At 71.1% G+C, this 54,965-nt stretch carries 53 protein-coding genes and 1 other RNA gene (2 of these 54 cut by a window edge); 27 read left to right on the plus strand and 27 right to left on the minus strand.

Annotated features, from left to right (window positions below):
• Both ACFZ8E_RS08620 and ACFZ8E_RS08625 read left to right on the plus strand, forming a co-directional pair.
• Positions 1 to 427, plus strand: partial view of a DUF1972 domain-containing protein gene (locus ACFZ8E_RS08620; protein WP_405042601.1) — the end only. It extends 797 nt beyond the left edge of the window; only the last 427 of its 1,224 coding nucleotides appear in the window; its start codon lies off the left edge, out of view; it ends in the stop codon at positions 425 to 427.
• Positions 428 to 429: 2 nt separating this feature from the next.
• Positions 430 to 1,683, plus strand: coding sequence for a glycoside hydrolase family 5 protein (locus tag ACFZ8E_RS08625; RefSeq protein WP_405042602.1), 1,254 nt, complete (start codon positions 430 to 432; stop codon positions 1,681 to 1,683).
• On the opposite strand, the gene ACFZ8E_RS08630 is transcribed toward ACFZ8E_RS08625, so the two are convergent.
• Positions 1,637 to 2,971 (minus strand): VpsF family polysaccharide biosynthesis protein, encoded by a 1,335-nt coding sequence (locus ACFZ8E_RS08630; RefSeq protein WP_405042603.1) that lies wholly within the window; start codon positions 2,969 to 2,971, stop codon positions 1,637 to 1,639. The genes ACFZ8E_RS08625 and ACFZ8E_RS08630 overlap by 47 nt on opposite strands.
• 10 nt (positions 2,972 to 2,981) lie before the next feature.
• Complete coding sequence (locus ACFZ8E_RS08635; RefSeq protein WP_243936316.1) at positions 2,982 to 5,084, minus strand: exopolysaccharide transport family protein; 2,103 nt, start codon at positions 5,082 to 5,084, stop codon at positions 2,982 to 2,984.
• Between the two features lie 353 nt (positions 5,085 to 5,437).
• Here ACFZ8E_RS08635 and ACFZ8E_RS08640 point away from each other — a divergent pair, with 353 nt between their 5' ends.
• The 6 genes from ACFZ8E_RS08640 to ACFZ8E_RS08665 all read left to right on the plus strand — a co-directional run bounded on the left by ACFZ8E_RS08640 (position 5,438) and on the right by ACFZ8E_RS08665 (position 10,721).
• The gene (locus ACFZ8E_RS08640) at positions 5,438 to 6,913 is read left to right on the plus strand and encodes a formyl transferase (protein ID WP_313899076.1); all 1,476 of its coding nucleotides are present in this window, start codon (positions 5,438 to 5,440) and stop codon (positions 6,911 to 6,913) included.
• Positions 6,914 to 6,976: 63 nt separating this feature from the next.
• Positions 6,977 to 7,133: non-coding RNA, 6S RNA (gene ssrS / locus ACFZ8E_RS08645), on the plus strand.
• Positions 7,123 to 7,710, plus strand: a complete 588-nt coding sequence (locus ACFZ8E_RS08650) for a 5-formyltetrahydrofolate cyclo-ligase (RefSeq protein WP_147727810.1) — start codon at positions 7,123 to 7,125, stop codon at positions 7,708 to 7,710. Before ssrS ends, ACFZ8E_RS08650 begins: the two co-directional genes overlap by 11 nt.
• A gap of 2 nt (positions 7,711 to 7,712) precedes the next feature.
• Positions 7,713 to 8,531, plus strand: coding sequence for a TIGR00282 family metallophosphoesterase (locus ACFZ8E_RS08655; protein WP_147727811.1), 819 nt, complete (start codon positions 7,713 to 7,715; stop codon positions 8,529 to 8,531).
• Between the two features lie 268 nt (positions 8,532 to 8,799).
• Positions 8,800 to 9,708: a MotA/TolQ/ExbB proton channel family protein gene (locus tag ACFZ8E_RS08660; protein WP_243946301.1), complete on the plus strand. Its 909-nt coding sequence runs from the start codon at positions 8,800 to 8,802 to the stop codon at positions 9,706 to 9,708.
• The gene (locus ACFZ8E_RS08665) at positions 9,708 to 10,721 is read left to right on the plus strand and encodes a peptidoglycan -binding protein (protein ID WP_147729081.1); all 1,014 of its coding nucleotides are present in this window, start codon (positions 9,708 to 9,710) and stop codon (positions 10,719 to 10,721) included. Before ACFZ8E_RS08660 ends, ACFZ8E_RS08665 begins: the two co-directional genes overlap by 1 nt.
• A gap of 107 nt (positions 10,722 to 10,828) precedes the next feature.
• Here ACFZ8E_RS08665 and ACFZ8E_RS08670 read toward each other — a convergent pair whose 3' ends face one another.
• Positions 10,829 to 11,854 (minus strand): D-cysteine desulfhydrase family protein, encoded by a 1,026-nt coding sequence (locus ACFZ8E_RS08670; protein ID WP_147858161.1) that lies wholly within the window; start codon positions 11,852 to 11,854, stop codon positions 10,829 to 10,831.
• Between the two features lie 65 nt (positions 11,855 to 11,919).
• Complete coding sequence (locus tag ACFZ8E_RS08675; RefSeq protein ID WP_405042604.1) at positions 11,920 to 13,764, minus strand: ABC transporter transmembrane domain-containing protein; 1,845 nt, start codon at positions 13,762 to 13,764, stop codon at positions 11,920 to 11,922.
• Positions 13,765 to 14,025: 261 nt separating this feature from the next.
• Between ACFZ8E_RS08675 and rpmE the strand changes: the two genes are divergently transcribed.
• On the plus strand, positions 14,026 to 14,277 hold the full coding sequence (rpmE, locus tag ACFZ8E_RS08680) for a 50S ribosomal protein L31 (RefSeq protein WP_147728574.1): 252 nt from the start codon (positions 14,026 to 14,028) through the stop codon (positions 14,275 to 14,277).
• 96 nt (positions 14,278 to 14,373) lie between these two features.
• Here the strand turns inward: rpmE and ACFZ8E_RS08685 are convergent, their stop codons facing one another.
• The 4 genes from ACFZ8E_RS08685 to ACFZ8E_RS08700 form a co-directional block, all read right to left on the minus strand.
• Complete coding sequence (locus ACFZ8E_RS08685) at positions 14,374 to 14,904, minus strand: DUF1465 family protein (RefSeq protein WP_147728573.1); 531 nt, start codon at positions 14,902 to 14,904, stop codon at positions 14,374 to 14,376.
• A 271-nt stretch (positions 14,905 to 15,175) separates the two neighbouring features.
• On the minus strand, positions 15,176 to 17,278 hold the full coding sequence (locus ACFZ8E_RS08690) for a TonB-dependent receptor (RefSeq protein WP_243946232.1): 2,103 nt from the start codon (positions 17,276 to 17,278) through the stop codon (positions 15,176 to 15,178).
• Between the two features lie 118 nt (positions 17,279 to 17,396).
• Entirely contained in the window at positions 17,397 to 18,365 is a 969-nt protein-coding gene (locus ACFZ8E_RS08695) for a DUF1775 domain-containing protein (RefSeq protein ID WP_147858158.1), read from the minus strand.
• 43 nt (positions 18,366 to 18,408) lie between these two features.
• Entirely contained in the window at positions 18,409 to 18,777 is a 369-nt protein-coding gene (locus tag ACFZ8E_RS08700; RefSeq protein ID WP_147858157.1) for a hypothetical protein, read from the minus strand.
• A 232-nt stretch (positions 18,778 to 19,009) separates the two neighbouring features.
• Between ACFZ8E_RS08700 and ACFZ8E_RS08705 the strand changes: the two genes are divergently transcribed.
• The 3 genes from ACFZ8E_RS08705 to ACFZ8E_RS08715 all read left to right on the plus strand — a co-directional run bounded on the left by ACFZ8E_RS08705 (position 19,010) and on the right by ACFZ8E_RS08715 (position 21,858).
• Positions 19,010 to 20,317, plus strand: a complete 1,308-nt coding sequence (locus ACFZ8E_RS08705; RefSeq protein WP_147729137.1) for a murein L,D-transpeptidase — start codon at positions 19,010 to 19,012, stop codon at positions 20,315 to 20,317.
• A 234-nt stretch (positions 20,318 to 20,551) separates the two neighbouring features.
• Positions 20,552 to 20,773 carry a hypothetical protein gene (locus tag ACFZ8E_RS08710; RefSeq protein WP_147729136.1) on the plus strand — a complete coding sequence of 74 codons (222 nt, stop codon included), beginning with the start codon at positions 20,552 to 20,554 and terminating at the stop codon, positions 20,771 to 20,773.
• 128 nt (positions 20,774 to 20,901) lie between these two features.
• Positions 20,902 to 21,858 (plus strand): DMT family transporter, encoded by a 957-nt coding sequence (locus ACFZ8E_RS08715; RefSeq protein ID WP_405044350.1) that lies wholly within the window; start codon positions 20,902 to 20,904, stop codon positions 21,856 to 21,858.
• 32 nt (positions 21,859 to 21,890) lie between these two features.
• On the opposite strand, the gene ACFZ8E_RS08720 is transcribed toward ACFZ8E_RS08715, so the two are convergent.
• On the minus strand, positions 21,891 to 22,163 hold the full coding sequence (locus ACFZ8E_RS08720) for a hypothetical protein (RefSeq protein ID WP_147841094.1): 273 nt from the start codon (positions 22,161 to 22,163) through the stop codon (positions 21,891 to 21,893).
• A 186-nt stretch (positions 22,164 to 22,349) separates the two neighbouring features.
• The gene (locus tag ACFZ8E_RS08725) at positions 22,350 to 22,622 is read right to left on the minus strand and encodes a hypothetical protein (RefSeq protein ID WP_147728178.1); all 273 of its coding nucleotides are present in this window, start codon (positions 22,620 to 22,622) and stop codon (positions 22,350 to 22,352) included.
• A 399-nt stretch (positions 22,623 to 23,021) separates the two neighbouring features.
• Between ACFZ8E_RS08725 and ileS the strand changes: the two genes are divergently transcribed.
• The 7 genes from ileS (at position 23,022) to ACFZ8E_RS08760 (ending at position 32,437) form a co-directional block, all read left to right on the plus strand.
• Complete coding sequence (gene ileS / locus ACFZ8E_RS08730; protein WP_147728179.1) at positions 23,022 to 25,997, plus strand: isoleucine--tRNA ligase; 2,976 nt, start codon at positions 23,022 to 23,024, stop codon at positions 25,995 to 25,997.
• A 223-nt stretch (positions 25,998 to 26,220) separates the two neighbouring features.
• Positions 26,221 to 26,721 (plus strand): signal peptidase II, encoded by a 501-nt coding sequence (gene lspA, locus ACFZ8E_RS08735; protein ID WP_147728180.1) that lies wholly within the window; start codon positions 26,221 to 26,223, stop codon positions 26,719 to 26,721.
• A gap of 158 nt (positions 26,722 to 26,879) precedes the next feature.
• On the plus strand, positions 26,880 to 27,551 hold the full coding sequence (locus ACFZ8E_RS08740) for a hypothetical protein (protein ID WP_313899077.1): 672 nt from the start codon (positions 26,880 to 26,882) through the stop codon (positions 27,549 to 27,551).
• A 178-nt stretch (positions 27,552 to 27,729) separates the two neighbouring features.
• Positions 27,730 to 29,130, plus strand: coding sequence for a pitrilysin family protein (locus tag ACFZ8E_RS08745; RefSeq protein ID WP_147841090.1), 1,401 nt, complete (start codon positions 27,730 to 27,732; stop codon positions 29,128 to 29,130).
• A gap of 60 nt (positions 29,131 to 29,190) precedes the next feature.
• Entirely contained in the window at positions 29,191 to 30,489 is a 1,299-nt protein-coding gene (locus ACFZ8E_RS08750; RefSeq protein ID WP_147726274.1) for a pitrilysin family protein, read from the plus strand.
• A 104-nt stretch (positions 30,490 to 30,593) separates the two neighbouring features.
• On the plus strand, positions 30,594 to 31,526 hold the full coding sequence (locus ACFZ8E_RS08755; protein WP_147726279.1) for a ring-cleaving dioxygenase: 933 nt from the start codon (positions 30,594 to 30,596) through the stop codon (positions 31,524 to 31,526).
• A gap of 137 nt (positions 31,527 to 31,663) precedes the next feature.
• Entirely contained in the window at positions 31,664 to 32,437 is a 774-nt protein-coding gene (locus ACFZ8E_RS08760; protein ID WP_147726273.1) for a ferredoxin--NADP reductase, read from the plus strand.
• 201 nt (positions 32,438 to 32,638) lie between these two features.
• On the opposite strand, the gene ACFZ8E_RS08765 is transcribed toward ACFZ8E_RS08760, so the two are convergent.
• Both ACFZ8E_RS08765 and zapE read right to left on the minus strand, forming a co-directional pair.
• Positions 32,639 to 35,575 (minus strand): response regulator, encoded by a 2,937-nt coding sequence (locus ACFZ8E_RS08765; protein ID WP_246686349.1) that lies wholly within the window; start codon positions 35,573 to 35,575, stop codon positions 32,639 to 32,641.
• A gap of 189 nt (positions 35,576 to 35,764) precedes the next feature.
• Positions 35,765 to 36,994, minus strand: coding sequence for a cell division protein ZapE (gene zapE / locus ACFZ8E_RS08770; RefSeq protein WP_147726272.1), 1,230 nt, complete (start codon positions 36,992 to 36,994; stop codon positions 35,765 to 35,767).
• A gap of 286 nt (positions 36,995 to 37,280) precedes the next feature.
• Between zapE and ACFZ8E_RS08775 the strand changes: the two genes are divergently transcribed.
• Positions 37,281 to 37,871 (plus strand): GNAT family N-acetyltransferase, encoded by a 591-nt coding sequence (locus ACFZ8E_RS08775; protein ID WP_147726271.1) that lies wholly within the window; start codon positions 37,281 to 37,283, stop codon positions 37,869 to 37,871.
• A gap of 18 nt (positions 37,872 to 37,889) precedes the next feature.
• Here the strand turns inward: ACFZ8E_RS08775 and ACFZ8E_RS08780 are convergent, their stop codons facing one another.
• Both ACFZ8E_RS08780 and ACFZ8E_RS08785 read right to left on the minus strand, forming a co-directional pair.
• Positions 37,890 to 38,621, minus strand: coding sequence for a ComF family protein (locus tag ACFZ8E_RS08780; protein ID WP_147726277.1), 732 nt, complete (start codon positions 38,619 to 38,621; stop codon positions 37,890 to 37,892).
• A 111-nt stretch (positions 38,622 to 38,732) separates the two neighbouring features.
• Positions 38,733 to 38,957, minus strand: a complete 225-nt coding sequence (locus ACFZ8E_RS08785; RefSeq protein WP_147726270.1) for a hypothetical protein — start codon at positions 38,955 to 38,957, stop codon at positions 38,733 to 38,735.
• A gap of 166 nt (positions 38,958 to 39,123) precedes the next feature.
• Between ACFZ8E_RS08785 and ACFZ8E_RS08790 the strand changes: the two genes are divergently transcribed.
• Together ACFZ8E_RS08790 and ACFZ8E_RS08795 are read left to right on the plus strand one after the other, a co-directional pair.
• Positions 39,124 to 40,023, plus strand: a complete 900-nt coding sequence (locus ACFZ8E_RS08790; protein ID WP_147726269.1) for a methyltransferase domain-containing protein — start codon at positions 39,124 to 39,126, stop codon at positions 40,021 to 40,023.
• Complete coding sequence (locus ACFZ8E_RS08795) at positions 40,020 to 40,379, plus strand: DUF427 domain-containing protein (RefSeq protein WP_405042605.1); 360 nt, start codon at positions 40,020 to 40,022, stop codon at positions 40,377 to 40,379. Before ACFZ8E_RS08790 ends, ACFZ8E_RS08795 begins: the two co-directional genes overlap by 4 nt.
• 7 nt (positions 40,380 to 40,386) lie before the next feature.
• On the opposite strand, the gene ACFZ8E_RS08800 is transcribed toward ACFZ8E_RS08795, so the two are convergent.
• The 3 genes from ACFZ8E_RS08800 to ACFZ8E_RS08810 all read right to left on the minus strand — a co-directional run bounded on the left by ACFZ8E_RS08800 (position 40,387) and on the right by ACFZ8E_RS08810 (position 42,491).
• Positions 40,387 to 41,922, minus strand: coding sequence for a DUF6880 family protein (locus tag ACFZ8E_RS08800; RefSeq protein ID WP_405042606.1), 1,536 nt, complete (start codon positions 41,920 to 41,922; stop codon positions 40,387 to 40,389).
• A 24-nt stretch (positions 41,923 to 41,946) separates the two neighbouring features.
• Positions 41,947 to 42,186 carry a DUF2188 domain-containing protein gene (locus tag ACFZ8E_RS08805; protein WP_147726267.1) on the minus strand — a complete coding sequence of 80 codons (240 nt, stop codon included), beginning with the start codon at positions 42,184 to 42,186 and terminating at the stop codon, positions 41,947 to 41,949.
• Between the two features lie 77 nt (positions 42,187 to 42,263).
• Entirely contained in the window at positions 42,264 to 42,491 is a 228-nt protein-coding gene (locus tag ACFZ8E_RS08810) for a hypothetical protein (RefSeq protein ID WP_147726266.1), read from the minus strand.
• Between the two features lie 68 nt (positions 42,492 to 42,559).
• Here ACFZ8E_RS08810 and ACFZ8E_RS08815 point away from each other — a divergent pair, with 68 nt between their 5' ends.
• Positions 42,560 to 42,808: a hypothetical protein gene (locus tag ACFZ8E_RS08815; protein ID WP_147858153.1), complete on the plus strand. Its 249-nt coding sequence runs from the start codon at positions 42,560 to 42,562 to the stop codon at positions 42,806 to 42,808.
• A 96-nt stretch (positions 42,809 to 42,904) separates the two neighbouring features.
• Here the strand turns inward: ACFZ8E_RS08815 and fabI are convergent, their stop codons facing one another.
• From fabI to fabA, 3 genes are all read right to left on the minus strand, one after another.
• Positions 42,905 to 43,735, minus strand: a complete 831-nt coding sequence (fabI, locus tag ACFZ8E_RS08820; protein WP_405042607.1) for an enoyl-ACP reductase FabI — start codon at positions 43,733 to 43,735, stop codon at positions 42,905 to 42,907.
• 420 nt (positions 43,736 to 44,155) lie between these two features.
• Positions 44,156 to 45,382: a beta-ketoacyl-ACP synthase I gene (fabB, locus tag ACFZ8E_RS08825; RefSeq protein WP_147727715.1), complete on the minus strand. Its 1,227-nt coding sequence runs from the start codon at positions 45,380 to 45,382 to the stop codon at positions 44,156 to 44,158.
• A gap of 140 nt (positions 45,383 to 45,522) precedes the next feature.
• Complete coding sequence (fabA, locus tag ACFZ8E_RS08830; protein ID WP_147727714.1) at positions 45,523 to 46,050, minus strand: 3-hydroxyacyl-[acyl-carrier-protein] dehydratase FabA; 528 nt, start codon at positions 46,048 to 46,050, stop codon at positions 45,523 to 45,525.
• Between the two features lie 264 nt (positions 46,051 to 46,314).
• On the opposite strand from fabA, the gene irr reads away from it, so the two are divergent.
• A complete protein-coding gene (irr, locus tag ACFZ8E_RS08835) occupies positions 46,315 to 46,827 on the plus strand; it encodes a Fur family transcriptional regulator Irr (protein ID WP_147727713.1) in 513 nt (170 codons plus the stop codon).
• Between the two features lie 59 nt (positions 46,828 to 46,886).
• On the opposite strand, the gene ACFZ8E_RS08840 is transcribed toward irr, so the two are convergent.
• Positions 46,887 to 47,462, minus strand: a complete 576-nt coding sequence (locus ACFZ8E_RS08840) for an SH3 domain-containing protein (RefSeq protein ID WP_405042608.1) — start codon at positions 47,460 to 47,462, stop codon at positions 46,887 to 46,889.
• A gap of 240 nt (positions 47,463 to 47,702) precedes the next feature.
• Here ACFZ8E_RS08840 and ACFZ8E_RS08845 point away from each other — a divergent pair, with 240 nt between their 5' ends.
• The gene (locus tag ACFZ8E_RS08845) at positions 47,703 to 48,704 is read left to right on the plus strand and encodes a 2-hydroxyacid dehydrogenase (protein WP_405042609.1); all 1,002 of its coding nucleotides are present in this window, start codon (positions 47,703 to 47,705) and stop codon (positions 48,702 to 48,704) included.
• Between the two features lie 102 nt (positions 48,705 to 48,806).
• Positions 48,807 to 49,067, plus strand: coding sequence for a hypothetical protein (locus ACFZ8E_RS08850; protein ID WP_405042610.1), 261 nt, complete (start codon positions 48,807 to 48,809; stop codon positions 49,065 to 49,067).
• A 46-nt stretch (positions 49,068 to 49,113) separates the two neighbouring features.
• Here ACFZ8E_RS08850 and ACFZ8E_RS08855 read toward each other — a convergent pair whose 3' ends face one another.
• Complete coding sequence (locus ACFZ8E_RS08855; RefSeq protein ID WP_147727710.1) at positions 49,114 to 49,731, minus strand: Crp/Fnr family transcriptional regulator; 618 nt, start codon at positions 49,729 to 49,731, stop codon at positions 49,114 to 49,116.
• Between the two features lie 95 nt (positions 49,732 to 49,826).
• Positions 49,827 to 51,155, minus strand: coding sequence for an NAD(P)/FAD-dependent oxidoreductase (locus tag ACFZ8E_RS08860; protein ID WP_243946249.1), 1,329 nt, complete (start codon positions 51,153 to 51,155; stop codon positions 49,827 to 49,829).
• Positions 51,156 to 51,321: 166 nt separating this feature from the next.
• Here ACFZ8E_RS08860 and ACFZ8E_RS08865 point away from each other — a divergent pair, with 166 nt between their 5' ends.
• Positions 51,322 to 52,032 (plus strand): sulfate transporter family protein, encoded by a 711-nt coding sequence (locus ACFZ8E_RS08865; RefSeq protein ID WP_405042611.1) that lies wholly within the window; start codon positions 51,322 to 51,324, stop codon positions 52,030 to 52,032.
• Positions 52,033 to 52,036: 4 nt separating this feature from the next.
• Here the strand turns inward: ACFZ8E_RS08865 and ACFZ8E_RS08870 are convergent, their stop codons facing one another.
• The 4 genes from ACFZ8E_RS08870 to ACFZ8E_RS08885 form a co-directional block, all read right to left on the minus strand.
• Complete coding sequence (locus ACFZ8E_RS08870) at positions 52,037 to 53,221, minus strand: complex I NDUFA9 subunit family protein (RefSeq protein ID WP_405042612.1); 1,185 nt, start codon at positions 53,219 to 53,221, stop codon at positions 52,037 to 52,039.
• A gap of 162 nt (positions 53,222 to 53,383) precedes the next feature.
• Positions 53,384 to 53,767: a CsbD family protein gene (locus ACFZ8E_RS08875; protein ID WP_243946309.1), complete on the minus strand. Its 384-nt coding sequence runs from the start codon at positions 53,765 to 53,767 to the stop codon at positions 53,384 to 53,386.
• A gap of 103 nt (positions 53,768 to 53,870) precedes the next feature.
• On the minus strand, positions 53,871 to 54,083 hold the full coding sequence (locus tag ACFZ8E_RS08880) for a CsbD family protein (RefSeq protein ID WP_147727207.1): 213 nt from the start codon (positions 54,081 to 54,083) through the stop codon (positions 53,871 to 53,873).
• 246 nt (positions 54,084 to 54,329) lie between these two features.
• On the minus strand, positions 54,330 to 54,965 hold the 3' end of the coding sequence (locus tag ACFZ8E_RS08885) for a potassium transporter Kup (protein ID WP_243946310.1). 1,218 nt of this gene lie beyond the right edge of the window; only the last 636 of its 1,854 coding nucleotides appear in the window; its start codon lies off the right edge, out of view; it ends in the stop codon at positions 54,330 to 54,332.

Consider the following 54,965-nt stretch of genomic DNA (forward strand, 5'->3'; position numbering starts at 1 on the left):
GGTCCAGGCGCTGCGCCACCATGCCCGCGCCTACCTGCACGGGCACACGGTCGGCGGCACCAACCCTTCGCTGGTCGAGGCCCTGTGGGCCGGCAATGCGGTGATCGCGCACGACAACGCCTTCAATCGCGGCACTGCGGGCGACGGCCAGTTCTACTTCTCCGACGTGGACGGATGCGAGCGGGCGATCGAGACCGTTCTCGGCGACGACGCGGCCGTCGCGGCCGCCCGTGCGGCGGCCCGGCGGAGGTCCGCCGCCTTTTCGTGGAACGACATCCTGGCCGCCTACGAGCGCGAGGCGCGCCGGCTCGGCGGATATCCGCCGATGTCCGAGCCGATCACGGACGATGCGCCGGCGATGCGCCCGGGTGCGGGCGGCCTGCCGCTCCGCCGGACGGCCGGCGCCGCGGCGGATCCGGTCGCCTGACGATGGCGACGGACCGCCGTACGGTGATCGGCGGCGCGCTCGCCATGACGCTCGCCGGGCCGGTCGCAGCCGCGACGCCCGAGCCGGTGGTGCTGCGCCGTGGCATCAGCCTATGGCCGTGGTTCTCGCTGACCCGGGAATCCCCCGCGCCGCGCACCGACTACGCCTGGCCGCCGTTCCAGCCCGACCGCCCGGTGCCGAATGCCGGCGACCTGCGGCACCTGGCGGAGGCCGGGTTCGATTTCGTGCGCCTGCCGATCGATCCCGGCCCGTTCGCCGCCTTCGCCGGCGCGCAGCGGGAGCGGCTGTTCGCGATGCTGTCCGAGGCGGTCGACCTGATCCTCGCGAGCCGGCTGTCGCTGGTGCTGAACGTCCAGGCCAACGCCGCGACCCACCACTACAACCCCGATCGGTTCTACGGGACGGCGACGGCGCCGCTGCTTCCCGCCTACCGCGACGTCGTCGTCGAGCTCGCCGGGCGCTTCGGCGGGCGGGCGCCCGGCCGCATCGCCCTGGAACCGGTCAACGAGCCGCCGCAGGCCTGCGGGGCGGTGGCCTGGAACCGGGTGCAGGCGACGCTCCTCGGCGCGGCGCGGAAGGCGGCGCCTGCCATGACGCTGGTCGCGACCGGCGCCTGCGGCGGCATGGGCTCGGGCCTCACCGCCCTCGACCCCGCCTCCTTCGCCGCCCTCGCTCCGGTGCTCTTCACCTTCCACTTCTACGAGCCCTACCTGTTCTCGCACCAGGGCGCGCCCTGGATGAAGGACGAGCCGATCTATCGGGCGCTCAACGACGTGCCGTGGCCGGCGCGCGCGGGCACGCTCGACGCGACGCTGGCGGCGGTCCGCGCCCGCATGCGCGCCGACACCGCGACCTCCGACGCGGACAAGGCGGCGGCCTACGCCGTCACCGAGACGAAGATGAAGGAGTACTTCGCCGCCGACCCGGACCGCGGCTACCTCGATCGCAATCTCGCCGACATCCGAACCTGGGCCGACCTCTACGGCATCGCGCCGCGACGGATCCTGATGGGGGAGTTCGGCGCCCTGAGGAGCGATGCGCGCTACGTCGCGTCGCGCGCCCCCGATCGCGCCCGCTACATCCGCGACGTCCGCGAGGCGGCGGAGGCCGCGGGCTTCGCTTGGGCGTTCTGGAACCTGTTCGACGGGCTCGGCCTGATGGACGACGCCCACCGCATCGATCCCGCGATCATCGCCGCGTTGGGCCTGACGATGCCGGGGACGGCGAGGCGCTGAGCGGGCGGCGCGGGTACAGCACCAGCAGCATCAGCGCGAACTTGGCGAGAAGGGTCGTCTTCCCGCCGATGCTCTCGAAGGTGTTGATCAGCACGACGAAGGCGAGGATCGGCAGGAACACGCCGTGCCGGCACTGCCGCGCCACCTCGTAGAGGAACAGCGCGATCGCGACGATCAGCAGAACCGTCATCGCGACGCCGTTGTAGAGCAGGCTGCGCACGATCGGGTTCTCGATGCCCCATTCGAGGCCGTACATCCGACGCAGGGTGTCGACGATCGACGGATCGGGCCCGACCAGGAGATCGCGGAACGGGATCGCATCGAAGATCGCCAGCATCTCGACGCGGGCATTGGCGCTGCCGCCGTCCGAGACGAAGCGCTCGAGCAGCGCGTCGAAGAAGCCGCCGACGGCGAGCCCGCCGACGACGATCGGCACCATCGTCAGCATCAGCACGGCGATCGCCGCCCCGAGCAGCGGCACGCGCCCGGTGCGGAGCGCCCGGTTGAGGGCGACCACCGCGAAGACGCTGCCGAAGCACAGCGTCACCACCGTCGCCGAGCGTCCGCCGAAGGTGATCAGCGCCACCAGCTGCAGGGTGATGAAGCCGGCGCGGGTGATCGGACGGAGCTGGCCGCCGCCGTTGAACAGGGCGAGGATGTAGCAGGCGGTCAACGTCGCGTTGGCCAGCGGATGGCCCTGCAGCGCCGCGGAGCGCGTGTCGGTGTCGAAGGCCTGCCCGTCCATGCGGAACGGGAAGAAGCGCTGGCCGCTAACGAACTCGACGAGGCCGAGCGCGGCGTTGGCGACCATGACCGCGTGCACCACGATCTCCACGTGCCGCATGGTGATCGTGTCCCGGTCGGCCATCAGGATCACGACGAGGCCGGTGAGCACGTAGGTGTCGAGCGAGCCGGCAAGCCCGGTCCCGTTCCGCGAGGCGATGAAGGCGAGCAGCCCGAAGCCGACGAGGCAGAGCAGCACGCTCGCGGGACGCCGCTCGGCCGCCGCCGCCATCGGGATCACCGGGTTGCCGGCCCGCAGCATCGTCCAGCCGAACAGGAACACCGCGAGGTAGGTCGCGGGATGGACCTTCTGCGCCGCCGAGCCGGTGATGCCGTCGTAGTTGATGCCCACGGCCCAGAGCATGCCGCCCGACAGGCCGCAGGTGATCAGGGCGAGCACGACCAGGGCCCAGGACTCGAACCGCGCGAGGGAGGGCAGCGGGAACGCCTGCGGCTGCCGCCGGACCGCGTGCGCCGGCGTCGTCGGGCGGTACGCCTGCGTCACGATCGGTTCCTCAGCTCGCCGCGCGCGCGTCGAGCAGCAGCGAGCCGGAGACCGGCCGGCCCAGGGCCTCCGAGGTGCCGACGAGGCTGAGGAGGTCGCGCTGGCGGGTGGCGCCGTTGCGCACGATCAGCAGCAGGCGGTCGGCGGCCGCCGCGACCGGCCCGATACGCAGGTTCTCGGACAAGACGCCGCCGTCGAGGATGACCAGCTCGTAGCGCCCCTTCACCCCGGCGAGGAAGCGCTCGACGTTGGTGCGCAGGAACGCGTCGCGCACCGGCTTCTGCGCGTCGCCCATGCCCATCCGACGCGCGCCCGTCGCGGGGTCGAGGCGGGTGACGGCGTTCAGGCTCTGCTCGCCGCGGAGCACGTCGAGGAGGCCGCCGACGCTCGAATCGTCGATCCGCATGTCGGCGTCGACGATCAGCACCCGCTCGCCGCGCGCCACCGCGACGGAGGCGAGCAGGTCGATCACCGCCTTGCGGTCGGCGTCGTCCGCCTCGCCGGAGGTGACGAGGATGCTGATCGAGCGGCCGCCATCGGTCGATTCGTGGAGGTGGTCGAGGGTGAAGCCCGCCGCCGACGCGCTGGCGCCGTCGCTCCGGCGGCGCAGGCGCGGCAGGGTCGCGACGACCGGCGCGTTCGACAGGCGCTCGAGCTGGCGCTGCGACAGTACCGTCGGCTCGGCATATTCCCGCACCAGGGCGAAGCCGGTGCCGAGGCCGAGGCCGGCGAGCGAGGCCGCAAGCACCAGGAACAGCCGCGGCGGCCAAGAGGCGTCCGCCGGCGGGCGCGCCCAGGTGATGACGCGGGCGTTCGTGCTGTCGATCCCGGTCTGCTCCTTCAGCTCGCGCGAGCGCACGAGGAAGTTGTTGTAGACGGTGCGGCTCGCGTCGACGTCGCGCTCCAGCTCGCGCAGGCGGATGCTCGACTGGGCGCTGACCGCGGATTGCTTCTGGAGCTTCTCGAGGTCGGCGGTGAGCGTGCGCTCGTTGGCCTGCGCCCGCTGATATTCAGACTCCGCGGCCTGGGCGATGCGGCCGAGTTCGCCGTCGATCAGCTGCTTCACGTCCTGCATCTGCGCCCGCGTCGCGGCGATGAACGGGTGCCGCTCGCCGAGATTGGTGCGCAGGTCCGCCTCCTTGCTCGCCAGCTCGGCGTACTGGCCGCGCAGGCGGTCGATCACCGAGGATTGGATCGCCTCGGGCGTCGCGCCGGCGGCGAAGGGCCGGCCGCGCGCGTCCTTGACGCCCTGGAGGCGGGCGCGCGCCTCGGCCGTGCGGGTTCGGGCCGCGACCACGCGGGCGTTGCTGTCGGTGAGCTGCTGCTCGCCGACGAGGCGCCCGCTGGACGCGATCAGGCCGTTCTTCGCCTTGTAGTCCTCCAGCCGCAGGTCGGCCTGGTTCACGGCGTTGCGCAGGTCGTCGAGGCGGGCGCGCAGCTCGCCCGATGCGCGCTTGGCGCCCTCGGCCCGGGCCTCGGTCTGGTCGGACAGGTAGGATTTGGCGATGGCGTTGACGATCCGCGCCGACTTGTCCGGATCGGTGGTGGTGACGATCACGTCGACGACGAAGACCTTGTCGGCACGCTTCACCGCGAGCTTGCGCCGAAGCCGGTCGAGGGACTGCCCACGAGCGTCGACGACCTTGTCCGGCTGCGGCCCGGCGATCATCTCGCGGAGGGAGCGCACGGCGCGCCCGACGATGCCGGTGCTCGCCGCACCGAACTCGGGATCCTTGTCGAGCCCGGTCTCGGCGATGGCGCGCGACAGCACGGTGTCCGATTCGATCACGCGGACCTGGCTCTCGACCTGCGTCACGCCGCCGTCGGGCGACAGCGCTCCGGGATTGACGTCGTTGTTCACGACGACGCGGTCGCGCGGATCGATCAGGAGTTGCGCGGTCGCCGTGAAGAGGGACGGCGTGAGGACGGCGTAGGCCAGGGCCGCCAAGCCCAGCACGCTCGCCGTGCCGAGGATCAGCTTCCAGCGCCGGAACAGGATGCGCCACAGGTCGCCGAGCTCGGCCGTGGTCTCGGGCTTGGATGTGACCACGCGCTCGGGCGCGACCGGCTCGATCCAGGCCGAAACGGCAAGGTTTCTGTTCAGCTGCGCCACCGTGGGCCACCGTCGTGTCAAATTGGGTCAGTTTTACGGACGCCTGACCGGATACTGCAAGGTGCGCGCAACTGAATGAAAATCCCTCAAGACTGCGTAGCACCCCGGGTTCGGACATCGCTTCTTCGGGTAAGGGTTAATGTCGATCGGTCGGCGGCCTCTGTCTTCAAGGTTATCTTCTCGGTCACGAAATTGGTGATAGATCGCAACGACGGATTGCACCGGGTATCCCGGTTCCTGGCGCCGAACGCGACGGGCGGGGACGCGGCGTTCGCCGGGACGTTCGAGAGGGATCGGTCGGCGGCATGCGTCTCAGGTTGCGTCTCGATGGTCGGAGGCCGCGCCTTTGGCACGTGCACCTGCTCCGTCGGATCGCCGTCCTGCCGGGCGTCGACGCGATCGAGATCGATGCGCGCCCCGGGCCGGACGCGTGGCCGGCCAACGCCGACCTGCTGTTCTCGCTCGAGACGCTGATCCACCGCCTGCCGCGATCGGGCGCCTCGTCGCCGGCGCAGGATCGCGACCTGTCCGCGTGGCGGCCGACCGGGCATGCGCGGCCGGATCTGATCGTCGACCTCTGCGGCGACGTCGCCGCCGCGGAGGCCGGCTCGATCTGGCGGTTGTCCTACGACGGCCGGCCGGGCGAGGCCGGTCTGCTCGCGAGCCTCCTGGCGGGGCGGGCCCCGATGATGGCGCTCGCCGACGGGAGCCGGCTCGTCGCATCGGGTCGCGCGGGCACCGAACGCCGCGGGGTGATGCTGACCTCCTTCGACGACGCGCTGATCCGCACGGTGTCCCTGCTGGCGGCGGCGCTCGCCGGGCGCCACGAGGGCGGCCCCGCGACGGGACGCCCCGGGATCGCGGCACCACCGGCCGAGCTCACGGCCCCCCAGATCCTGTCACGCACCGGGCGCATCCTCGCCCACGCCGTCGCGCAGCGGCTCTACCACCTGTGCTACCATGCCCCGCACTGGCGGGTCGGCTGGCGCCGGCTCGACGGGCCGGACGTGATCGACCTTCGCCGGCACCCCGACACCGGCTGGACCACCCTGCCCGACGACGGCCGGCGCTTCTACGCCGACCCGTTCCCCCTCGATCATCGCGGCGAGACCTGGCTGTTCGTCGAGGATTTCGTCCACGCGACGGCCAAGGGCATCGTCTCGGCGGTACGGTTCTCGACCGACGGCCCGATCGGCGTACCGGTTCCGGTGCTGGAGGAGGCCCATCACCTCTCCTATCCGTTCGTGTTCGAGCGCGCGGGCGAGGCCTGGATGGTGCCCGAGACCGGCAGCGCCGGCACGATCGACCTCTACCGCGCCACCGCCTTTCCGGGCGGCTGGGTGAAGGAGGCGACGCTGGTCTCCGGCGTCGTCGCCAGCGACGCGACCCTGGTCGAGCATGGCGGCCTGTGGTGGATGTTCGCGACCGTCCGCGATGCGCCGCTCGGCGCGGCGCTCGGCAGCGGCTCGTACTCGGATGCGCTCCATCTCTGGTCGGCACCGGATTTCCGCGGGCCCTGGACGCCGCATGCCCACAACCCGGTGCTGGTCGACGTCGCCTCGGCGCGGCCGGCCGGACGCATCGTCGCGCGCGACGGAGCCCTGATCCGCCCGATCCAGGATTGCACCGAGGGCTACGGCCGGGCGCTGGCGCTCGCCCGGATCGACCGCCTCGACGCGGAGGGCTACGCGCAGACCGTCGAGACGAGGCTGACCGCCGGGCCGTCCTGGCCCGGCACCCGCCTCCACACCCTCAACCGGTCGGCGACGCTCGAATGCATCGACGGGTCGGCGCGCTCGCCCCGCCTGCGCACCCTGCTCGGCCGCTGATTTCACGACGCTCGGCGCTCGCGCCCCCTGGCGCGGACGGGGGCGCACCGCTACATGTGTTGGGCGGGGCTGCAGAGTCCGTCAGGAGCACTTTCCCCGGGGCCTTATCGACTCCCCCGGGAGCTGTCCCTGGCCTCGTCCCTGGACTTGGCCAACACGGCGCCCACCTACACTGTAGGTTTCCCGGGATCGATCCTCCAACGGCTCACGTGGCTCCGCACTCGACCTCCTCCGACAAGGCCGCCCTGCGAAGCGACGCGCTCGCACGGCGCGACGCCCTCGACCCGGAGACCAGGCGCGCCGGATCGCTCGCGATCGCCGAGCATGCCCTCACGGTCGCGGGCCTCGCCGAGGCCACCCTCGTCGGCGCCTTCTGGCCGATCCGCAGCGAGGCCGACCCGCGCCCGCTGATCGAGTGCTTGTTCGCCCGCGGCCAGCGCGTCGCGCTGCCGAAGGTCACGCCGGACGGCCTGGTGTTCCGCGAGTGGCGCGCGGGCGAGACGCTGGTCGCCGGCCGCTTCGGCCTCAGCGAGCCGCGCGACGACCTGCCGGCCCTCGACCCGACCGCCCTGATCGTGCCGCTCGCCGCCTTCGACCGGCGCGGCCAGCGCATCGGCTACGGCCGTGGCTACTACGACCAGGCGATCAGCCGACTGTCGCGCAGCGGCCCGGTGCTGACCATCGGCATCGCCTTCTCGGTCCAGGAGATCCAGCGGGTCCCGGCCGAGCCGCACGATCGCCCCCTCGACCACCTCGTGACCGAGGCCGGGTTCGTTCCCCTCACCAAAGACCTCTGACGATGCGGCTTCTCTTTCTCGGCGACGTGGTCGGGCGTCCCGGCCGAAAGGCCGTCACCGACCGGCTTCCCGCCTTGCGCGAGCGCTGGCGGCTCGATTGCGTGGTCGTGAACGGCGAGAACGCGGCCGGCGGGTTCGGCATCACCGAGTCGATCTGCGACGAGATCCTCGGGGCCGGCGCCGACGCGGTGACGCTCGGCAACCACTCCTTCGATCAGCGCGAGGCGCTGGTCTTCATCGCCCGCCAGCCGAAGCTGGTCCGGCCGGCGAACTACCCGCCCGGCACGCCGGGCCGGGGCGCCACCATCGTCGAGACCCGGGCCGGCGCCCGCGTCCTCGTCGTCAACGTGATGGGCCGGCTGTTCATCGACGCGCTGGACGACCCCTTCGCCGCGGTCGAGCGCGAGCTGTCCGCCTGCCCGCTGGGCGAGGCCGCCGATGCGGTCGTCATCGACGTCCATGCCGAGGCGACCAGCGAGAAGCAGGCCTTCGGCGTGTTCCTCGACGGCCGCGCCAGCCTCGTCGTCGGCACCCACACCCACGTCCCGACCGGCGACCACCGCATCCTGCCCGGCGGCACGGCCTACCTGACGGATGCCGGGATGTGCGGCGATTACGACTCGGTGCTCGGCATGCAGAAGGAGGAGCCGCTGCGGCGCTTCCTGCAGAAGACGCCGGGCGCCCGCCTCGAAGCGGCGCAAGGGGAGGGCACCCTGTGCGGCATCGCCGTCGAGACCAATGCGGACGGCCTCGCCGTCACGGTCTCGGCGGTTCGCCTCGGGCCTCATCTCGAGGAGACCTGGCCGCGGGATTGGGATTAGTCCGCACTGAACGATGTGAACGCGCGCTGTGCGGCTTGATCGCATCGTAGGCTGACGCCACAGTGCCGGCCTGCTCGATCGAGGCCGCCGATCATCTTCGGGAGACGACCTCGCGCCACCTTCCGAAGAGTCGCGACCGATGGCCGCCCGTTCCGACACCGCGTTTCCCGCACAGCCGAGTGCGGACAGGCCGATCGGCAAGAGTCCGGCGGGCAAGATTCCGGCGGCCAGGAGACCGATCGCGAAGCCGGGCATCTACCTCGTCCGGATGCTGGTCTTCCTGATCCTGGTCGGGTTCCTCGCCTTCATCCTGTTTCGCCAGATCACGCCCGCCTTCCAGGCCAATCCGGGGCTCAACGGCCTGATCCTCGGCGTACTCCTCATCGCGGTGCTGCTGGCCTTCGGGCAGGTGATCCGGCTCTACCGCGAGGCGTCCTACGTCAACGCGGTCGCCTCGGGGGAGGCGGCCAAGCGCCCGCCGCGCCTCGTCGTCCCGCTGGTGCCGGCGATCCAGGCCCGGCGCGACGGCGCGACGCTGCCGGGGGTGCGGGCCTTCCTCGACACCGTCGCCGCGCGCCTCGACGAGGGCCGCGACACCCTGCGCTACATCGCCGGCATCCTGATCCTGCTCGGCCTGCTCGGCACGTTCTGGGGCCTCATCGACACGCTCTCGGCGGTCGGCTCGGTGATCAAGTCGATGCGCGGCGGCGGCGAGGCCAGCGTGATGTTCGACGAGCTGAAGAACGGGCTGGCCGTGCCGCTCGGCGGCATCGGCCTGGCGTTCTCGGCGTCGCTGTTCGGCTTGGCGAGCTCGCTCATCACCGGCTTCCTCGACCTGCAGGCGAGCCAGGCCCATGCCCGCTTCCACAACGAGCTGGAGGACTGGCTGGTCTCGGGCGAGGAGGCGGCCGCGCCCGCGCCGGTTCAGGCGCGGCAGGAGCCGGTCGCGGTCGAGGCGCTGCAGGAAGCCGTCGACCGCCTGACCACCGTCGTGTCGGAAGGCGCCAACGGGCGGGCGGCGACGCTGGCGATGACCAACCTCGCCGAGGGCATCCAGGGGCTCGTCCAGCACATGCGCGCCGAGCAGCAGATGATCCGCGACTGGGTCGAGGCCCAAGCCGGCCGCGAGCGCGAGATGAAGCAGGTGCTCGACCGGCTCGGCCGCGAGCGGGTCTGATGGCCTCCCGCCTCGTCCGCCGCGACCGCGGCGTCAACGTCTGGCCGGGCTACGTCGACGCGCTGGCGACGCTGCTCCTATCGGTGGTGTTCCTGCTGACGATCTTCGTCGTCGGCCAGTTCTTCCTGTCGCAGGAGCTGACCGGGCGCGACACGGTGCTGGCCAAGCTCAACCGCCAGATCGTCGACCTCACCGACCTGCTGGCGCTCGAGCGCTCGAACCGGCGCGGGCAGGAGGAGACGGCGCAGGCGCTCCGCAACACCCTGCTCGCGACCGAGGCCGAGCGCGACCGGGCCCGCGCCGAGGCCGCGGCGACGGCCTCAAGCAAGGGCCAGGCAAGCGACCTCGACAGGCAGCTCCAGGCCGAGCGCGGCGCGGCCGGCCGGGCGCAGTCGCAGATCGACATGCTCAACGACCAGATCGGCGCGATGCGGCGCCAGCTCGCGGCGCTTGAGGATGCGCTCGCGGCTTCCGAGAGCCGCGACCGCGAGAGCCAGGCCCGCATCGCCGACCTCGGCAGCCGCCTCAACGTCGCGCTTGCGCAGAAGGTGCAGGAGCTTGCCCGATACCGCTCCGACTTCTTCGGCCGGCTGCGGCAGATCCTCGGCAATCGCACCGACATCCGCGTCGTCGGCGACCGCTTCGTGCTGCAATCCGAGGTGCTGTTCCCGGCAGGCTCCGCCTCGCTGAAGGCCGAGGCCGGCCCGGAGCTCGACCGGATCGCGGGGGCGATCCTCGACCTCGCCAAGCAGATCCCGGCGGACCTGCCCTGGGTGCTGCGGGTCGACGGCCATACCGATTCGCGCCCGATCGCCAGCGCGCAGTTCCCGTCGAACTGGTCGCTCTCGGCGGCGCGCGCCATCGCCGTCGTACAGTACCTCGCGAGCAAGGGCCTGCCGCCGCAGCGGCTGCTCGCCGGCGCCTTCGGCGAGTTCCAGCCGCTCGACGCCGGCACCACCGACGAGGCCTACGCGAAGAACCGCCGGATCGAGCTGAAGCTGACCGAGCGCTAGAGCATTGTCGAGCGAGGTGGATCCCGGCTCGCGGGAAGTTAATGTGATCCCACGACACGATAGAGCATTTTCCATGACCCGGGGATCAGGGGAAATGCTCCAGGGGCTTACGCTTCGGCGAACGCGCTTCGATACGCGAACAGCCCCGGCACCCCGCCGGTCATCAGAAACAGCACCGCCTCGCCCGGCCGGTAGCGGCCGGCGCGGACGTCGTGCAGCAGGCCGGCGAAGGCCTTGCCGCTGTAGACCGGATCGAGCAGCACGCCTTCGCTGCGGGCCATCAGGCGCACGGCCTCCCGCATCGCATCGGTCGGGATGCCGTAGCCCGGGCCGCGATGGCTTCCGTCGATCACGATGTCGGAAGCGGACAGCGCCGCGCCGGGCTTCAGCAGCCCCAGGGTCGCGTTGGCCTTGGCCAGCGTCTCGGCCTCGGCATGGTCTTGCGCCGCGAGCACCGCGTAGGACTTCGCGAGCCTCGGATCGCGACCCATCGCGAATAGCCCGGCGGCGAGGCCGGCATGGGTGCCGGCGCTGCCGTTGGCGGTGAGGATGTGGGCGAAGGTCACGCCCATCGCCTCGGCCTGCCCGGCGATCTCCTCGGCGCAGGCGGCGTAGCCGAGGCTGCCCACCGCGCTCGAACCGCCGGACGGGAACACGTAGACCCGCCGCCCCTCGGCCCGCAGCGCGTTCGCGCGGACCTCGGCGGCGGCGAGCGAGTCGGCGTCGGCCGGCAATTCGTGGACGCGGGCGCCGAACAGGTCGTCGAGGAAGCGGTTGCCGTTGCCGACGTAGTCCGGGTCGGTGCGCGGCACGCTCCGGCTCAGGAAGAGTTCGCAAGCGAAGTTCTCGCGCGCGGCGGCAGCGGCGGTGAGGCGCGCATGGTTCGATTGCAGCGCGCCGACCGTGATCACGGTATCGGCGTTCTCGGCGCGGGCCGCCCCGAGCAGGAACTCGAGCTTCCTGAGCTTGTTGCCGCCCCCGCCGATCGGCGCGAGGTCGTCGCGCTTCACGAACAGGCGGACCCCGTTTAGCGCCGGGCCCAGGGCCGCCGAGAACCGGTCGAGCGGCTGGATCGGCGTCGGACGCTCGAGGAGCGCGAGACGGGGGAAGCGGGCAAGGTCGAGACGGCTCATGCCACGGGTCTACCGCGTCGCGCGGCCGGGTTGAACCGGCAACCTCCGATTGCACGATCGCGACGCTACTCCGCGGCGGAGACGCTCACCCCGCGCAGGCGCGGCTCCTTGCCCCGCGCGGTCTCGTCGAGGGCATCGGTGAACTGCAGGGCGGCGAGCTGCGCGTAAAGCGCGCCCTGTGCCAGCAGGCTCTCGTGGGTGCCTTCCTCGACGATGCGGCCGTCGTCGAGGACGAGGATGCGGTCGGCGGCGCGGATGGTAGCGAGGCGATGGGCGATGACCAGGGTCGTGCGCCCGCGCATCAGCCCGTCGAGCGCCGACTGCACCGCGCGCTCGCTCTCGGCATCGAGCGCCGAGGTCGCCTCGTCGAGGAGCAGGATCGGCGCGTCCTTCAGGATCGCGCGGGCGATGGCGACGCGCTGGCGCTGGCCGCCGGACAGGGTGACGCCGCGCTCGCCCACCGGCGTGGCGTAGCCCTGGGGCAGGGCGCGGATGAAGCCGTCGGCATGGGCAAGCTCGGCCGCGCGCTGCACCTCCGCGTCGCTCGCCTGCGGCCGGCCGTAGCGGATGTTCTCGGCGACCGAGCCCGAGAACACGGTCGGGTCCTGCGGCACCAGCGACATGCGGGCGCGCAGGGCCTCCGGGTCGACGCGCGCGACGTCGACCCCGTCGACGAGCACCCGGCCCGATTGCGGATCGTAGAAGCGCAGCAGCAGCTGCAGCACCGTGCTCTTGCCGGCGCCCGAGGGGCCGACGATGGCGATGCGCTCGCCGGGCGCCGCGGTGAAGGCGATGCCGTCGAGGGCGGCCGTCATGTCGCGGGTCGGGTAGGCGAAGCGCACCGCCTCGAACGCGACGGCGCCGCGGGCCGGCACCGGCATCGGCACCGGATCGGCCAGCGGCTTGATCGCGGGCACGGCGGCCAGGATCTCGCCGAGGCGCTCGGCCGCGCCCGCGGCCTGGGCGAGCTCGCCGTAGACCTCCGAGAGCTGCCCGAGCGCGCTCGCGCCGAAGACGGCGTAGAGCACGAACTGCGACAGCTGCCCGGCGCTCATGGTGTGGGCGAGCACCCCTTGCGCGCCGTACCACATCACCCCGACGACGGAGGCCGAGATCAGGAAGATCGCCACGCCGGTGAGCAGCGCGCGGGCGCGGATCGATTCGCCGGCGGCCGAATAGGCGCTCTCGGAGGCCTGCGCGAAGCGGTCGGCGGTGGCCCGGCCCATGCCGAAGGCCTGCATCGTGCGGACCGCGCCGACCGCTTCCGCCGCGTAAGCGGAGGCGTCGGCGAGGCGGTCCTGCGCCGCGCGCGAGCGGCGTCGGACGCCGCGGCCGGAGACGATCAGCGGGAACACGATCAGCGGGATCGCGACCAGCACCAGCACCGACAGCCTCGGGCTGGTGATCACCATCATCGCGACGGCGCCGACGAACAGGAACAGGTTGCGCAGCAGGATCGAGATCGAGACGCCGAACACCGCCTTGACCTGGGTCGCGTCGGCGGTGAGCCGCGAGACGATCTCGCCCGACTGCGTCTTGTCGAAGAAGGCGGGATCGAGCAGCGTCAGCTGCCGGAAGACGGCGCTGCGGAGGTTGGCCACCACGCGCTCGCCCAGCGTCACCACCGTGTAGTACCGGGCGGCGCTCGACAGGGCGAGCACCGCGACGACCCCGAGCAGCGCCAGGAAGTAGGCGTTGATCATGCTCTCGCCCTCGGGCGAGAAGCCGTGATCGATCACCCGGCGCATGGCGATCGGCACCGTCAGCGTGGCCGCCGAGGCCGCCAGCAGCGACAGGAAGGCGGCGACGATCCGCCCGCGATAGGCCGCCGCGAAGGGGATCAGCGGCCGCAGCGAGCTCAGCGGGGCCTTGTCGCGACCTTCGGCGGGCGGGTTCTTCTTGCGGGCCATCACGCCTCTGGTGTTTCGTCCCTCGTCCGCGCGACAAGCATGCTTGTGAGCGGCCGGAGCCTGCGGTATACGCGCGCCTTCTTCCGATTGCGCGTGTGCAATGGCCGCGGGCCGCCAAGACGGGCCGTCGGCTTCGCATGAGCGGTTCGCACGAACGTGAGGTTCGTGGCAACGGTCCGATCACAGAGTTTCAACCCACGGATCTTACGGGCCGCGCCCTCCGCGCTCCCGGAGTTCGTGCACCGTCGAGGACGAGACGTCATGGCAAAGAGCGCGGCCGACAAGGCCAAGGGGACCGAGCACCCCGAATACCACTTCATCAAGGTCGTGATGACCGACGGCACCGAGTACCGGACGCGCTCGACCTACGGCAGCGAAGGCGACACCCTGAACCTCGACATCGATCCGCTGACCCACCCGGCCTGGACCGGCGGCGAGCAGAAGATGCTCGATCGCGGCGGCCGCGTCTCGCGCTTCACCTCGCGCTTCGGCAACCTCGTCGGCCGCAAGTAAGGGTTTCGATCCCGGCCTCGGCGTGCTGCCGGGGCCGGATCAACGCAAGAAGGGCGGCACCGCGGTGCCGCCCTTCTTGCGTTCTGGGCGTTCCGCTCAGGCCTGCAGACCGGGAAAGGCCGAGCGCAGGCGGTTCTGCTGGACGGCGACCGGGCTCTCGACGGCGGCCGGCGTCGGGCGGTCGTCGGAGATCAGGCCGTCGAGGTGCAGGATGCGGGCGTGCAGCCGGCGGGCGCGCAGGATCAGGTTCTGCAGCCGGACCGGCAGGAGCGTGAAGCTCTCGGCCTTCGGCGCCTCGGTCGCGGCGAGCCGCACGCGGTTCTTCTCCTGCAAGGCCTGGCTCGCGGTGAGCTCGCCCTCGGACACCGCGCGCTGCACCAGCAGCCAGGACGCGATCTGCATCAGCAGGGTGGTGAGCCGCATGCTCTCCGAGGCGTAGGACAGGGTTGCGTCCCGCGAGATCAGGCGCGACTCGTCGCGGCCCTCGCCGTCGAGATACGCCGCGGTCTCCTCCACCAGCGCCATGCCGTCGTGGAAGAGCGTCCGGAAGGCGTCGGACGTGACGTAGGTCCGCCCGAAATCGACCCAATCCCGTTCGTCCCGGAACGTGACGTCGTACCCGTTCATCCTGCCTCCTGCGTCGCTGCCGGGGCCTGTCGTCGTTCCGTCTTGGAACGCTCCCGGCCTGTCCGCGACCCTTGCCGCAATCCTAGCGCCGAACGGAGGTCCCGCCGCGACAACCGAAAGGTAACCTTAATCGCGTCCGCGCACGTTCCACCGGAATGTCGAGATCGGGCGGCGAGGCAGTACCGCGCCATCGATGCGCGATGACGAATGGCGGATACGACATGGGACAACATTGAGGCTGTAAGTCGACGTGCCGCATTATGCCGGCTCGTCAGAACGCCGCGCGCACGCCGCCGAACACCGACCGCCCGGCCCCCGGATAGAACGCCACCGGGCCGCCGGCCACGGCACCGGCGTTCGCGACCACGGTGATGTCGGAGACGTAGCGGGCATCGAGCAGGTTGCGGGCGTCGACGAACAGCGAGACGCCGTTCGCGAAGTCGATCCCGGCCTGCACGTTGAGCAGGGCGTATCCCGGCACCTTCAAGGTGTTGGCGTGGTCGGCGAACGCGCCCTGAGGCACCCAGTCGACCGACGGGGCGATGTGGAAGCCGCTCGGGTGGACGTAGCTCACGACCGTGCGCAGCACGTCCTGGGGAAGGCCGGCGATGCGGTTGTTGCCGTAGACGGGATCGCCGACGAAGCGGAAGTCGTTGTGCGTCCAGATCTGGGACAGGCTCAGCCGGTCGCCGACGCCCGACAGGTCGCGGGCGAGGTCGAGGCCGAAGGCGGCCTCGACACCCTGGTGCCGGGTGCGTGGCGCGTTGAAGGTCGCCGCCGGCAGGTTGATCGCTGCGCCGAGCGCGGTGTTGAAGTTGATCAGCTCGTCCCGGATGTCGGCACGGTACAGGGTCACGTCCCAGGTCAGGCGGTCGATCCGTCCGCGAGAGCCGGCCTCGTAGGTCCAGGCGCGCTGGGCCTGGAGCGGGACGAAGGTGGTGCGCAAGATGTTGGTCTGCACGAGGTCGCCGAAATCCGGCACGTCGCGCGAGCGCGTGACGTCGCCGAACACCTGGATCTCGGGCAACGGCTGCCACAGCAGGCCGAGCTTCGGGTTCACCCCCTCGTAGGTCTCGTCGGCGAACTGCACGTTCGGGCTCGCCGCCAGGCCGCCCTTGTTGCTGTAGGTGCGGTTGGACGAGAACGCCTTGGCGCCGGTCATCAGGGCTACGTCCGGCAGGAACCAGAACCGGTTCTCGCCATAGGCCTCGAGGTTCGAGGCGCTCTGCAGGGCGTTGAGGGTCTGCGCGCCGCGCTGGCCCTGGACGTTGACGAATTGCAGCGCCGAGTTCTGCCCGGCGAAGGCCCGCAGGCCCAGGATCGTGTCGTTGCGGAAGCCGCCGAGGTCGAACGTGCCGGCCCAGTGCGGGCTGATGCCGTAGGTCCAGCCGTCCTGGTCGATCGCCTGGAAGATCGGATGGTAGAGCGATTTGTGGATCGCCCAGGTGTCGACGTCGAGCTTTCCCACGTCGAGGACGAAGCTGGTGCGGTTGGAGATGCGCTCGGTCTCGACCTTGCGCGACTGGTTTCCGGCGATCGCGGCGGCGTTGGCCAGCGTCGGGTTGCTCAGCGCGTCGGACAGGCTCAGCGTGCCGGGCAGCTTCTGGTCGGTCAAGTAGATGCCGGCGTAGAACCGCGTCTCGACGCCCGGCGCCAGCTGGTAGCCGAGGTTGGCGTTGAAGTTCTGCGTCCGCTGGGTCTCGTGGTCGCGGAAGCCGTCAGCATTGGTGATGGTGCCGTTCACCAGCACATCGACCGGGCCCGAGATCCGCGAGGCCTGGAAGTTCTCGCGGATCGTGCCGAAGCTGCCGCCGTCGATCCGGACGATGTCGGGCGCGAATGCGGTGTAGGCGGTCGGCGTCACGGCGTTGATCGCGCCGCCCAGCGTTGTCGCGCCGAAGGTGAGGGCGTTTCCGCCCTTGTAGACCTCGACCGAACGCAGCGCCAACGGATCGATCTGGTAGAAGTCGCCGCTTCCGTCGGCGAGGTTGAACGGGATGCCGTCCTGCAGAAGCTCGATGCCGCGCAGGTGGAACCCGCGCGCGATGCCCGATCCGCGTACCGACAGACGAAGTTCCTGCCCGTAGCGCTCCTGGACCGCGACGCCGGGCGTGTCCTTGAGCACGTCGCGCAGGGTGTTGGCGTAGCGGTCCTGGAAGCTCGCCGCGTCGACGAAGGCCACCGACCCGACCGTCGCGTTCAGAGCCGCGCGCTGCTCGGCGACGCTCGGGACGGTGACCGAACCCGCCGCGGCACCGCTGACCGAAAGCTCGGGCAGCACGACGGCATCCGACGGCTCCTGCCCCCGGGAGGGCAGGGCGGCGGACAGCAGGACGGCGAGCGCCAGGGCGCCCGTTTCGAAGGGACGGGACATGCGAGACACCTTCCGACGGCCGCCGGGCGCGCGTCGGCGCGGGCAGGCACGTCCGGACTGGATGGAGAGGGCGACGCCGACGCGGATCCCGAGCGGATGCGCGCGGCGTCGGCGCGGATCAGTGGTGGGCGTGACCCGCCGGCGGTGCGGCGGGCGCCTGGGCGCCGATCGGCGCGACCGTGAACGTCACCGGCACGGTGCCGGCGCGCGCGAAGGTCAACGTGCCGGCGACCGTCTCGCCGACCTTCGGGCTCGCGGTCAGATCTTCGAACATCAGGTGCAGGCCGCCGGGGGCCAGCGTCACGGTCTCGCCGGGCCTGATCGTCAGGCCGCCCTCGACGGGCGCCATCCGCATCACGCCGCCGTCCATCGACATGCTGTGGATCGTGCCGCGACCCGCGAGAGGGATCGCGGCCGCCGTCAGGGTGTCGGGCACGGTGCCGGCGTTGGTGATGCTGACGTAGCCGCCGGCGACGGTGGCGCCGGCGGGCGTCGCGCGCAGCCAGGGCGTGGCGATGGTGAGGTCGCCGGCCTTGATCGCGGCCGGCGCCGCGTCGGGCTGGGCCGCCGCGACGATCCGCACCGACGGGGCCGGCGACTTCAGGTCCCGGGCGGTCTGGCCGGGGCCGGGGATCTCGCTCCAGCGGTAGCCGCCGCCGTCGCAATCCTGCTCGACCGGAAAGTACACGGTCGCGCCCGGCGCAAAGGCGTCGGAGACCCGGGCGAAGAAGGTGAACTCGTCGATCTGGTCGTCCGGCAGGGCGCCGCCGGTCCAGGTGATCGCCGTGACGCCCTCGGACACCATTCCGTGGAAGGACTGGTAGGGCCTGGCGTAGGCGCCTCGCGTCGTCGTCACCTGCCAGCCGGGCTTCGGCATCGGCTTGGCGCCGACCATGCCCTCAGGGATGGTGACCCTGACCCTTATGGTGGGCCGGCCGTCGCAGCCGTGGTTGATCTGCACGACGCCGCGATAGGCCGCGTTGGGGCTGGCCTCCTTGCGGTCGAGGGTGGCGTGGGCGAAGGCGCCCGGGCCGGGCAGGACGAAGCCGAGCGCGACGCAGAGGCCGGCACGCGTGATACGGGACATGGCAAAGCTACCGTCTGGCTGAAGGGATCGGGCGGCGATCGGTTCAGGCGACGGGCGGACCTCGCGGATGGGCGATGGCGCGGGGCGGCGCGCGCGGGCCGTTCGCGGCGGCCCGCCAGAACGCGGTGGTGACGACGCGGCCTTGCGGCCAGATGATCGTCGCGGCGGTGTCGCGAGGCGCCAACGCGTCGGCCACGTGGTGGGCGGCGGTGCAGCAATCGGCGTGGACGTGAGGCGTGTCCGGCGAGGGATCGCCGGCGGCGGCGGCGCCCGACAGGCACAGGGCATGGACGTCTCCGGCCATCGGAGCCGGCATCAGGCCGCTGAGGAAGCCCTGCAGGACGAACGCGTAGAGCGCGATCACGGCGGTGATCGCGCGCAGAGGTCTCGTCCTGTGGCTCCCGGGCGTCATGCCGACCCTGTCCGGCGACCGCGTCGCGTCTTCCGATTCCTTGGCACGGCTGGGCCGATTCCGCTGTGGCACGGAGGACGCACGCACCCGTGATGTGCGGGCACGCACCGGCACGCCACAATAAAGCCCGGTCGCCATGGAGTCTTAACCGTACCCGGACACCTTGGGCCCAGGGGAAACGGCGGCACAGCGCCCGCTCCACTTCGCCCATCCATGGACCAGAGCCACCACGATGCTCATTCAGGCTACCACCCGCGCGACCCTGAGCCTCGCGCTCCTCGGAACCGTCGCCCTCGTCGCCCCGGCTTCGGCGCGCGAGCAGGCCGGCGCCGGCTATGCCCAGGCCGAGTGGGCGCAGGACTACGCCTCGCCCGCCGCGATGCAGGTCCAGCGCTCGTCGACGCCGATCCTGTCGCCGCAGACGGTGGCGGCCACCGAGCAGATGGTCGAGCGCTACAAGGAGATCGTCTCCCGCGGCGGCTGGAAGCCGGTCTCCGGTGCCGACCGCCTGCGCATCGGCGCCCGCGGCGCGGTGGTCGGGGCCGTGCGCCAGCGCCTGATCGTGACCGGCGACATCGACCCGGTGGCCGGCAATTCCGGCGTGTACGATTCCTACGTCGCCGCCGGCGTGAAGCGCTTCCAGGCCCGCCACGGCCTGAGCCAGACCGGCACGATGAGCATGGCGACGCAGCAGGCCATGAACGTGCCGGCCGACATCCGCCTGCGCCAGCTCGAGATCAACGCGGTGCGCCTGCGCTCCTACTCGGGCAACCTCGGGCAGCGCTTCGTCATCACCAACATCCCGGCCGCCCTGGTTCAGACGGTCGAGAACGGTCAGGTCGTGACGCTGCACGCCGCCGGCGTCGGCAAGATCGACCGCCAGTCGCCGATCATGAACACCAAGGCGACGCAGATCAACTTCAACCCCTTCTGGACGGTCCCGGCTTCCATCGTGAAGAAGGACCTCATCCCCAAGATGCAGAAGGATCCGAACTACCTCACCGACAACAAGATCCGCATCTTCTCCGGCGAGGCCGAGATCCAGCCGAGCCAGGTCAACTGGAACTCGGACGAGGGCACGCGCTACCGCTACCGCCAGGACTCGGGCGCCGACTTCAACTCGATGGGCATCGTGCGCATCAACATCCCGAACCCGTACGGCGTGTTCATGCACGACACGAACACCAAGGGCGTGTTCGGCGACGACTTCCGCTTCATCTCCTCAGGATGCGTCCGCGTTCAGAACGTGCGCGAGTACATCACCTGGCTGTTGAAGGACACGCCCGGCTGGGGCCGCGAGCAGGTCGAGCAGGCGATCGAGAGCGGCAAGCGCGTCGACGCCACGCTGTCCTCGCCGGTGCCGGTCTACTGGACCTACATCACCGCCTGGGCGACGCCGGACGGCCTCGTGCAGTTCCGCGACGACATCTACAAGCGCGACGGCGTGAACGTGCCCTCGACGATCGGCGCGCCGACGCCGGTCGCCAGCGCCGAATCGACCGCTCCGCAGAGCTTCGAGCCGGGCGACGAGGAGAACTAGCCCCGACGCTTCGGGCGCCGGCAAGACCCGCGGACGAGCCCCCAAAACATGACCGACGCGCGGCCCGTATCCCACCGGATGCGGGCCGTTCTCGTTTGCCACGTAGGTCGCTGATTCTGAGAGCCTGGACGCAGAGACAAAAATTCGGGACGCACAGCCATCGCGGGCAGGCCCACGCTCACTCTAGGACTTTCATCAGGCGCTACGTCCGCATGATGAGTGAGAAGACGTCGAATGCAGCATACGGCATCGATTCCGGCCTGGGTCGCCCGTCGCGGCTGGAGCCGGAGAAACCGGGTCTGGGTCCGCCTGTGGCTCGATCGCAAGCCCAAGGGCAACCGCTCGGCCGCCGAGCCGACCGAACCTCAGGTCGCGAGCGCGACGATCCTGCCGTTCACGCGCGAGCAGAATCGAACCGAGCCGACCCCGCGTCGGCAGCGGGCGCAAGACAGGTGACGCCGGCGGCCCCGCGTCGGCGACACGGCGCGGGTGCGGACGGACGGGTGCCCGCCGTCGCGGCGACCGGCTAAGGTCCACCGAACTCGGCGGCCCGAAGGTCCAAGGCGATTTCCTCCAGCAAGGCGATACGAGCCGACGCGGTCTGCGCGTCGCGCGAGGCGGCGGCCGGCCTCGACGGCGAACGCGGGACGCGGCCCGACAGGCGGCGCCTCGTCGGCATCGCGCTGATGTGCGGAACGCTGGCGTTCTTCGCCTGCCTCGACGCATCGGCGAAGGTGCTGGCCCGTTCCGGCGTCGACCCGCTGCTCACCACCTTCATGCGCTACGGCGTGAGCGTGGCGCTGATCTCGGTGTTCCTCAACCCGGTGACGACCCCGGCCGTCATGCGCAGCCGCCGCCTCGGCCTGCAGGTGGTGCGCTCGCTGTTGCTGTTCGGATCGACGGCGCTGAACTTCTTCGCGCTCCGCCACCTGCAGCTCGCCGAGACCCTGTCGATCCAGTTCGCGGCACCGCTCACCGTCGCGCTGCTCGCCGGCCCGCTGCTCGGCGAATGGTCGTCGCCCAGGCGCATGGCGGCGATTGCGGTCGGCTTCCTCGGCGTGCTGGTGATCGTGCGGCCCGGCCTCGGCCAGGTTCACCCGGCGGTCCTGCTCAGCCTCGGCAACATGCTCTGCTATGCGCTCTACATCCTCGCGACGCGCAAGCTCGCTGCGCATGATTCGACCGCGACGACGATGGTCTATTCCGGCTTGGCCGGCCTCGGGCTGATGACGCCGCTGCTGCCGTGGATCTGGACCAGCCCGGCCTCCCTCACGGTGTGGGCGCTGCTGGTCGGCATCGGCCTGTTCGGGACGATGGGGCACTGGCTGCTGATTCTGGCGCATGCGCGGGCGCCGGCCAACGTGCTCGCGCCGTTCCTGTACACGCAGCTGCTCTGGTCGCTGACGCTCGGCTACCTGCTGTTCGGCGACGTTCCGAACCGCTGGACCGTGCTCGGCGCGGCGGTCATCGTCGGCTCGGGCCTCTACCTGCTCGCCCACGACGCGATGGCGCAACGAAAAGGGTCGGCCACCCGAGGGTGACCGGCCCGTTCTAAGACGACGCTGTGTCGGGCTTAGCGGCCCATGCGCTCGCGACGCTCCATCCGCTCCTCGCGGCGGTCCTCGCGATCGCGGCGATCCGCCTCCGGATCGACGCCGAGGACGCCGCCCACGGTGCCGGTGGCCGCACCGACGGCGCCGCCGACCACGCCGCCGATCGGGCCGGCCGCGCGGTTGCCGTCCTCGACGCCGCGCTCGGCGCCGCGGACGGTGCCCTGGGCCTGCGCCGTGGCGGAGAGGGCCAGCGGCGAGAGCACGAGGGTCGTGGCGATCAGCAATGTCTTCATGGTGTCGGATCCTTGATCGAGTTTCGAGAATGTCCCGGCCGCGCGATCGGCTGGCTCCGGGTCCGTGACGGGTCAACGGGCGAAACCGCGAAAGGTCGCAATTTTCCTAGATCCGGCTCCGGATCGAGGCGGAAACGGCTTTCAATCCGGGCCGGACGCTTTCAGTCCGGGCCGGACCCCGACGTCTCAGCGGTGGTGGCGGCGATGATGCCGGACGGCGCGGCGCGAGCGCAGGTCGGTGCGGTAGGCGCGCCGGCCGGGATCGATCCCGAGCGCGCCGTTGACCGTTCCGACGGCACCGCCGACCGCTCCGCCGACCACGCCGCCCACCGGCCCGCCGACGCGGTTGCCCTCGGCCGAGCCGCGCTGCACGCCGCCGACGAGGCCCTGCGCCTGCGCGGGGCCGGCGATGGCGAAGGCGGAAACGGCGAGCGTCGCGGCGATCAGGAGATGTCTCATGGCGTGCACCCTGTCTTGATAATCCGTCGCGTCTCGGACCCGCCCGGGCAGGCCGGCGCGGCGGATCGCGTGGGATGGCAACGAACGCGCCGCGATTTGGTGGCAGCGGCTCGGGATGCGGCGTGGCGATGTGGTGAATCGGCATCGCTTCGCGGCACACGCGCATCCGCTGGCCTCCGCTCGCGCCCGCTGCTAGAACGCCGCCCATGCGCAGCGCCGACGCCTGTCTCCGTCTTCGAATTATGGGCCCGGCCGCCGCGTGAGCGCCGCGCCCGCGCGGCTGCGCGGAGGCCGGGATCGTCACGGGAGCCACCGCTTCCTTCGCCCCTAGCGCCGTGACAGGCGCGGGCCTCCGCAGAGCCCGCACGCGCGCCGCCCGTATCCAGGACGCCCGACCCCATGACCGACGAGACCCAAGCCGAAGCCCCGGCCGGCCGCGACTATTCGAAGACCCTCTACCTGCCGCAGACCGATTTTCCGATGCGGGCGGGCCTGCCGACCCGCGAGCCGCTGCTGCTGGAGCGCTGGAGCACGACCGACCTCTACGGCCAGCTTCGCGCGCAGGCCGCCGGACGGCCGAAATTCGTGCTGCACGACGGGCCGCCCTACGCCAACGGCAACATCCACATCGGCACAGCGCTGAACAAGATCCTCAAGGACGTGATCGTCCGCTCCATGGGCGGCCTCGGCTTCGACGCGAACTACGTGCCGGGCTGGGACTGCCACGGCCTGCCGATCGAGTGGAAGATCGAGGAGCAGTACCGCGCCAAGGGCCGCAACAAGGACGACGTGCCGGTCATCGAGTTCCGCCAGGAATGCCGAACGTTCGCCGGCCACTGGCTCGACGTGCAGCGCGCGGAGTTCAAGCGCCTCGGCGTCACCGGCGATTGGGACCATCCCTACGCCACCATGGCTTATCCGGCGGAAGCGGCGATCGCCGCCGAGCTGATCAAGTTCTCGATGAGCGGGCAGCTCTATCGCGGCTCGAAGCCGGTGATGTGGTCGGTGGTCGAGAAGACCGCGCTCGCCGAGGCCGAGGTCGAGTACGAGGACCACGTCAGCGACACCATCTTCGCCGCCTTCCCGGTGCGCGAAGGCGCCGTCGCCGACCTGACCGACGCCCGCGTCGTCATCTGGACCACGACGCCCTGGACCATGCCCGGCAACCGAGCGGTCGCCTACTCCAAGCGCGTTGCCTACGGCCTCTATCGCGTCACCGAGGCCGCCGAGGACAACTGGGCCAAGGTCGGCCAGACCTACCTGCTGGCGGACGGTCTTGCCGCGGGCGTCTTCGAGGCCGCGCGCGTCGCAGGACACGAGCGCCTGCGCGACGTGAGCCCGGCCGAGCTCGCCGGCCTCACCCTGTCCCACCCGCTCGCCGGCCGCGGCTACGACTTCGCCGTGCCGATGCTCGACGGCGACCACGTCACCGACGAGGCCGGCACCGGTTTCGTCCACACCGCGCCGGGCCACGGCCGCGAGGATTTCGAGGTCTGGATGGCCAACGGCCGCGCGCTCGCCGAGCGCGGCATCGAGACCCGGATCCCCTACACGGTCGATGCCGACGGCGCGCTGACCAAGGATGCGCCGGGTTTCGAGGGGAAGCGCGTCCTCACCGACAAGGGCGAGAAGGGCGACGCCAACAGGGCCGTGATGGCCGCGCTCCAGGAAGCGGGGACGCTGGTGGCGTCGGGCCGGCTCAAGCACAGCTACCCGCATTCCTGGCGCTCGAAGAAGCCGGTGATCTTCCGCAACACGCCACAATGGTTCATCGCCATGGACAAGGCGGTGGAGTCGCTCGGCGACCGGACGCTGCGCGAGGTCGCCCTGCAGGCGATCGAGGACACCCAGTGGGTGCCGCCGCAGGGCAAGAACCGGATCAACGGCATGGTCGGCAACCGGCCGGACTGGGTGGTTTCCCGCCAGCGCGCCTGGGGCGTGCCGATCACCGTGTTCGTGAGAAAGGGCACCGGCGAGGTGCTGCGCGACGCGGGCGTGAACGCCCGCATCGTCGCCGCCTTCGCGGCGGAAGGCGCGGACGCGTGGTTCACCGATGCCGACGGTGCCCGCTTCCTCGCTCCCGACCACGACCCGGCGGCGTACGAGAAGGTCACCGACGTCCTCGATGTGTGGTTCGACTCCGGCTCGACCCACGCCTTCGTCCTCGACGACCCGGAGGCGTTCCCGGGTCTCGCCAACGTCGTGCGCCGGCGTGACGGCGGGCAGGACACGGTGATGTACCTGGAGGGGTCGGACCAGCACCGCGGCTGGTTCCAGTCCTCGCTGCTCGAATCGGCCGGCACGCGCGGCCGCGCGCCCTACGACACGGTGCTGACCCACGGCTTCGTCCTCGACGCCAAGGGCCTGAAGATGTCGAAGTCGAAGGGCAACGTCGTCGCGCCGCAGAGCATCATCAAGGATTCCGGCGCCGACATCCTGCGCCTGTGGGTCGCGGCGTCGGACTACACCGACGACCTGCGCATCGGCCCGGAGATCATCAAGACCTTCGCCGAGACCTACCGGAAGCTGCGCAACAGCCTGCGCTGGATGCTCGGCTCGCTCGCCCACCGCGTGGCGGGCGACAACGTGCCGGTGGCGGAGATGCCGGAACTCGAGCGCTTCGTGCTGCATCGGCTGCTCGAGCTCGACGGCGAAATCCGCGAGGCCTACCGCACCTTCGACACCAAGCGGGTGGTCGCGCTGCTGAACAACTTCCTGACCGGCGACCTGTCGTCGTTCTACTTCGACGTGCGCAAGGACGCCCTGTACTGCGACCCGGCCTCGTCGGTCGCCCGCCGGGCCGCGCTTCAGGTGATCGACGAGGCCTTCCGCCGCGTCGTGATCTGGCTGAGCCCGGTCCTCGCCTTCACCGCCGAGGAGGCCTGGCTCGACCGGTTCCCGTCGGAGACCGGGTCGGTCCACCTGCAGACCCTGCCGGAGACGCCCGAGGCTTGGCGCGACGACGGGCTGGCCGCGCGCTGGCAGAAGATCCGTCGCGTCCGCCGGGTCGTGACCGGCGCGCTGGAGATCGAGCGGGCCGCCAAGCGCATCGGCGCGAGCCTGGAGGCGGCCCCCGTGGTCTCCATCGCCGATCCCGAGCTTCTGGCCGCCATCGACGGCGTCGACTTCGCCGACGTCTGCATCACCTCCGCGATCCGGGTCGAGGCCGGGGAGGGACCGGCCGACGCGTTCCGCCTCGACGAGGTCAAGGGCGTCGCCGTGGTGCCGGCGCGCGCCGAGGGCCGGAAATGCGCGCGATCCTGGCGCGTCACGCCGGAGGTCGGCAACGATCCGGACTATCCCGACGTCACGCCCCGCGACGCCCGCGCCCTGCGGGAGTGGGACGCGGCGCACGCGGCCGCGAGCGCGGCGTGAGCGGATCGGAACCGTCTCTCTCCCCCCTCTGCGGGGGAGGGTGGCCCGCGAAGCGGGTCGGGACAGGGGAGCGCGTGGCCGGCGCGGCGCGCACCGCCGCGGATCCGATCCGGTCTTCCCGGATCTGCGCAACAGCGCCCCGGGATGACGGGGAGGGTGGGGGAACCCCGTTCGCGACCCGTCCGCGTTCCGTCGCCGTCGCGACGGAAGATGGGGCTACCCGATGACGCCCGTGCGCCTCGGACTCCTCGCCCTGCTCACGACGCTGATCCTCGATCAGGCCTCGAAGCTGGGGCTCTACTTCGGTACCGACCTGGTGCTGACCCAGCCCTGGCGCTTCGGCCCCTACGCCGAGTTCGTTGTGGTCTGGAACAGGGGCGTGTCCTACGGCCTGTTCCAGCAAGAGGGCGGCATCGGCCGCTGGCTGCTGGTGGCGCTGTCGCTCGCGGCGGCCCTCGGCCTCAGCGTGTGGATGACCCGCACCGGTTCGCGCCTGCTCGCGACCGCGCTCGGGCTGATCGCCGGGGGCGCGCTCGGCAACGCGATCGACCGGGCGGCCTACGGCGCGGTGTTCGACTTCGTCCACCTGCATGCCGGGGCCTGGTCCTGGTACGTGTTCAACATCGCCGACGCGGCGATCGTGGCGGGCGTCGTCGGGCTGATCCTCGACAGCGTGCTGCCGGAGCGGCGCCCCGGCCTGCCGGGCGAGCCGCCGCCGGCGTGACCGGGAGACCACATCCACAGCCACCTGTCGCCGGCGGCTGGCCGGGAGCGGTCAAGGCGCCATACGATCGCCGGAAACCGGTCCCAGACCCGAAGCGCCGGATCAGGCCGTCAACCGTGCGGCCGCTTCGAGAACCCCGGAACGGGGATCGGGCATCGGTGGGCAAGCTGCGGGGCATCATGATCGGGTATCGGGAGCTCATTCTCATGGCGGCGGCGGCGATCGCCCTGCCGTCGGCGGTCCAGGCCCAGGAAACGGGCGAATTGCTGCGCAACACCTTGAGCGGCATCGGCCTTCTCGAGAAGCCGCAGGCGCCGATCGAGTATCGCGAGCGCGCGCCGCTGGTGATGCCGCCCAAGCTCGACGGGAAGTCCCTTCCGGCGCCCCGCGCCGGCGCCGCCTCGGCGCAATGGCCCAAGGAACCCGAGGTGGTCGAGCGCGAGCGCGCCGCCGCCGAGCGCCGTCTGCCCAAGGGCAGCCAGGCGCAGGGTCGCTACGAGGACAACAACGCGACGCTCTCGATCGACGAGATGCGGTCCGGCCGGCGCGCCGACGCCAACCTGACCCGCGAGATCGAGCGCAAGCCCGGCGAGAACAGCCGCGAGGATTCTTGGGTCAACCCGCTCGACCTGATCCGGGGGATCGGCAACGAGAAGACGGAGCCGGCGGCGGCCGAGCCGTCGCGCGACGTGCTCACCGACCCGCCCAAGGGCTATCGCCAGCCGCCGCGGAAGATCGTCCGCAACACCACCGACCCGATCAACAACCCGACCCGCGAGCGCGACGAAGCCGATCCGGGTGTCTATCTGCGTGAGCAGCGGGCGCGCTGAGGTGCGGATGTGACACACGGCGCGTCTCGGTTCCGCACGGGACCGGGACTGGCAAATCCGGTACGGGACTTGCCAATTTAGATACGGGACGTGCCATTTAAGACGATGCCGGCGCGCTCGGAGCCCCGCATCGAACCAGAAACGGACGGTCCCTCGGGGCCGCACGAGGGAAGACGGAATGCATCTGCTCAGGAAGGCGACGCCCACCCTGTTCCCGGCCGGCGGCCGTTTCGCGAATGCGGGACGCGCCGAGGCGGCGCCGTTCGGGCGCTCGGAAGCCGGCGGGCCGGAGGTGTCGGCCTTCACCCTCGACAACGGCCTTGACGTGGTGGTGGTGCCCGATCACCGCGCGCCCGTCGTCACCCACATGATCTGGTATCGCAACGGCTCGGCCGACGATCCGCTCGGCCAGTCGGGCATCGCCCACTTCCTCGAGCACCTGATGTTCAAGGGCACCGAGAAGCACCCGGTCGGCGCCTTCTCCAAGGCCGTCTCCGGCCTCGGCGGCCAGGAGAACGCCTTCACCTCCTACGACTACACCGCCTATTTCCAGCGCGTCGCCCGCGACAACCTCGACACGATGATGGCGTTCGAGGCCGACCGCATGACAGGCCTCGTCCTCGACGACGCGGTGGTGGCGCCGGAGCGCGACGTGGTGCTCGAGGAGCGCCGCATGCGGGTCGAGACCGACCCGTCGGCCCAGCTCTCGGAGGCGATGGCCGCCTCGCTCTTCGTGCACCATCCCTACGGCATCCCGATCATCGGCTGGATGCACGAGATCGAGGAGCTGAACCGCGGCCACGCCCTCGACTACTACAAGCGCTTCTACACCCCCGAGAACGCGATCCTGGTGGTCGCCGGCGACGTGACGCCCGACGAGGTTCGGCGCCTGGCCGAGGCGACCTACGGGCGCGTCGCGCCGCAGGGCGCCCGCCCGATCCGCGTCCGAGCCCGCGAGCCGGAGCCGAAGGCGCTGCGCCGCCTCGCGGTGGCCGATCCGAAGGTCGAGCAGCCGACGCTGCAGCGGCTCTATCTCACCCCGTCCTGCATCACCGCCCGCGACGGCGGCTGCCACGATCTCGAGCTGCTCGCCGAGGTGCTCGGCGGCGGCTCGACCTCCTATCTCTACCGCAAGCTGGTGATGGAGAGCGGCCTCGCGGTCAACGCGGGCGCCTGGTACATGGGCTCGGCGATCGACGACACCCGCTTCTCCGTCTACGCGGTGCCCGCCGAGGGCGTCAGCCTGGAGAAGCTGGAGGCCGAGGTCGACCGCGTGCTGCGGCGCGTGCCGTCGGATGCGCTGAACGCCGAGGCGATCGAGCGGGCCAAGACCCGCCTCGTGGCCGAGACGGTGTATTCCTCCGACAGCCAGTCCTCGCTCGCCCGCATCTACGGTTCCGCGCTCGCCATCGGCGAGACCATCGAGGAAGTGCGGCGCTGGCCGTCCGACATCGAGGGCGTCACCCGGGAGCGCCTGGCCGAGGCGAGCGAGCGCTGGCTGACGCCGTCGCGCTCGGTCACCGGCTACCTCGTCAAGTCCAGCGACCCGGACGCACCGATGGCCATCGCCGCCGAGTAGGGACGTTCGGCCTGCGGCGCCCGGCGCCGCACCCAGACATCAAGAACAACGAGGTCGTCCATGAACTTCGCCGACACCGACCTGGCCGAGACCCCGGTCCGCTCCAAGGCGAGTCCGGCCAAGGCGCTGCCGATCCAGACCGCCGCCGGCATCGAGGCGTGGCACGTCGAATCGCCGGTGGTGCCGATGATCGCCCTGGCCTTCACCTTCGAGGGCGGCGCGGCGCAGGACCCCGAGGGCAAGTCGGGCTGCGCCCAGATGCTGGCACGCCTCCTCGACGAGGGCGCGGGCGATCTCGGCTCCGACGCCTTCCAGGAGCGGCTCGCGGCGCGCGCCATCGAGCTGTCGTTCCATGCCGGCCCCGACGCGATCGGCGGCTCGCTGAAGATGCTGGTCAAGCACGCCGACGAGGCGATCGAGCTGCTGGCCCTGGCGCTCGCAAAGCCGCGCTTCGACGCCGACGCGATCGAGCGGGTCCGCGGCCAGGTGATCGCCGGCCTGCGCTACCAGCAGAACGATCCGGGCGTGATGGCCTCGCGCCGCTTCTTCGCCGAAGCGTTCGCCGGGCACGCCTACGGACGCCCGTCCTCGGGCACGATCGAGGCGGTCTCGGCGATCACCCGCGACGACCTCGTGGCGATGCATGCCCGGCTGCTCGGTCGCGGCGCGGTGAAGGTCGCAGCCGTCGGCGCGATCGGCGCCGAGCAGCTCGCCGCGAGCCTCGACCGCGCCTTCGGTGCGCTGCCCGAGGCCGGCGGCCTGCGCGCGATCGAGCGGACCACGGTGGGCGACCTCGGCAAGCGCGTCGTCGTCGATCTCGACGTGCCGCAATCGGTGATCCGCTTCGGCATGGCTGGCGTCGCCTGGCGCGACCCCGACTTCATTCCCGCCTACGTGCTCAACCACATCCTCGGCGGCGGCGCCTTCACCTCACGGCTGTTCCAAGAGGTCCGCGAGAAGCGCGGCCTCGCCTACTCGGTCGGGACCTCGCTGGTCAGCCACCGCTCGGCGGCGATGACCTGGGGCTACACCGCGACCAAGAACGAGCGCGTCGGCGAGGCGCTGTCGGTCATCGGCGACGAGATCAACCGCCTGATCGCCGACGGCCCGGACGACGAGGAGTTGCAGAAGGCCAAGGACTACCTGACCGGCTCCTACGCACTCGGCTTCGACACCTCGACCAAGATCGCCCACCAGCTGGTGCAGATCGCGTTCGAAGGCCTCGGGATGGACTACATCGAGCGCCGCAACGCCCTGGTATCCTCGGTCACGCAGGACGACATCCGCCGCGCCGGCGCGCGGACCTTCGCCGACGGCCGGATGCTGGTCGTCGCCGCGGGGCGGCCGGTCGGCCTCTGACACAGGCTCGATGACCCCCGTCGTGGGGACTGTTCCATCTCTTCGCGGTGCCGCACGTTCTTTCGCCGGACCGGCGACCGCTTCGACGGAAGATGCTCTCGCCGATGCAGCTCACCGGGATCCACCATCTCACCGCCATCACCGCGCGGGCCGCGGAGAACCACGCGTTCTACACCCGCGTGCTCGGCCTGCGGCTCGTCAAGAAGACGGTGAACCAGGACGACGTCTCGGCCTACCACCTGTTCTACGCCGACGGGCTGGCCTCGCCCGGCACCGACGTGACCTTCTTCGACTGGCCGGCGCCGCCCGAGCGGCGCGGGACGAACAGCATCACCCGCACGCACCTGCGCGTCGCCGGCCCGGCGGCGATCGACGCTTGGCGCGAGCGCCTCGCGCGGGAGGGCGTGGCCCACTCCGAGCCGGTCGAGCGCGACGGACGCCTGACCCTGGATTTCGAGGATCCGGAAGGCCAGCGCCTGAGCCTCGTCGACGACGGCGGCGCGGGCGATGCGCACCCCTGGGCCGGCAGCCCGGTGATGCCCGAGCATCAGATCCGCGGGCTCGGCCCGATCCGCCTCGCCGTCGCTCAGCCGGAGCGGACCGGCTCGGTGCTCGTGGACGTCCTCGGGATGCGGCATGACCGCAGCTTCGAGGCGCCTGAGGGAACGGTCCACGTCTTCGCCATGGGGGAGGGCGGGTCGGCCGCCGAGGTGCAGCTCGTCGGCGACGCCTCCGCCCCCGCCCGCCAGGGCGCCGGCGCGGTGCACCACGTCGCCTTCCGCATCCCCGATGCGGATTACGCAGCCTGGGCCGACCGGCTCCAGGTGCGGCGGATGCCGTCGAGCGGTCCGGTCGACCGCTACTACTTCCGTAGCCTGTATTTCCGCGAGCCGAACGGCATCCTGTTTGAGATCGCCACCGACGGCCCCGGCTTCACCGCCGACGAGCCGCTCGACCGGCTCGGTCAGGGCCTCGCCCTGCCGCCGTTCCTCGAGCCGCGGCGCGCCGAGATCGAGGCCGGGCTGAAGCCGCTCTAGGTCGGATCGCCGCGGGTATTAAGAGCGATTCCAATCAGTTGCGGTTGCATAGCTGTGTGTCGTCGGCGCGTCTTGACCTGCGTTCCGCACCTGCGAAAAGACCGCCAAACCCATCGGGATTCGGGACACCTCAGTCGATGAGCAAGTTCTACGAGGAGCGCGTTCTGTCGGTCCACCACTGGACCGACACGCTCTTCTCCTTCCGCACGACCCGCGATCCGGCCTTCCGCTTCCGGAACGGCGAGTTCACGATGATCGGCATCGAGGTCGAAGGGCGGCCGCTGCTGCGCGCCTACAGCGTCGTCTCGGCCAACTACGAGGAGGAGCTGGAATTCTTCTCGATCAAGGTCGAGGCCGGCCCGCTCACCTCGAAGCTGCAGCACCTCAAGGTCGGCGACCCGATCATCGTCGGCAAGAAGCCCACCGGCACGCTGGTGCTCGACAACCTGCTTCCGGGCAAGAACCTCTACCTCCTCGGTACCGGCACCGGGCTCGCGCCCTTCATGTCGATCATCAAGGACCCGGAGACCTACGAGCGCTTCGAGAAGGTCGTGCTCGTCCACGGCTGCCGGCAGGTGCAGGAGCTCGCCTACGGCGAGACCATCACCGAGAGCCTGCCGAAGCACGAGTTCCTCGGCGAGATGATCAGCGCGCAGCTGATCTACTACCCGACCGTGACCCGCGAGCCGTTCCGCAACCGCGGCCGCATCACCGACCTGATGACCTCGGGCAAGCTGTTCGAGGATATCGGCCTGCCGAACATGTCGGTCGAGAACGACCGCTTCATGCTCTGCGGCAGCCCCGACATGATCCGCGACACCCGCGAGCTGCTGACCAACGGCGGCTACGAGGAGGGCAACCACGGCGAGGCCGGTCACTACGTGATCGAGAAGGCCTTCGTCGAGAAGTAGGGTCTTCCGGGACCCGCCGAGAACCACCGTCGTCGTCCCGGGTCGGCGCAGCGGGGCCCGGGATCCAGAACCGCCGAGGGCGCAAGCTGGAGCAGGACCTGCGGTTCCGGAGCGCGGGTTCGCCTTCGGCGCCCCGGGATGACGGGGAGGGCATGGCCACCGTGATCGCTCGCGCGATCGTTTCGGGCAGGTGCGCCCTTCTCAATCCCGCGCCGGAATCCCCACCAGACCCCGCACCTCCTGAGCCAGGTCCGACAGGCTGACCGAGCCCTTGCTGATCACCCGGTCCGCCTGCCCGGCGAGCCGGCGTCGGTCCTCGGCCGTGATGTCCTTGGCGGTGAGCACCACCACGGGGATGTCGCGCCACTCCGCCCGCGTCCGCAGGGCGCGCAGGAAGCCGAAGCCGTCCATCTCCGGCATCATCAGGTCGAGGAGAACGAGGGCGGGCTTCTCCCGCGCCACCTCCTCCAGCGCGATTTTGCCGTGCTCGGCCGAGCGCACCGGAAAGCCCTCGCGTTCTAGGAAGGTCGTCACGCGCTCGCGGGCGTCGGGATCGTCCTCGACGACGAGGATCGGTCCCTCGGCATTGCCGGGACGGAACCGGTCGGTGACGGCCTTGAGGTGCCCCCACTCGATCGGCTTGTGCAGGTAGTCGGTGGCGCCGAGCGAGAAGGCGAGGTTCTGCTCGTCGAGCACCGTCACCATGATGATCGGCGTCGCGCCGAGCTCGGGGTCGGCCCGGAGCGCGCGCAGCACCGACCAGCCGTCCATCCGCGGCATGGTCACGTCGAGGAGGATCGCGCGGGGACGCAGGGCCCTGGCCCGTTCCAGGCCCTGGCGTCCGTCCTCCGCCGTGGAGACGACGAAGCCTTCCTTCTCGAGGAAGCGCGCGAGCAGGTCGCGCGTCGCCGCATCGTCGTCGATGACGAGGATGCGGTTTCCCACCGCCGTATCCTCCCCGTGTGCCGCTCCGGCGTCGGGGCCGGAGAACTGCGCCGGCAGGATCAGCGTGAAGGTGCTGCCTGCGCCCTCCCGGCTCGCGACCTCGACGGTGCCGCCCAGCAGCTCGGCGAAGGCGCGGGTGATCGAGAGGCCGAGCCCGGTGCCGCCGAAGCGTCGGGTCGTGGAGGCGTCGGCCTGGGTGAAGCGCTCGAACAGCCGCCCGACCTGCTCGTCGGTCATCCCGATCCCGGTATCGCTGACCGCGAAGCAGAGCCTGGCCTCCGCATCGCGCGTCACGGCGAGGCCGATGCGACCGTTCTCGGTGAACTTCGCCGCGTTGCTCAGAAGGTTGATCAGGCACTGGCGCAGCTTGGTCACGTCGGTATGCGCCGTGCCGACGTCCTCGGCGATCGTCAGGTCGAGAGCGTTCTCCTTCTTGGCGATCAGACCCTCGACCGTGGCGGCGACCTCGGCCACGACCTCGGCGACGGAGAAGTCCTCGGCGTAGATCTCCACGCGCTCGGCCTCGATCTTCGACAGGTCGAGGACGTCGTTGATCAGCCCGAGAAGGTGGCGGGCGTTCGACTCGATCTTCTTCATGTCGGCGATCAGCGAGGGCTCGCCGAGGTCTTCCAGCTCCTCCTGCAGCATCTCGGAATAGCCGATCACCGCGGAAAGCGGCGTGCGCAGCTCGTGGCTCATGTTAGCCAGGAACTGGCTCTTGGCGCGGTTGGCGTCCTCCGCCGCCTGACGAGCCGCCTCGACGGCGGCCTCGGCCGCCTTGCGCTCGGTGATGTCGGTATGCGTGCCGACCCATTCCCGCAGGCGCCCGTCCTCGGCGAGGATCGGCACGGCGCGCACCGCCATGTGGCGGTACTCGCCGTCGGCCCGGCGCAGGCGGTGCTCGGTCTCGTAGGGCTGCAGTGTCGAGACCGCCACGGTCCAGGCCTCGGCCGTATGCCCCCGGTCGTCCACGTGGATCGCGTCGAGGAAGCCCTCGCCGCCATAGGCCGCGTCGTCCTGGCCGGTGAAGCGCGTCCAGGAGGCCTGCCGCGGGTGCAGGGTACCCTCGGCCGTCGCGGTCCAGACGATCGACGCGCTCGCCTCGATCAGCGAGCGGAAGCGCTCCTCGCTGCGGCGCATGCGCTCCTCGACCATCCAGCGCAGGGTCTCGTCGAGAACGACGATGCCGACGCCCTCGATCGCCGGCTCGACCTCAGAGGAGGTGCCGCGGAGGGGATAGAAGCTCATTGAGAAGCGGCGCACGCCGCCGGGTGCCGAGGGCGTCGGGACGGCGACCGGCACGTCGGGCGTCACCAGCCCTTCGTGGAGGGCCGCGGCGAGCTTCGGACCCAGGGCGTCGGCGAGGGTCGGCAGCATCGCCCAGATCGGGGCGCCGAGGTCGGCGCCGAAGCCGCGCTCGCTCATCACCGCCAGCGCCCGGTTCATGTGGCGGATCTTGAGATCGCGGTCGAGGAAGCCGAGGCCGACGGGGGCATTGGCGAGCACCCCGTCAAGCAGGCCCGACATCCGCATCGCCTCCCGGCGGCGGACGAGGGCGAGGCGGGCGAGGAGCACGATCGCCACGACCGCGCAGACCGCCGTGAGGATCGACAGCAGCAGGGAACGCGCTGCGTCGCGGCTGCGATCGGCCTCCATTCGCCGGGCGATCGAGGCCTGCAATCCGGCGGTCTCGGCGCGGATCGCGTCCATCTGCTGCTTGCCGACGCCGGTGCGGACGATCTCGGTCGCCGCATCGAAGCTCACGTCCCGCCGCGCGGCGACGACCCGGGCCGCGAAGTCGCGCTTGTCCGCGATGAGAGCGGCAAGGGACGTCCCGCCCTGGCGCAGCGGCACCTGGGCGAGGCTGCCGAGCCCGGTGAGACCGGTGTCGATCGCGCCGAGCGCCTTCTGGTAGGGCTCGAGGTAGACGTCGCCGCCGACGAGGACGTAGCCGCGCTCGCCGGTCTCGAGGTCCTTCACCGCCGAGAGCAGCCGCTCGAGCCCTGAGATCCGGGTGTTTCCGGCCGCGACCGCCGCGCGGCTCGCCTCGCCGCCGACGTAGTTCCAGCCACCCGCCACCAGGGCGACGATCAGGAGGCCGAAGGCGACCGGCGAGCCGAGCAGCCCGGCGAAGGGCCGTGCGCGGCGCCAGTTCGACCGACGCAGGAACGAGATCGATCGGGGGCTCACCACGCGACGACCATCCCGAACCCGCCCCGCATCGCAGCACCACCCGCGGCGAGCGGGTGTTTCGTATCGGTGATCATCTCGGGCGCCTCGGATCGGCCCGGCGACGTGCCGAGGCGACCTGCGCAGACATAGACGGGACGGGGCGGTTGTCGAAGCCTTACCCGTCGAAGCTCGGGCGGCCGCGAAGCCGCATCAGGTCTCGACGAGGCCGGTCGTGGCGCCGGAGGCTTCCGAATCCGCCCGTCCATGCGGCAGGGCGAGGTATTCGGTCGATCGCATCTCGATCAGCCGGGACACGGTGCGGTCGAACTCGAAGGCCTCGCGGCCCTCGCGGACCGTGTAGAGGTCCTGCGCTTCCGCCGCGGCCGAGGCGACGAGCTTCACGTGGCGGTCGTACAGGGTGTCGATCAGGGTGATGAAGCGCTTGCACTCGTTGCGGTTCTGCTCGCCCATCACCGGGATGTCCTCGACGATCACCGTGTGGAAGGCCCGGGCGACCGCCATGTAGTCGGAGGCGCCGAGCGGCTGGGCGCAGAGGTCGGCGAAGGAGAACCGGGCGACGCCGGCCGCCTCCTGCGGCACCGGCACGGCGCGGCCGTGCACGGCGATCGTCGCCGACCGGCCCTTGGCCTTCCCGGTCAGCCCCTTGAACGCGGCATCGATCGCGGCCCGGGCCTCCGCGTCCGCGGGCACATGGTAGACCGGTGCGCCGCCGAGCTTCTCCAGGCGGAAATCCGTGCGCGAATCCAGGCGCAGCACCTCGACCCGGTCCTTCAGCTCCTCGACGAAGGGCAGGAACAGCGCGCGGTTGAGGCCGCCCTCGTAGAGGCGGTCCGGCTCGACGTTCGAGGTCGCGACCACCGTCACGCCGCGCCTGAACAGCGCACCGAACAGCCGGCCGAGGATCATCGCGTCGGCGATGTCGGTGACCGTGAACTCGTCGAAGCACAGCAGCGTCGCCTCGTCGGCGAGCGCGTCGGCGACGGGGCCGATCGGATCGTCGCCCTTCACCTCGCCGCGCTTCAGCGCCTGGCGGTAGGCGTGGATGCGCTCGTGCGCGTCGGCGAGGAAGCCGTGGAAGTGGACGCGGCGCTTCGGCCCGGGGGCGGCCTCGTGGAACAGGTCCATGAGCATGGTCTTGCCGCGCCCGACCGAGCCCCAGATGTAGAGGCCCTTCGGCGGCCCGACGCTGTCCTTCCGCGAGAACAGCCAGCCGAGCGCGCTGCCCTTCTTGGCGCGACGCCTCCGCTCGAGGTCGAGGACCAGGCGGTCGAGGGCGCGCACCAGCCGCGCCTGGGCCGGGTCGCGCTCGATCGCGCCGGAGGCGATCAGCGCCTCGTAGCGATCGTGGACGGGGCCGGGAGAAAGCGCACCGCTGCGCGCATCGGCGGAGGGCGCATGGCTCGGCGAGGTTGGGCTCACGGCTTCCGGCTCACGACCACGGGATCCTGCTCGGCATCCGCGCGGTGCTGCAACGCGGGACCCGTCCCAACCGTCTGCCGCGCGCGGGCGGGTCGATCAACCCCGCGTCGCACCGCGATGCAACAGAAGTGGTTCCATCCCCTGGGTGCATGTCAGCCCTGGCGACGCGACGCGACGACAGATTGTTGCATTGCACAATCGGCTTGGCGGTGCGAGATCCTGCCTGCCTCGAGGGAGGGCACGCCCGGATGCGCGCACCCAGCGCGCCGATACCGGAGACCTGCACATGGCATTGCCCGAGCCGAAACCGGCGGGACACACGATCCGACGCCTGCGCGCGAGCGACCGCGCGCAGATCCTCGCCTACTTCCTGCGCCTGGACCCCGAAACCCGCGCGAACCGGTTCATGGGAAGCGTCGGCGAGGCCGGGATCCGTGCCTATGCCGAGCGCGCCGTGACGGCCGACGGATTGATCTTCGGTGCCTTCGTGTCCGGCACCCTGCGCGGGGTCGCGGAGCTGCGACCGTCCGGCCCGGGTGCGACGCCGCTCGATCTCGGCAGGCAGGCCGAGGCGGCCTTCGCGGTGGAGCGCGCCTACCGGCGTCGCGGCATCGGCGGGGCGCTGTTCACGCGGATCACGGAAGCGGCGCGCAATCGTGGCGTCGGCGATTTGCACGTGCGGTGCTTGGCCATGAACGGACCGATGCGCCGCCTCGCGATCCGGCACGGCGCCGACCTGCAGGCCAGCGGGACGGAGGCCGAGGCCGCCGTGCACCTCGAACGGCCCACCCCGTTCTCGCTCTGGCACGAGAGCATCGCCGAGGCGTTCGACCTGACGATCGCGGCGCTTCAGTCGCGAAACCCGCCGCCCGCGTGAGAACGATCGCGCCCCCGCTCAACCGATCGGGTCGGCCACCAGGGCGAAGGTGAGCAGGTCGACCGAAGCGGCCCCGCCGCGCAGCAGGGCGCGGGCGGCGGCGTTGGCGGTCGCGCCGGTGGTGGTGACGTCGTCGACGAGGAGGACGCGCCGTCCCTGGATGCCGGCCCGATGCGCCGCCGGCACCCGGAAGGCGCCCTGAAGGTTCTCGGCACGCCCGGCGCGAGTCAGCCCGACCTGCGAGCGCGTCGCCTTCACCCGCGCCAGGGCCCGCGGCAGGAACGGCAGGCTGCCGGCCCGGGCGACCGGCCGCGCCAGCAGCGCCGCCTGGTTGAACCGCCGCCGCCACAGGCGCCAGCGATGCAGCGGCACCGGCACGACGCAGTCGGCCTCCGCGATCAGCGCCGCGCCGGACGCCGCCATCATCGCGGCCATCGCCTTGGCGAGGTCGAGGCGGTCCTGGTACTTCAGGCGATGGACGAGGCTGCGGGCGGTGTCGTTGTAGAGCGCCACGGCGCGGGCCCGCGCGAAGACCGGCGGCTCGCTGATCGCCCGCGGCGACAGCAGGGGACCGATTCCGAGATCGACGGCGAACGGGGTGCCGTACCGCGCGCAGCACGGCTCCTCGATGAAGCGCAGGCCGGCCCAGCAGGACGGGCAGAGCGCGCCGGGATCGGCGGTCGCCGCGCCGCAGCCGGCGCAGGACGGCGGGTAGACGAGACCGACCAGGGCGCGGGCGACGCGACCCAGAACGGCGAAAGGCCGCGCGCCCTTCGACGCACGGCCGATCTCGATGCTCGACGTCTCAGGCGCATGCACCGCCCGATCCGTCCGCCGCGTCGACGCGATCGGGAGCGCGCCTCAGCGCGTCGTCGGCGCGGTCTGATCGTTGCGGCGGGCCTCGGCATTCGCGCGATGGCGGCCTATGGCGCAGCCGGCCGCAGCGCCGACGAGCCCATGATGGCCGGCATAGTGCCCGGCGATCCCGCCGACGATGGCGCCCTTGATGCAACCCTTGGCATCGGCGGCCGAGCCGAAAGCGACGATCGAGAGGGCCAGCGCGGCCCCGGACAGGAAGCGGATCATGGGATGGGACTCCGGTACGCGGCCGAGCGGCCGATGGAACTGACCAGGAACGGCGACGCCCCGGTCCCGTTCCACCCTCTCAGAAGTGTGATCGTCGTCCGGCCCTCGCCACCCGTCGGTCGCGCCGCTGGCAAGACAGCGATCCGAGCGCCATGTGATGGGGCAGATGACAGCGCCTTCGCCCCTGTTCGACACCGTCCTCGCCCGCCGACGCTTGGCGCGGGCGCAGCGTGCGGGCTTTGCCGATTTCCTGATCGCCCGTGTCGCGGAGGATCTCGACGATCGCCTCGGCGCGGTGCTGCGTGACTTCACCCGAAGCCTCGATCTCGCGACGCCGACCGCGGCGGCCGCGCGCGTCCTGTCGGCGCGTTACCCCGACGCGACGGTCCTACGCCTCGCGCCGATCCTGGACCGGGCCGTGCCCGGCGTCCGGCAAGCGGTCGCCGACCCCGAGGCGCTGCCGGCCGCGCCCGAGGGTTTCGACCTCGCCGTGTCGCTGCTGGCGCTCCAGGGCGTCAACGATCTTCCCGGAACGCTGGTGCAGCTCCGCCGTTCGCTTCGCCCCGACGGGCTGTTCCTCGGCTGCCTGCTCGGCGGCGCCACCCTGAACGAGCTGCGGGCGAGCTTCGCCCAGGCCGAAAGCGAGGTCGAGGGCGGCGTCAGCCCGCGGGTCGCGCCGTTCGCCGAGGTGCGCGAGGCCGGCGCCCTGTTGCAGCGCGCCGGCTTCGCCCTGCCGGTCGCCGACACCGAGACCGTGACGGTGCGCTACGCAGACCCGTTTTCCCTGATGCGGGACCTGCGCGCCATGGGCCTGACCAACGCGCTGGTCGAGCGCCGCCGCACGCCCCTGCGGCGGGCGACGCTGATGCGGATGGCGGACATCTACGCGTCGCGCTTCGCCGACGCGGACGGGCGGCTTCGCGCCAGCTTCGAGATCCTGTGGCTCACCGGCTGGGCGCCGCATGCGAGCCAGCAGGTCCCGCTGAAGCCCGGCAGCGCGAAGGCACGGCTCGCCGACGCCCTCGGCACCATCGAGTTGAACCCGAGCGAGAGGATTCCGCGATGAAGCAACCTGGCCCCGACCATCCGATCACCATCACGCTGCATCCGGGCCGCGTCCGGGTGATGCTCGACGGCGTCGCCGTCGCCGAGAGCGAGCGGGTGCTTTCCCTCAAGGAAGCGTCGTACCCTCCGGTTCTCTACATTCCGCGCAGCGATGCCGACCTCTCGCGTTTCACGAAGTCGGCGCGGACCAGCCACTGCCCGTACAAGGGCGATGCGAGCTACTTCAGCCTCGCGGTCGGCGACGCATCGCGCCCCGACGCGGTCTGGAGCTACGAGGCGCCGTTTCCGGCGGTCGCCGAGATCGCAGGGCATCTCGCCTTCTACCCGGACCGCGTCGACGCGATCGAGACGGTGTGATTCGGCCTCACGCCGGCACGAGCGACCAGAACCCGTGCTTGCGTCCATGCGCCGTCCGCAGGCCGGTACGGTAGGCCTCGGGCGAGGGATCGATCGATCCCGGCGCCAGGCGCGGCGCCATTCCGTCGAGGGCGGCGAGGTGGCGGGCGGCATAGGGGTAGGCGCTGCTGCGTCCGTCCCGGAGGATGTCGTCGATCATCCGGCGCAGCAGCAGCGTCGCCGCGGCCGGATGATCGAGCTCCAGCGCCTCCGCCGCCAGACCGAGCAGGCGATAGGCCTCGCTCCGCCACTCCGCGCGGCGATCGAAGACGAGGCGCGCCGCGCGGTCGAAGCTCGGCCACGCCACCAGGAAGGCCAGCGCGCGATGGGCATCGTCGTGCCGGGCGACGTGGTCGAGGGCGCGCTCCAGCACCTCCTCGTCCTCGAAATCCGGAAGCTTGGCGATGTGCCCGCGGAGCATGTCGGCGTCGAGCGTCGCTTCGAACCCCTGCCAGCGCAGAGCCTGAGCCTCCTCGCGTCGGTCGAGCGCATCGAGGATGCGGATCTCCAGCCCGATCCGCTCGCGGTCCGGGCCGTCGAGCGCCGCATCTCCGGTCGCGAGCATCGCGCGGGTGATCACGCCGCTCCGCGATGATTTCGGGCGGCGGATCCAATCCAGCGCCTCGGCGGCCCGCCCGGCCGCGAGCAGGCGCCCTGCGATCTCGGTCCCGTCGGGACGGCCGGGCATGATCGCTTGCTCGAGCGCGATGTAGGCCGCGACGTCGCCGCGCCGGTCGGCGATGTCCTGACGGACGCGCAGGATGTTCCCGTGGCGGAGATCGGCTCGCGAGGCCGCGGGCCCGTTCGGTGCATCCGCGGCCCGATGCTTCGTGTCCGCCGCCTCGGCGAGCTTCGCATCGAGCGAGGCGAGGGCGGCAGCGGAGAGGCGCGGGACCAGATCGCGGATCAGCACGCCGAACGGCCCGTAGGGGTCGGCGACGAAGCGCGGGATCAGCGTCAGCGCGAACCGCCCGGCCTCGTCCGGCTCGAGCTCTGCGGCAATCTCGACCACGGCATCCGAAGCGCGCTCGTAGATCGCCTGGATCGCGCCCGAACCGTCGTCCACGCGGTTAAGCACCGCGTCGGCGCCGCCGAGGAAGCGCACCAGGCGTTCGAGAGCCGCCATGCGATCGAGCGGCGCGAGCTCGGTGAGGATCACCGTGACCATCGCGCCGAGATCCGTGGTGAACGCCCGGCGCTTCTGCCAGTCGATGAAGCCGCGGGCGCCCTCCAGGGCGGTCAGCCGCCGGTCGACGATCGCCGCGACCGCTTCCGGCCCCTGCAGGGAGGCGAGCGCCGCGCTCACGAGCTTCTTGAACGCGGCGTTGCGGGCAGTCTCGGCGAGGATCAGGCCGATGAGCCGATCGGGGGCGAGGGCGGCGAGCGTCTCACGGGACGGCGTCGTGCGGCGTGCACCCTTCGGCAGCTTCGCCAGAACCGGCACGACGTCCGGTTCCGGTTCGGTCTTCGGCTTCCGCGGCACCGAGGCCGCCTTGCGTGCCATCGTTCGACGCGGGACGGGTCTCGATCAGTCCGCGACCTTCGCGGTCGGGCGGTCGTCGCCGCGCGCGGTCTCGTCGTGCCACGCGCCGGCACCGTCCTGATAGCGGATGCCCTCGGTCGAGCCCGGCACCTGCTGCTCGGCCGCGGCGGCCTGTGCCGCCTGGAGGGCCTCGTCGCGGCTCGGAAAGGTCTCCGAGAAGACGTCGCCGACCTTGTAGGCGTATCCGCCATCATGCTCGACGACGTGATAGGTGACTTCGGACATCGAAAACTCCGGTCTTGAGAACAGGATCTGTCCAGCGCGAACACGGGGGCGACGCGCAGGTTCCGCCGGCCGGGCGATCAGTGCCTGGTCGGGACGCCCCACGGCAGCCGCTCGATCGCCGCCGCGCAACCGGCGATCAGCGAGCCGCGTGGGTCGTCCGCCGCGTAGCCCACGCCGTCGGCGAAGGCGACGACGTGCACCGCGCCGTCGCCTGTCCGGCGGATGCGGGCGACCCAGCCTTCGGGCGCACGCTCGAAGGTGACGTCGTAGGTCGTGCCGTCGCGCTCGATCCGATGCGGTTCCATGACGTTTTCCGTTCCCGCCCGCGCCGCCGCAGCCCTATCTGACGAGAGCCACAGGACGAAGGATATCGATGCCCTACCGCACAACGCTCGCCGCCGCGATCCTCGCGGCCGGTTCGCTTCCGGCCCTGGCGCAGGGCACGGGCTACGCCGGAAGCACGCTGGGGCTCACCGGATCGGGCGTCCCGTCGAATCCGTTCGCGTCGAACTACCCGTCCGCCCCGCCGCCGCGGGCGGTCATCGCGCGGCGCGAGCGCCGCGCGGTCCGCCGCCCCGTGCGCGAGCCCGGGTTGCTGCCCCCGGGCCGTATCCCGGAATGAGCGCGTGGCTCGCCGACGGCGTCGGAATCCACCTGATCCTGCTGCTGGCGAGCCTGGTGATCGGCCTGATCGCCGTGACGCGCTGACGAAGGCGTCTCAGGCGTCGCCGACGACGCCGGCCTCGTCCTGCGCCTGCAGCACGTCGGGCCGCGGCATCGAGATGATGTTGTAGCCGGAATCGACGAAGTGGATCTCGCCGGTGACGCCGCCGGAGAGGTCGGACAGCAGGTAGAGCGCCGAGCCGCCGACATCGTCGAGCGTCACGGTGCGCCGCAGCGGCGCATGTGCCCTCTGGTGGTTGAACATCAGGCGCGCGTCGGCGATTCCGGCGCCGGCCAGCGTCCGCATCGGCCCGGCCGACAGGGCGTTCACCCGGATGCCGTCCGGGCCGAGATCGGTGGCGAGGTAGCGCACGGACGCCTCGAGCGCGGCCTTGGCCACGCCCATCACGTTGTAATTCGGCATCACGCGGGTGGAGCCGCCGTAGGTCAGCGTCAGGAGCGAGCCGCCCTCGCGCATGCGCTTGGCCGCCCGCTGCGCGATCTCGGTGAACGAGAAGCACGAGATCGTCATGGTCCGCGAGAAGTTCTCGCGGGTGGTCACGTCGACGTAGCGACCCTTGAGCTGCGCCTTGTCGGAAAAGCCGATGGCGTGGACGACGAAATCGAGGGTGCCGTCGAAGCGCTCGTCCAGGGCCGCGAAGGTCGCGTCCACGGAGGCAAGGTCTTCCACGTCGCAGGGCAGGACGATATTGGAATCGAGCCGGGCGGCGAGCGGCGTGACGCGCTTGCCGAGGGCATCGCCCTGATAGGTGAAGGCAAGCTTCGCACCGTGCTGATGCAGGGTTCTGGCGATGCCCCAGCCGATCGAGTGGTCGTTGGCCACGCCCATGATCAGGCCGCGCTTGCCCGCCATCAAACCCGTCATCCGATCCGTCACTCCCGAGCGATGCGCCTCTTCGAGCGCAGTAGACAGGGACCGACGCTTAGGCGCGGGGGACGGCGCTGTCCAATCGGCAGCGAGGAAAAAACGAAAGCCCTGCCATCCGGTGGGGCTCGATGACGGCCGAAGGGGGCGTTCGCGCTAGAAGTAGCCGCGCGTCTGGGCCTTGGCGTCGTCGATCAGCGCCTGCTTGGCGTAGATGCCGGCCGAGCCGACGATCACCGCAGCCAGCACGAATCCGATCAGGACGAAGGTCATGCGCGCGCCGCTCCAAGGCATGGCTTTCCGACGAAACCGGAACCGGAAGCATGGGTTCCGGTGGTTAACGATCCCTTTCGCCGCGGATCGTTCCCGAATGCCGTGTCGGCCGCCGCCGGGGGAGGATCGCAGGTCTTGCTCGACGCGTCAGGCGTCGACGTTCTTCAGCACCAGGGTCGCGTTGGTGCCGCCGAAGCCGAACGAGTTCGACAGCACGTGCCCGAGCTTGGCCCCGTCCCGGCGCTCGCGCAGGATCGGCATGTCGGCGAAGGCGGGATCGAGCTCGTCGATGTGCGCGCTCGCGCTGATGAATCCGTTGTTCATCATCAGCAGGGCGTAGATCGCTTCCTGGACGCCGGTGGCGCCGAGCGAGTGGCCGGTGAGGGACTTCGTCGCCGCGATCGGCGGGCAGGCCTCGCCGCGGCCGAAGACCTCGCGGATCGCCTCGATCTCCTTCTCGTCGCCCACCGGCGTCGAGGTGGCGTGCGGGTTGATGTAGTCGATCCGTGCGCCCTTCAAGCCTTCCATCGCCTGGCGCATGCAGCGCACCGCGCCCTCGCCGGACGGCGCCACCATGTCGTACCCGTCCGAGGTCGCGCCGTAGCCGGCGATCTCGCCGTAGATCCGCGCGCCGCGCGCCTTGGCGTGCTCGTATTCCTCGAGCACGAGCACGCCGGCGCCGCCCGCGATGACGAAGCCGTCGCGGTTCGCGTCGTAGGCGCGCGAGGCCCGCTCGGGCGTCGCGTTGAACTTCGAGGACATCGCGCCCATCGCGTCGAACAGGACGGAGAGCGTCCAGTCGAGATCCTCGCAGCCGCCGGCGAAGATGATGTCCTGGCGGCCGCCCTGGATGATCTCGGCGGCGTTGCCGATGCAATGGTTCGACGTCGCGCAGGCGGAGGCGATCGAGTAGTTGACGCCCTTGATCTTGAACCAGGTCGCCAGCGTCGCCGACGCGGTCGAGGACATCGCCTTCGGCACCGCGAACGGGCCGACCCGCTTGGGGCCCTTCTCGCGGGCGATCGCCGCCGATTCGACGATCACGCGGGTCGAGGGGCCGCCCGAGCCCATGATGATGCCGGTACGCTCGTTCGAGACGTCGCCGGCTTCGAGACCCGAATCGCGGATCGCCTGATCCATCGCGACGTGGTTCCACGCGCTGCCGCCGCCGTGGAAGCGCATGGCGCGGCGGTCGACGATGCCCTCAGGGTCGAGGTCGGGCCGGCCGGAGACCTGGCTGCGGAAGCCGTGCTCGGCGTGGGACCCATCGCGCGTGATCCCGGACCGCCCTTCGCGGAGCGAGGCGAGCACTTCCTGGGTGTTGTTTCCGATGGATGAGACGATGCCCATCCCGGTGACGACGACACGGCGCATGAAAGAACTCGTCTCCACGGCGACGCCCCCCGGATGGGGCGAGCGTCACGCTTCCTCGTCAGCTAGGATGCCGCCGGCCTGTTTCCAACCGGCGAGGACGCGCCTCGTTGCGCGAGACGCATCGGAATCAGGTCCGCCGCTCAGCTCTGGAACAACGCGACGCGCAGGTCCTTGGCCTCGTAGATCCGCTTGCCGTCGGCTTCCAGCCATCCGTCGGCGATGCCGAGGACGAGCTTGCCGGTCCGGACCCGACGCAGGTCGACGCCGTAGACCACCTGCTTGACCGTCGGCAGGACCTGGTCCGTGAACTTGACCTCGCCGACGCCGAGCGCCCGGCCGCGGCCGGGCGAACCGAGCCAGCCGAGATGGAAGCCGACGAGCTGCCAGAGGGCGTCGAGCCCGAGGCAGCCCGGCATCACCGGGTCGCCCTTAAAGTGGCAGGAGAAGAACCAGAGGTCGGGCCGGATGTCGAACTCGGCGCGCACCAGGCCCTTGCCGTGGGCGCCGCCCTCGGCACCGATCTCGGTGATGCGGTCGAACATCAGCATCGGCGGCAGCGGCAGCTGGGCGTTGCCCGCGCCAAAGAGTTCGCCGCGCCCGCAGGCGAGCAGGTCCTCGTAGGAATACTGCGAGGCGCGGGGGGCGGTCTGTTCGGTGTCGGACGTCATGAAGGCGGGTCGGTCCTCGTGTCGCGAGCTTCGGTCGGCGGGCCCGGGCCGGCTTCGGCGCCGGCACGCGTGCCGTACACGGGGCGAACCGCGCACTCGGCGGCCTCGTTAGCATAGGCGCGGAGCCGGTTCCAAGCTGGCGCGAACGATGCGGCCGTCACGCGGAGCGGGGGAGGGCCGACCGCGGCGTGTTGCGAGCCGGCGACCGTTCCCATATACACGAAAGCGAAATTCTTCATCCCTCGCGAGCGTTCAGTCCCTCCGATGTCCGAACTGCTGTCCCTACAGGCCGCGCTCAACGCCCGGATCCCGGCCCTCTCGGGGGATGCATCGGGTGCCGCCCGCCGTGGCTGTCCGCTCTCGGACCTGCGCGACCGCCTGCGGCGCGCCGGCCTGCGCCCGACGCGCCAGCGCCTGTCGCTCGGTTGGCTGCTATTCGGGCGCGGCGACCGCCATCTGACGGCGGAAATGCTCTACGACGAGGCGATGCGCGCCAAGGTGCCGGTGTCGCTGGCGACGGTCTACAACACCCTTCACCAGTTCACCGAGGCCGGCCTGCTGCGCCAGCTCGCCCTCGACGGGTCGAAGGCCTACTTCGACACCAACCCGTCGGAGCACCACCACTTCTTCCTCGAGGACGAGGGGCAGGTGCTAGACATGCCCGATTGCGGCATCACCGTCGAATCGCTGCCCGATGCGCCCGAAGGCATGGAGATCGCCGGCGTCGAGGTGATCGTCCGCCTGCGCCGCCGGCCCGGCACGCGCCGCCAGAGCTGAGCAGCCGCCGAACCTTCCAGACTCAAGAAAAGGGCCCGGTGCGAACCGGGCCCTTTTTTCTAGTCGAGCTTCTCGTTCGGGTAGACGCCCCAGAGGCGGTCCTGGTGGATGTAGCCGTCCACGTCGTGCTTCGAGGGCAGGGCGACGACGAGGCGGCACCACGATCCGGTGCAGGTCTTCACGCTGCCGATCACGCCCGCCTCCAGGCGGGCCTCGTCCTCGGCGCCGTCGTCGGCACGCGCGCGCAGCGGGATCGCGGCCTTGTCGGCGCCCTTGGACGCGGTGACGATCGCGGTCCGGCGGCCGGAGAGCAGCGAGTGCAGGACCCAACCCTCGGTCCCCTCCGAATCGCGGATGCGGCGCCAGGTCTCGAACTCGGCGACGATCTCGACCGGCATGCCGGCGCGCTGGAACACCCACAGGGTGCGGTGATCCTTCGAGGGCCCCTCGCGCAGGTTGACGCGATCGGTCTTCAGGCTGGCATAGCGCGGCAGCGGCAACTTGGTGACGGGCCCGATTCCGGATTCGGGACCGCCGCTCGCTGCGGCCGATGCCGTCCCGATCGAAGCCGGCAGGGTGAGGGTGGGCGACGCCAGGAGGGCGGCGCCCACGAAGAAGAGCCGAGCCAGCCGCATCGTCCATCTCCTGATCTTCGCGCGTCGGCGACAGAACGCCCGCGCCGCGGGCTGGTGCCGCCGCGGCACTTCGGATTGTGTTCCGGCCTGCCTCTGGTAGAGAGGCCGGAAGCCGTCCGCTCCTGTCTGGCGGAGCTCGGTTAACGGAGCTTGAAACCGGGAACGGGACCGGTCCACGATGCGTCGACGCCGCGCGAGGCGTTCGTGTCGGGCCTGCCCGAACCGGTGATGGGAGAGAAGATGTCGTTGAAGCGCAAGCCGCTCGTCGTCGTGACGCGACGCCTGCCGGACGCGGTCGAGACGCGGATGCGCGAGCTGTTCGATGCGCGGCTGAACCACGACGACGCCCCGCTCTCGCCCGATCGGATCGCCGCCGCGATGCGTGAGGCGGACGTGCTGGTCCCGACCGTTACCGACAAGATCGACGCCGGCCTCCTCGCCCAGGCCGGGCCGAACCTGCGATTGATCGCCAATTTCGGCAACGGCGTCGACCACATCGACGTGGGCGGGGCGCTGGAGCGCGGCATCACCATCACCAACACGCCCGGCGTCCTGACCGAGGACACCGCCGACATGACCATGGCGCTGATCCTCGCCGTCGCGCGGCGGGTGCCCGAGGGCGCGCGCATCATTCCGGACGACGACTGGACCACGGGCTGGTCGCCGACCTGGATGCTCGGGCGCCGCATCACCGGCAAGCGCCTCGGCATCGTCGGCATGGGCCGGATCGGGCAGGCGCTCGCCCGCCGCGCCAAGGCGTTCGGCCTGCAGATCCACTACCACAACCGCCGCCGGGTCCCGGCCGCGATCGAGGCCGGGCTTGAGGCGACCTACTGGGAATCGCTCGACCAGATGCTGGCGCGCGTCGACATCGTGTCGGTGAATTGCCCGCACACGCCCGCCACCTACCATCTGCTTTCGGCCCGCCGCCTCAAGCTGCTCAAGCCCGAGGCGATCGTCGTGAACACCGCCCGCGGCGAGGTGATCGACGAGAACGCGCTCGCCCGCCTGATCGAGGCCGGCGAGATCTCGGCGGCCGGCCTCGACGTGTTCGAGCAGGAGCCCGCGGTGAGCCCGCGCCTGATCAAGCTCGCCAAGTCCGGCAAGGTCGTGCTGCTGCCGCATATGGGCTCGGCCACGTTCGAGAGCCGGATCGACATGGGCGAGAAGGTCATCATCAACATCAAGACCTTCATGGACGGCCACCGCCCGCCGGATCGGATCCTGCCCAGCATGCTCTGAGCCGGGATCGGGACACGGCATGGGGATGATGAGCGCCGTAACGCGGCCTCCGCCTGGGTCCGGATCCCGGCGGGGGCGTCGCCCGAGCGCATCTTCGCCGTGATGGGCCGCGAGCGCCTCGGCTGGTGCGATGCCGACCTGACGGTCCGCGATCGGTGGCAGCGCGTCTGGGCCGCCGGCCGCATCGGCACCGGGCAGCATCGTCCGTGCGTCGGGCTCGGCCTGATCGGAGGAGCCGGCGACCGGTTCCAGTCCCGCGACTGGCACCTTCACGAGGGGCCGGTCCCCGATTGGGCCGCCCCGCCGCCCCCGGAATCGGCCGTGCGGGCGGTCTTGCACGGCCTTCTCGGACGACGCACCTAGAGGCGGCCTCGCGGAATCCTCGAAGGTCGCTCCGATCGGACGCGGATCAGGCCACGTCGCCGCTCACCGCGACCCGCGCATCGGCGCTCTGGAACAGCCTTTCGCTTGTGAGTTTCAGGAAGCTGAAGCCGAATTCCGGGTTCTGGTAGTAGAGCTGCTTGACCGCGGAATAAGGCACTTCCAGCGCCCGGCCGGCCTCGGTGCAGACCAGTGAGGCCGTGCGCCTGTTGCCCGGCGAGAGCAGGCCGAGCTCGCCGACGATGCCGCCGGCCCGCACCTCGATCCCGTATTCCGGGATGCGGAAGCAGCCGGCCTCGACGTAGTACATCGTCGTCGCCGCCTCGCCCTTGGCGAACAGCGATGCCCCGGCCGCGAAGGCCCGCTCGGTGCCGTAGGGCTTCAGCCAGTCGAGGGAGAGGTCGCCGTCGGCGGCCTTCTCCACGTCGCGCACCAGCCGGACCATCTGCCAGAGCCGCCAGGCGTTGAACGGGATCTGGATCGCCTCCGTCAGCACCACCGGCATGCTACCGATCAGCAGGCCGTAGGTGATGACCGCGGCGCTCGCCACGAGCGAGATGATCCGCAGCGGGATCATCGTGCTCATCGCCGAGGCCGAAATGGTCAGCGCCGTCCCGAGATAGCCGATGCCCTCGACCCAATTCATCAGACGGCCTCTTCCCGCATCGCGATCATCCGTCCCCTGATGCATCGCGTTTCAGGCTCGACCGCAAGACGATCCGGCGCCGCCGCCTCATCCCGTCACGCGGCTGTGCCCATCCGGATACGCTCCGCCACGGCGTCGGCCGCCCGCACACCCTCGGCATAGGCGCCCCCGGTCGTGCCCCACTGCTCGCGCGACAGCGCCTCGCCGGCGAACCAGATCCGCTCGCCGACCGCCGCGTGCAGCGTTCGGCGCGCGCCGGCGTGGCCCGGCGGCACCGACGCCCAGGAGCCGCGCGACCAGGGATCGCGGCGCCATTCGCTCACGGCGGGGATCGACAGGTCGTGGAGGCGGCGGGCGCCGAAATGATCGGCCAGCGTCGCGCGCACGCGGCGGCGCAGACCGTCCTCGCCGGCGCCGGCGGCATCGATCTCGGCGGCCCCGACCGAGTCGAGCTCGAAATAGTGGAACGGCGTCCCGTCGATGCGGGTGAGCAGGCCCGGCGGGCTGAAGCGTCCGCCGACGAGGCTTGCGAGACGGTCCCGCCCGCGAAACGGGCTCGACGGCCAGTGCAGCACCGCGTGCTCGTAGATGCCGACCCGGAACCCGTCGATCGCGGCACGGATCGGCGCGGGCAGGGCCGGCGAGAAGGCGACGCTGTCGCGCAGCACCATCATCGGCACCGTCACGATCACGGCGCGGGCCTTCAGCGTCCGCCCGTCCGCGGTGGCGACGCGAACGCCGGCTCCCGTCCAGTCGATACCGGCGACGGGGCAGTCGAGCGCGATCGGCAACCCCTGGGCCAGCCGCCCGAGGTAGCCGCCGTAGCCGCCGGCGACGAAGTAGTTGTCGCCGTATTCCATGCTCGGGAAATCCTGGAGCGAGACCTCCTCCAGCGGCCGTCCGGACACCAGACCGTGGACCAGCGCGACGCGGGCGCCCCAGGGGCCGAGGCCGCGGGGCAGGGCGCTCGCCGCCGCGCGGTCCGGCCCGCCCGCGGCGGCGCCTGCATGCATCGCCCGGTCGGCGCGGTCGAAGGCCCGGGCGGAGGCCGCGACCTCGGACGGGCGCCCGGGGCGACGCCCGACCCAGACGTGGCCTTCCTGGGCTGCCCGGCGCAGGGGCTCGCCGCGCTCGAAGCCCAATTGGACGAGGGGGTTGATCGGGCCCGCGTGAAGCCAGTGCGCCCCGAGGTCGACCGCATGGCCGCGCAGCATCGTCGCGACCGTGCGCCCGCCGACGCGGTCGCGCGCCTCGAGCACCGCGACGGACAGGCCGGCGGCGACCAGCGTCCGCGCGGCGGCGATCCCGGCAGCGCCCGCGCCGACCACGATCACGTCCGGGTCCGCGGGCAGCGGGGCGAGCCTGGGCGCGACGCTCGGCCGGAACCGGGCATGCGGGGGTGTCGTCTCGTGCATCGAGGTCATTGCGCGGATCGCGATCCTTCTCGTCGTTTGCATTCCGGGTCCGTCGCGCGTTTCGGCCAACCCGCCGGCCCGAGGCAGACGAGACGCAAGCGGTGCTCTTGCGGCGGACGGATCGGGACACCACAACCGCGATGCGCCGATCGGCGGCGGGAGACGGGATCACGGCATGCTCATCCAGGCGGCGCTCGCGGCCCTGCGCCAGACCTTCTCCCCGCCGCTCCGTGCGATCCTGTGGAAGTCGCTCGGGTTGACGCTCGGCATCCTGGCGCTGGCCTGGTTCGGGCTGACGCGGTTGATCCAGTGGTTCCAGGCGAGCCACCACATCTCGCAATCCTACCCCATCCTCGACAGCCTCGCCTACTTCCTGGCCGGGTTCGGGCTGTTCGTCGCGCTGGCCTACCTGATGCCCGCGGTCTCGATCCTGGTGGCGGGGTTCTTCCTCGACGACGCCGCCGAGATCGTCGAGCGCACCGACTTCCCCGACGACCCGCCCGGCCGCCCGATGCCGTGGGGCGCAGCGATGCTCTACGCCCTGCGCTTCGCCGGCCTGACCCTGCTGGTGAACCTTGCTGCGCTGATCATCTTCTTCGTGCCGGTGATCGGGCTGGCGGCCTTCTTCGCCGCCAACGCCTACCTGCTGTCGCGCGAGTACTTCGAGATGGCCGCGGCCCGCTACCGACCGCTGGCGGAGGCCGGCGCGATGCGCCGGACGTTCTCGGGCACGACGATCGCGGTGGGCTGCCTGCTGGCCGGGATGATGGTTGTCCCGGTGCTCAACCTGCTGACGCCGCTGTTCGGCATCGCGCTGATGGTCCACGTCCACAAGCGGCTGGCGCACCGCCTGCCGGCCCCCGCCCTGCAGGGACGGCTCCGGTAGCGGCCTAGCTCCGGCTGCCCCAGCGCCGGCCCATGCCGGGCGAGCCGCCGGCGTCGGCCCCGATCGCCGGACCGGACGCCCGCATCGGACGGTGCTGCGAGCCCTCGCCCATCGGGGTCGGCGCGATCGAGTCGGGTATCTCGGCCTGCTCCTCGGTGCCGCGGCCCTTGGCGAACTGCCCGGCGGCTCGGAAGCGCCAGAGATAGCCTGGCACCACCGCCTCGGCGGCGGTCGGCTGGATGCCGAGCCCCTCGAAGCTGCGGCCCTCCGCCTTGGCGGCCTCCGAGACGACGTTGTCGCTCTGCAGCAGAACGACCTGATCGCGGGTGAGCTTAAGGTCGGCCGGCAGCAGCCCGAAGGTCAGGGTGTCGGCGATCTCCATGGCACGGGCCTGGATCTTGGCGATCGGCAGCGGCAGCGACACCACCATGCGCTTGCGCATCGTCGTGTCGAGCATGTAGCGCACGAGGTGATCCAGCGTCGCGACCTCGGGTCCGCCGAGCTCGTAGACCTTGCCGCCGGGCACGCGTCCGTCGGCGGCCAGCGCGATCGCCTCGGCGACGTCGCCGACGAAGACGGGCTGGAAGCGCGACTCGGCCCCGGCCAGCGGCAGCACCGGCAGGAACCGGGCGAGGCTGGCGAAGCGGTTGAAGAAGCTGTCGCCCGGCCCGAAGACCAGGGAGGGCCGGAACACGACGGCGTCGGGACGTGCGGCGAACACCGCGGCCTCGCCCTCGGCCTTGGTGCGGGCATAGCGCGATTCGGAGTTCGGGTCGGCGCCGATCGCGGACACGTGGATCATCGCGGCGCCGACCTTGGCCGCCGCCCGCGCGATCAAGCCGGGGCCTTCGGCCTGGAGGCGCGAGAAGCTTTGGGCGCCGGTTTCCTGAAGGATGCCGACGAGGTTGATCACCACGTCCGCACCCTCGACCGCCCGCACGACCGAATCGGGGTATCGCAGGTTCGCCTGCACGGCGATGATCTGGCCGACCTTCCCGAGCGGCTGCAGGAACAGGGCGAGATCGGGACGGCGGACGGCGACCCGGATGCGGTAGCCGCGCTTGGCCAGCGCCCGAACCACGTGCCGGCCGAGGAAGCCCGAGCCGCCGAAGATGGTGACCAACTGCGAAGCGGGCCGCGTCAGGGACGGGGTCAGCAGGACGGTGTTCGGAATGCTGGAGCCGGTCATCGCCTCGTCTCGGTCTGTGGGGCCTGCGGGCTCGGGGGCATCGCCACCCCCGGTCCGCCGTTCCTTAGACCATTTTTACCGGTCGCACGCGCCGGGCGGGCGACGAAACGACGATCTTGAACGTCGCATCCTGCAGGCGCGTACCGCCCGTGGCCGAATGGATCAGCGATCGCTCCGCAGGAGCCAACCAAGGCCGAATGCAGCGGCTGCGACGATCGCCAGGGTAGCGCCCTTGTTCTCCTCGGCGCGCTTCGCGACGTGGCGGCCATGGTGCTCCGCCCGGCCGCGGTAATGACGTCCGCGGCTCACGGCCTCGTCGGCGATGGCGCGGCCGCGCTCGCTCGCTTCGTCGATGAAATGCTCACCGTCGCGACGCCAGTCCCGCGCGGTCTCGCGCGCATGGCCGTAGGCGTTCTGCGCAACGCCCGCGGCCTGGTCGACGGCACCGTCGAGCTGGCGTCCGGCATCCCCGCCGACTGCACCCATCGCGGTCTTGGCGCGGCCGCGCAGGTTGCGCACGCCGCCTTCGAATCGATCCCGGTTCATGATCTCGTCCCTCGCATCGTGATCCGAAGGCCGGCAGCGCCGGCCTTCGCGGATGGGCACCGGGGCCGGCTCGCAGCCGCCCCAGTGCCGAGCGCTGGACGGATCAGATCTTCTTGACGGCGTCGGCGGCCTTCTGGGCCGCGCCCTTCACGCCGTCCTTGGCGTCGCCGACGGTCTTCTGGGCTTCGCCCTTCAGCTCCTGCGCCTTGCCCTCGGCCTGCAGCTTCTCGTTGCCGGTGACGTTGCCGACACCCTGCTTGACGTTGCCGACCGCCTCGTTGGCGAGGCCCTTGATCTTGTCCGTGGTGCTGCTCATCGGGACGCTCCCTGTGTGCTCAGCGATCCCGGCCCGGCCTCGCGACGACGCCGCGAAGCGTGACCGAACGCTGTCGGGATGTCCGAACGGCAAGCGCCCATGATGGTTCCAAATGCCCCCGCCACGCGCGAAAGCGTGATCGCCCGACGCTCGGGTCGGGCCCGATACGCGGCCCGACGTCTCGATCCGGCGGGGGGGATGAGGCCGCCCGGCGGGACGCTTCGGCACCGGCGCGCGGAGCTGCTTCTAGATCTCGATCTCGGTCCCCACCTCCACCACCTGCCGCGTCGGCACGCCGAAGAAGGCGCCGGTGCGCTCGGCGTTGCGCTGCATGAAGGCGTAGAGGCTCTCGCGCCAGGGCTGCATCCCGCGGTTGTCGTTCTTCGGGATGATGGTCTCGTGGCCGATGAAGACCGTGAGGTCGTCGAGCATCTGCGGCGGCAGGCGGCGGTGCTCGACGGCGCAGGCCAGCCCATCGGGGATCGAGGCCTCCTCCATGAAGCCGTAGCGCAGGGTCACCCGGTAGAAGTCGGGCGCGAGGATCGTGACGTGGCTGCGCTCCTCGCGCGGCACGGTCGGGGTCTCCTCGTACTGGGCGGAGACGATCATCACCCGCTCCGGCAGGGCGTGGCTGCGCTCGACGAACCGCGACAGGTGCATCGGGATGCCGTGCATCGCCGCCGACAGGAACACGCCGGTTCCGCGGACCCGCACCAGGTCCTGGTGCTGGAGCGAGGCCAGGAACACGTCCTCCGGCTGGCGCAGGCCGACCCGCGCCTCCTCGACCAGCTGGTTGCCCCTGCGCCACGTCAGCATCATCAGCGCGACGAAGCCGGCGAGCACCAGCGGAAACCAGCCGCCCTCGAACAGCTTCACGCTGTT

The organism is Methylobacterium sp. HMF5984 (assembly GCF_045033435.1).
Classification (GTDB): Bacteria; Pseudomonadota; Alphaproteobacteria; order Rhizobiales; family Beijerinckiaceae; genus Methylobacterium.

Excerpts from the sequence above, each read along its gene's own strand:
- ACFZ8E_RS08625 (WP_405042602.1), top strand. The coding sequence starts at position 430 with ATGGCGACGGACCGCCGTACGGTGATCGGCGGCGCGCTCGCCATGACG.
- ACFZ8E_RS08655 (WP_147727811.1), top strand. The coding sequence starts at position 7,713 with ATGCGGCTTCTCTTTCTCGGCGACGTGGTCGGGCGTCCCGGCCGAAAG.
- ACFZ8E_RS08660 (WP_243946301.1), top strand. The coding sequence starts at position 8,800 with ATGCTGGTCTTCCTGATCCTGGTCGGGTTCCTCGCCTTCATCCTGTTT.
- ACFZ8E_RS08665 (WP_147729081.1), top strand. The coding sequence starts at position 9,708 with ATGGCCTCCCGCCTCGTCCGCCGCGACCGCGGCGTCAACGTCTGGCCG.
- ACFZ8E_RS08670 (WP_147858161.1), bottom strand. The coding sequence starts at position 11,854 with ATGAGCCGTCTCGACCTTGCCCGCTTCCCCCGTCTCGCGCTCCTCGAG.
- ACFZ8E_RS08675 (WP_405042604.1), bottom strand. The coding sequence starts at position 13,764 with ATGGCCCGCAAGAAGAACCCGCCCGCCGAAGGTCGCGACAAGGCCCCG.
- rpmE (WP_147728574.1), top strand. The coding sequence starts at position 14,026 with ATGGCAAAGAGCGCGGCCGACAAGGCCAAGGGGACCGAGCACCCCGAA.
- ACFZ8E_RS08685 (WP_147728573.1), bottom strand. The coding sequence starts at position 14,904 with ATGAACGGGTACGACGTCACGTTCCGGGACGAACGGGATTGGGTCGAT.
- ACFZ8E_RS08690 (WP_243946232.1), bottom strand. The coding sequence starts at position 17,278 with ATGTCCCGTCCCTTCGAAACGGGCGCCCTGGCGCTCGCCGTCCTGCTG.
- ACFZ8E_RS08695 (WP_147858158.1), bottom strand. The coding sequence starts at position 18,365 with ATGTCCCGTATCACGCGTGCCGGCCTCTGCGTCGCGCTCGGCTTCGTC.
- ACFZ8E_RS08700 (WP_147858157.1), bottom strand. The coding sequence starts at position 18,777 with ATGACGCCCGGGAGCCACAGGACGAGACCTCTGCGCGCGATCACCGCC.
- ACFZ8E_RS08705 (WP_147729137.1), top strand. The coding sequence starts at position 19,010 with ATGCTCATTCAGGCTACCACCCGCGCGACCCTGAGCCTCGCGCTCCTC.
- ACFZ8E_RS08710 (WP_147729136.1), top strand. The coding sequence starts at position 20,552 with ATGCAGCATACGGCATCGATTCCGGCCTGGGTCGCCCGTCGCGGCTGG.
- ACFZ8E_RS08720 (WP_147841094.1), bottom strand. The coding sequence starts at position 22,163 with ATGAAGACATTGCTGATCGCCACGACCCTCGTGCTCTCGCCGCTGGCC.
- ACFZ8E_RS08725 (WP_147728178.1), bottom strand. The coding sequence starts at position 22,622 with ATGAGACATCTCCTGATCGCCGCGACGCTCGCCGTTTCCGCCTTCGCC.
- ileS (WP_147728179.1), top strand. The coding sequence starts at position 23,022 with ATGACCGACGAGACCCAAGCCGAAGCCCCGGCCGGCCGCGACTATTCG.
- lspA (WP_147728180.1), top strand. The coding sequence starts at position 26,221 with ATGACGCCCGTGCGCCTCGGACTCCTCGCCCTGCTCACGACGCTGATC.
- ACFZ8E_RS08745 (WP_147841090.1), top strand. The coding sequence starts at position 27,730 with ATGCATCTGCTCAGGAAGGCGACGCCCACCCTGTTCCCGGCCGGCGGC.
- ACFZ8E_RS08750 (WP_147726274.1), top strand. The coding sequence starts at position 29,191 with ATGAACTTCGCCGACACCGACCTGGCCGAGACCCCGGTCCGCTCCAAG.
- ACFZ8E_RS08755 (WP_147726279.1), top strand. The coding sequence starts at position 30,594 with ATGCAGCTCACCGGGATCCACCATCTCACCGCCATCACCGCGCGGGCC.
- ACFZ8E_RS08760 (WP_147726273.1), top strand. The coding sequence starts at position 31,664 with ATGAGCAAGTTCTACGAGGAGCGCGTTCTGTCGGTCCACCACTGGACC.
- ACFZ8E_RS08775 (WP_147726271.1), top strand. The coding sequence starts at position 37,281 with ATGGCATTGCCCGAGCCGAAACCGGCGGGACACACGATCCGACGCCTG.
- ACFZ8E_RS08785 (WP_147726270.1), bottom strand. The coding sequence starts at position 38,957 with ATGATCCGCTTCCTGTCCGGGGCCGCGCTGGCCCTCTCGATCGTCGCT.
- ACFZ8E_RS08790 (WP_147726269.1), top strand. The coding sequence starts at position 39,124 with ATGACAGCGCCTTCGCCCCTGTTCGACACCGTCCTCGCCCGCCGACGC.
- ACFZ8E_RS08795 (WP_405042605.1), top strand. The coding sequence starts at position 40,020 with ATGAAGCAACCTGGCCCCGACCATCCGATCACCATCACGCTGCATCCG.
- ACFZ8E_RS08800 (WP_405042606.1), bottom strand. The coding sequence starts at position 41,922 with ATGGCACGCAAGGCGGCCTCGGTGCCGCGGAAGCCGAAGACCGAACCG.
- ACFZ8E_RS08805 (WP_147726267.1), bottom strand. The coding sequence starts at position 42,186 with ATGTCCGAAGTCACCTATCACGTCGTCGAGCATGATGGCGGATACGCC.
- ACFZ8E_RS08810 (WP_147726266.1), bottom strand. The coding sequence starts at position 42,491 with ATGGAACCGCATCGGATCGAGCGCGACGGCACGACCTACGACGTCACC.
- ACFZ8E_RS08815 (WP_147858153.1), top strand. The coding sequence starts at position 42,560 with ATGCCCTACCGCACAACGCTCGCCGCCGCGATCCTCGCGGCCGGTTCG.
- fabI (WP_405042607.1), bottom strand. The coding sequence starts at position 43,735 with ATGACGGGTTTGATGGCGGGCAAGCGCGGCCTGATCATGGGCGTGGCC.
- fabB (WP_147727715.1), bottom strand. The coding sequence starts at position 45,382 with ATGCGCCGTGTCGTCGTCACCGGGATGGGCATCGTCTCATCCATCGGA.
- fabA (WP_147727714.1), bottom strand. The coding sequence starts at position 46,050 with ATGACGTCCGACACCGAACAGACCGCCCCCCGCGCCTCGCAGTATTCC.
- irr (WP_147727713.1), top strand. The coding sequence starts at position 46,315 with ATGTCCGAACTGCTGTCCCTACAGGCCGCGCTCAACGCCCGGATCCCG.
- ACFZ8E_RS08840 (WP_405042608.1), bottom strand. The coding sequence starts at position 47,462 with ATGCGGCTGGCTCGGCTCTTCTTCGTGGGCGCCGCCCTCCTGGCGTCG.
- ACFZ8E_RS08845 (WP_405042609.1), top strand. The coding sequence starts at position 47,703 with ATGTCGTTGAAGCGCAAGCCGCTCGTCGTCGTGACGCGACGCCTGCCG.
- ACFZ8E_RS08850 (WP_405042610.1), top strand. The coding sequence starts at position 48,807 with ATGGGCCGCGAGCGCCTCGGCTGGTGCGATGCCGACCTGACGGTCCGC.
- ACFZ8E_RS08855 (WP_147727710.1), bottom strand. The coding sequence starts at position 49,731 with ATGAATTGGGTCGAGGGCATCGGCTATCTCGGGACGGCGCTGACCATT.
- ACFZ8E_RS08860 (WP_243946249.1), bottom strand. The coding sequence starts at position 51,155 with ATGACCTCGATGCACGAGACGACACCCCCGCATGCCCGGTTCCGGCCG.
- ACFZ8E_RS08865 (WP_405042611.1), top strand. The coding sequence starts at position 51,322 with ATGCTCATCCAGGCGGCGCTCGCGGCCCTGCGCCAGACCTTCTCCCCG.
- ACFZ8E_RS08870 (WP_405042612.1), bottom strand. The coding sequence starts at position 53,221 with ATGACCGGCTCCAGCATTCCGAACACCGTCCTGCTGACCCCGTCCCTG.
- ACFZ8E_RS08875 (WP_243946309.1), bottom strand. The coding sequence starts at position 53,767 with ATGAACCGGGATCGATTCGAAGGCGGCGTGCGCAACCTGCGCGGCCGC.
- ACFZ8E_RS08880 (WP_147727207.1), bottom strand. The coding sequence starts at position 54,083 with ATGAGCAGCACCACGGACAAGATCAAGGGCCTCGCCAACGAGGCGGTC.